This window comes from Planctomycetota bacterium (assembly GCA_035384565.1).
In the GTDB taxonomy this organism is placed as follows: Bacteria; Planctomycetota; PUPC01; order DSUN01; family DSUN01; genus DAOOIT01.
In genome coordinates, this window is the sequence record DAOOIT010000003.1 from 107,146 (window position 1) to 164,816 (window position 57,671).

Sequence of the window (57,671 nt, forward strand, 5' to 3'; positions counted from 1 at the left end):
CGCCTCATCGTCATTGATGTCGGCCGCACCGACTACCGCAACATCGCCGTCACCGACCTCGCCGTCCACGGCGGCGCACGCGTGCGCGGCCGGCCCATCACCGTCCAGGCCAAGATCCACAACTACACGGCCGCCAAGGCCACCGTCAACGCCACCTTCTACGTGGACCAGGCCAAGCAGGCCAACCAGCAGCTCGAGATCCCCCCCGACCTCACCGTCACCGCCTCCTTCACCCACACCTTCACCGAGCCAGGCGTCCACAGCGGCTGGGTGCAGATTGACGACGACTCGCTCGCCCTCGACAACCGCCGCGACTTCTGCATCGAGATTCAGGACCACATCCCCGCCCTCGTCGTACGCGACGCCGTGCCGGCCATGCTCCAGCTCGACCCGACCTTCTACGTGGCCAAGGCCCTCGACCCGTTCGGCGACGACCCGGGGAAGCCCCGCTCCCTCGTGCAGGCCACGATCACCGAGCTGGACAAGCTCACCCACGAGCTCCTCCAGAAGACCCGCATCGTCGTCCTCGTGGACCCCGGCGCGCTCCAGCGCAGCCACATCGCCGTCCTGCGCCAGTTCGTCCGACGCGGCGGGCGCCTCATGATCTTCTGCGGCCCCAACCTGCGCCCCAAGAGCCTCAGCGACCTCCTCAACGACCCCGAGCCCGCCAACGCCCTCATGCCCCTCGAGATCGGCGAGCCCAAGCAAGGCATCCTCGACCGCAAGAAGTTCGAAACCCTCGTGAACCTCGACGACCGCCACCCCGCCCTCCTCGTCTTCCGAGGCTACCGCCTCGCCCAGACCGTCAAGGTCTACAACGCCGCCCCCATCACCGTCCCCCAGAACGCCCCCACCCGCATCCTCATCGGGCTCAGCGACGGCAACGCCTTCCTCCTCGAGAACCGCTTCCACGAGGGCCGCGTCGTCCTCTTCTCCACCTGCACCGACCCCGACTGGTCCAACCTCGCCGCCAGCCGCTTCTTCTTGCCGCTCCTGCACCGCCTCGTCTACCACCTCACCGAGCGCGAGGACGTCGAGGGCACCCACACCGTCGGCGCCCCCGTCACCATCACCCTGCGCGACATCCTGCGCCCCGTCGGCATCCAGGTGCGCGACCCCGCCGGCGAGATCACCGACCTCCAGGCCAAGCCCGAGCCCGCCAGCGGCCTCACCCGCGCCACCTACGCCCAGACCGACAGGCGCGGCGCCTACGTCTACCTCGTCCTCGACCCCACCCGCGCCGCCGACAAGGAGCCCACCGACGCCCGAGTCGAGGCCGAGCGAGCCTTCATCGTCAACCCCGACCCCCAGGAATCCGACCTCGCCCGCATCGCGGAGGCCGACCTTCGCGGCCTCTTCGAGGGCCACGCCCTCCACTACGTCGGCCCGCCCGACAAGACCTCCGCCGACCTCATCAAGGCCACCGTAGACACCATCCGCCAAGGCATTCCCTTGCGGAACATCGTCCTCTACATCGTCCTCTTCATCGCCATCTTCGAGACCTTCTTCGCCAACAAAGTCGTCCCGGCCTTCCAGCGCGCCGAGGACCGCCGCACCGAGCCCCTCCCCGGCGCCCCAGCCCCGGCCGAGAGCTGAACCGAGGAGAATGCTGGGGAGAAGCTTCCTGCAAGAAAGTTCCTCCCCAGATCCCTCTTCAAGAACTCGCATACAAGACGGTGGCTAGCGCCAGGGCAGGGCGGTGCGGACCATGCGTTCGTAGTTGGCGAGCATGCGCGGCGTGGCCACCGGGGCATACGGCGAGGCGGTGGGGGCGACGATGAGGCCGGTCGGGCCGGCGTCGCGGATGAGGGCCTCGACCTGCCGCTCGATCTCGCGCGGCGGCAGGGTGAACAGGTCGCCCACCTGGATGTTCCCCTCGATGCACACCTTGCCGGCCAACGCCGCCTTGGCCTCGGCGGCCGTGACGTTGCCCATCGGCCGCGCCTCCACGGGGAGGAGTTCGATGGCCACCGTACCTGCCTCGAAGAGCCTGGGGGGCGGGCTGGGCGCCTATGCCCCGCTTCGCTTACTCACCCGCTTGCGGGATTGGGGCTTGGGGCTCAGCCCGAAGAAGGGGGCGAACCGGCTGGCGCCCACACGGCGGCGGAAGTAGGCGAGCAATTCGGCCTGGTCCATGTCTTGCGTTTCTGCGTAGATCCCTTCCTGAATCCGTCGCTTCATCTCAACGCAGTCGAAGCCCTTCACAACAGGAGCCAGCTTGCTCATTGCCCGGCCTCCAGAATCTTCACGACGTCGGCAGGCGTGAGGATCACCACCATGCCGTAGCCGCGCGCGAGGTTGACGCCATTGAACGCCCTGACGCGTGCTGGGTTCACCAGGTGCCGGAAATTCCACGAGACAATGACGTCGGCGCGTGCTACCGTTGCTTGGGCCACGTGCATGGCATCGTCGGCGTACTTGGGCGTGACTACGCCCGCCGCCAGGTACGCTGCCCGCAGGGCGAGGGCCTCGGGCGACAGCGGAAGCCGTTCGGCACCGGCGTGCGTGATCTCCTCGAGGAGCGCCTGGACCTCTTCCCGGGCGTCCGCAATCTCCGCTGCAAGCGTCTCCGACACCAGGGGGATCACGGCACCCCGGAGAATGGCAGCGACAAGCTTCCTCGACGGGCCGGCAAACTCCGCGTCGAAGGGGCCGCCGACAGCAGAGGCGTCCAGGTACGCTCTCATCGGCGCCGTCGCCGTGTGTGGACCGGTCCCCATGCGTAGACTTGCTCCAGCCTCCATTGCCTGTACCCGGGGCCACTGCGTCGGCCCCGAGACCACCCACGACTACATGGTACCCTCGTTTGCCTCTCCGCGCAAGGCTTCTGAACGGGAATCGTGCTTCCCCGTCCGTGGGTTCGCGTCGAGGTACAGACCACCGCCCGACCACTCTTCCAGTCTTCTCCTGTGCCGGCGCATTCGCTCGGGCCAAGACCTCGGGGCATGTGCCCCTTGCGGTGTGATGCGGCTATCGGCAGGCCAGGGCGGTGCGGACCATGCGTTCGTAGTTGGCGAGCATGCGCGGCGTGGCCACCGGGGCATACGGCGAGGCGGTGGGGGCGACGATGAGGCCGGTCGGGCCGGCGTCGCGGATGAGGGCCTCGACCTGCCGCTCGATCTCGCGCGGCGGCAGGGTGAACAGGTCGCCCACCTGGATGTTCCCCTCGATGCACACCTTGCCGTCCAACGCCGCCTTGGCCTCGGCGGCCGTGACGTTGCCCATCGGCGGCGCCTCCACGGGGTGCAGCACATTCGCCTCCGCCTCGACGAAGCCCTGGAGAAGCCCCTTCAACGAGCCGTGGCAGTGCACGTGCACCAAGCCGTCCGCGTCGCGGATGCGCCCGAAGAGCCGTTTGTCGTAGCGGACATTGAAGTCCCAGAAATCCCGCGGCCCGTGGAGCGGGGGAGCGACGTACTCCTGGCCCGAGACGGCGAAGTAGGGCCCCACATCGTGCGCGAGGCACCAGTCAATCACGCGCAGGGCGCGCTGGGTCGTGTGCTCCAACAGCTCGTGCACCAGGCCGCGGTCCTCCACCGTGAGCAGGGCGAATGCCTCGGAGCCGAACAGCTCGGCCACGTGGCCGCCGGGGTTCATGTCGTGCAGGTGCACTTCCACGAGGCCGCGCTCGCCGGCCCGCTCGCGGAGGGCGAAGAAGCCGGCGGCATCGCCCGTGGGCTCGGGCGGAGGCAGCGAGAGGTACTTGAGCGCGTCCTCGCGGCTGGCGAGCCAGTGCTTGCGGGTCATGCCCGGCTGGCCCTTGCGGCCGGCGAGATGCTGGTGCACGAGCTCGCCGCGGGGCGTGGGCATCACGGTGGTCACCAGATCGAAGTCGGCGTCGTACGGCTCCACGCGCTGGGTGGTGGGAGGGGAGGGGAAGATGGCGGAGGTGCTCCACGCCCACTTGAGGTCGCACGTCGCGCACACGAGCTGGCGCAGCGGCGCGTAGGAGTCGTGCGGCGGCCGCGTCTCCGACACGCCGCGGACGAAGACCGGCACGCGGTCGGTCGGCAGGCACCGATAGGCCGCGTCGAGGCGCTCGCGCGAGGTCATGTGGGGCCGCGTGGCCATGTGTTCTCCTTGCGGGGCACTCTATCATGAGCAGCGCAAGCGGTCAATGGAGGGTGCGTGACGTGATACGTGATGCGTGAGAGGCCAGAGAGCGCGGGGCCATGCACTTCCTGCTCTTCTCACGCCTCACGTTTCACGCATCACGACTGGCCGCCTCGAAGTGGTTTGCAAATCGCTGGGGAAAACGTATAATGACGGGTAATCTTGTTCCGGGGCGTAGCTCAGCTTGGTTTAGAGCGCAGCGTTCGGGACGCTGAGGTCGGTGGTTCAAATCCACTCGCCCCGATTCTCGAAGAAGTCCTTCCGGCGCACGCCGGAAGGCTTTTTCATGTCGGAGGGAGGGGATCGGGCCGGAACTCCCCAAGGTCTGCCAACACTTCATCTGCCTCGGCTAGGTCCTGCGGCGGCGAGCCGGGGCGCTGGAGGGCCACGACGCGCATGCCGGCCGCCTTGGCCGAGAGCACGCCGGCACGCGAATCCTCGAAGGCCACGCAGTCCTCAGGGCGCACGCCCAGCCGCTCGGCGGCCAGAAGGAACGGCGCGGGGTCGGGCTTGCCGCGCGGCACATCCTCCGTGCCCAGGTAGAACCGCACCAGGCCGGCCACGCCGAGGAACTCCAGCATCTCGCCCACCAGCCGCCGGGACGAGCCCGACACCACAGCCACGGGGTGCTCGGCGGCGAGGCGTTTGAGCAGGGCGATGGAGCCGTGAATGCGGATGTCGGTTTCGCCCCTCGCGCGGTCGAAGGCCAGGCCCATCTGCCGCTCGAGTTCGGCGGCGGTGGGGAAGGCGTCGGGGTAGTCGCGCAGCAGCTCGGCGCGGATTTCGCCCCACGCCCGGCCGTAGATGAGCGCGACGGCCTGTTCGTGGGTGACGGGGTGGCCCGCGTCGCGCAGCACCGCCTCGGCCGCGGCCACCCACAGCCGCTCCGTGTCCACCAGCGTGCCGTCGAGGTCGAAGAGAAATGCGCGGATGATGCTTAGCCCCTATGGCAATGCAGAAGTTCTTGAGGAGGGGTCTGGGGAGGGACCTCTTTCAAGAAGTCCCTCCCCAGCTTTTCTCAGGCGTCCAGCCGCGACAAGGGGTTCTGGCGGTGGCATTCCTCGATGACGGCGATCTGCTGACGCACCTGCTCGGGCGTGATGACGAGCGGGGCGCCGGCCGTGAGCGTCTTGTAGAGGTGGCTGTAGAACTGCTTCGACATGTAGGCGAACGTGTTGGCGAGCTTCGGCGGAACGGTCCAGGTCTTCTCGACCCAGGGGAGCTGTTCGCTGCAATACTGGCGGCCGGGCAGCGGCTCACGGATGAGTTCGCGTTTGGGCGCTTTGCGGGGGTCGAAGTACTTCCACTTCATCTCGCTCGTGCCGCCGGTGAGGCCGCCGCGGGTGCCGAACACCTGGTACGTGTAGAGAGGGTACGGGCAGCAGGAGGAGATCTCGAGGTCAATCGTGGGGTGGCCCTCGCCCGACATGAGCAGCTTCACGTGGTCCTCGGCGTCGCCGAAGGTGTTCGCGCGGTCCATCAGACACGTGACCTTCGGCATCCCGGGGCCGAAGAGCTGGAGGGCCTGGTCGAGGGGGTGGGGGCCGGTGTTGAGCAGGTTGCCGCCGTTGTACTCCTGGAGGGTCTGCCAGTCCCACCGCCGGCCGAAGCCGTTGAAGGCGACCTTGATCATCACGATGCGGCCGAGCACGCCCGAGGCGATCACCTTGCGCACCTGCTGGAAGTAGGGGGCGAAGCGGCTCTGCTGAAAGATGGCCAGCAGCTTGCCCGCCTTCGCCGCCGCGGCGATCAGCTTATCCACCTCGGCCGCGCGACGGGCGAGCGGCTTCTCGCACAGCACGTTGTGCCCGGCCCGCAGCGCCTCGAGGGTGTAAGGCACATGCAGGTGCGAGGGCGCGGCGTTGACCACGAGGTCGAGGTCGGTGCGCTTCAGCAGGGCGCGGCGGTCGTCGTAGGCCGCGGCGCCGAACTCCTGCTCCGCCTGCGCGCGGCGGTCGGCCAACGGGTCCACGACCGCCACGATCCTGTAACGCCTGTCGGTGCGCAGGTGGCGAGCGTGGATGTCATAGCCGCTGCGCCCCTGGCCGATGATGCCCACGCGAATCGTCTTGCCTGGCATGGTGAGAACTCCTGGACGGGTTGCGATTGCGCCACACGGTGAGCACGTTACCGCGCGGGGCCGCTCAAGTCAAGAGCCGCGTGCGTTGACTTCTCATAAGCTGAGCGGTACACTCGGCCACGTTCCGTCTGTCTTCTCCTGCTTCCGAGGCCAGGGGGGCCATGGGCGAGCAGCACAGCAAGCGAGTGGTCCCGTGCCCCGTCTGCGCCGCGATGGAGGCGGAGAGGTCGGACGCTGCCGCGGGCCTGGTGCGCTGTCGGCGGTGCGGCCTGGGGTGGCTCGACCCCCAGCCGAGCGACGCGACGCTCGCCGCCGTCTACACCGACGACTACTTCACGAAGCCCATTGACCCCGGCGGCCTGTCCTATCTGGAGAACCGCGCCGGGCTGGAGCGTTTCTTCGACGGGCGGCTGCGGCGCATCGAGCGCCTGATTCGCCCGGGGCGCGTGCTCGACGTGGGCGCGGGCCTGGGCTACTTCCTCCACGCCGCGGCCCGCCGCGGCTGGCGCGGGGTGGGGCTGGAGACCTCCGCCTTCGCCGCCGAGTATGCGCGGCGGGAGTTCGGCCTCGACGTGCGGCGCCGGACCCTCGACGAGGCTGCGCTGGATGAGGGGGCATTCGACCTGGTGGTGATGCGCGACGTGCTGGAACACACGCGCGACCCGCGCGCCACGCTACGCCTCGCCCACCGCCTGTTGCGGCCCGGCGGGCTGCTGGCCCTCTCGATGCCGAACTTCGCCTCCCTCAACGCGCGGCTCGGCGGGGCGTGCTGGCGCCACCTGCGGCTGCCACAGCACCTCTTCCACTTCACGCCCGAGGCGCTCGGCCGCCTCCTGCGCGAGTGCGGCCTCGCGATCGCCGAGTGCACGTCGCGCTACGACTCGCCCGCCACGCGCGAGGTGTACGCCGCCCTGGCCGACCCCGCCGCGCGGCGCCGCCTGGCCTTCCACGCCGCCCTGCGGGGCGACATCGTGTTCCTGCCCCTTGGCTCGGCCCTCCGGCGCGGGCTGCGCGCAATCGCGCTGGTTTGCTCTTGTATTGCCTGCCCATTCCGTGATAAACTAAGAGACGACATCCTGGAGGTCCTTGCCCTCAAGCCGGAGGCCAGCCGATGATCCCGCTTCGCCGGTTCGGTTTCCTGTGGATTGCCCCCATCATCCTCGCCCTCATGGCCACCAGCACCCAGGCGCGATCCTCGTCCTACCGGAACAACCGGAACGGCCGGAACACGGGCCCCTACCGCCTCATCGAAGGCGATACGGACTCGCAGAAAGAGCGCGAGGAGAAGCGCAAGAAAGAAGAGGAGCAGCGCAAGCAGGAGGAAGCGGCTCGCAAGAAACAGGAGGAGGCGCGCAAAGAGGCCGCGGCCAAGAAGGCGGAGGCCGCGAAGGAGGCCGCCAAACCCAAGCCCACCGCCAAGCCCACGGTGGCCGCGAAGCCCAAGCCCGCCACGGCCGGGACGAAGGCCGGCACCGGCGCGAAGACCGACGAGGCCCGCGAGGCTGAAGCCTCCAAACTGCGCGAACAGGCCGACAAGAGCTTCGAGAAGGGCGACGAAGAGGGGCTTCTGGCCGGGGCCAAGATCCTGCGCCAGCTCGTGGCCGACTACGACGGCACGGCCGCGGCCGAGAGCGCCCAGCAGCAACTCGACCTGCTGCTGGCCGACGCACAGCTCGGCCCGATGATCCTGCTCGCCGAGGCCCAGGAGGAGTTCGATGCCATGCGCTACCGCCGGGCGCGCAACAGGTTCCAGGCCCTGGCCCAGCGCTTCCCCAACAGCGAGCAGGCCGCGACCGCCCGGGCCCGCCTCGCCGAGATCGAGCAGAATGACCTGCTGAAGAAGTCCGTCTACACCGACGAGGAGCTCGAGGACGCGCGCCTCTGGTATCTGGCCGGCAACATCCACCTCGAGAACGGCCGCAAGGGCGAGGCTGCCAGCGCCTACCGGCGCGTGGTCGAGGAGTACCCCGGCTGCCGCTACGCCGTCCTCGCAGAGGAAAAGCTGCCCAGCACCCTGGGCACCTGAGCCATTCCCCGGGTTGCGTGACTTGTGATGCGTGACACGCAGAGCCCCCGCGCGCCCGCTGTCTCAGCCCCTCCGCCCCGTTCCCTGTCGTCGCCTCCTCTCCTGGACCCGGATTTCCTGCGCAAGCTCGACCTGCTGGAGGTGCTCTTCAAGCGCAACGTCGTCGGGCGCCGCGAGGGCGACCGCCCCGGCCACCAGCGCGGCGGCCGCACCGAATTCGCCGACCACCGCGAATACACCCCCGGCGACGACCTGCGCTACCTCGACTGGAACCTCTACGGCCGCACCGACCGCCTGTTCGTCAAGGAGTTCACCAAACAGGAAGCCGTGCTCGCCTGCGTGCTGCTCGACGCCAGCGCCTCGATGGGCCTCGGGCAGCCGCGCAAGCTCGACCACGCGAAGCGGCTGGCCGCGGCCCTCGCCTACCTGGCCGGCGTGGGCGGCAATGAGGCCCTCCTCGGCGCGTTCCAGGGCTCGAGCGTCGCCTGGTCGCCCCGCTTCGCCGGGCGGCCCGACCTCCAGGGCCTGGCCGCCTTCCTCGAACCCATCCAGCCCGCGGGCCCCACCGACCTCCTCACCGCCCTCCGCGCCCTCCGCGAGCGGGTGCACGAGCGTTCGCTCGTCGTCCTCATCTCCGACCTCCTGGAGGAGGGCGGCGGCCGCCGCGGCCTGCGGCTGCTCGGGAGCCAGCGATTCGACCTCAGCGTGCTCCACGTCCTCTCGCCCCAGGAACTGCACCCGCCCGCCATCGGCCCCGTGCGACTGAGGGACAGCGAGGCGGGCACCGCCGAGGACCTGGCTGTGGACGCCGACGCGCTGCGCCTCTATGCGGACCGCCTCAACGCCTTTTGCGAGGGCTGGCGCGCCTTCTGCCAGCGCCACGATATCCGCTTCATCGAGACCTCGTCGGCCACGCCCTTCGAGGAGTGCGTCCTCGGTTATCTTCGCCGCGGAGGGCTCGTGCGATGACCCTCCTCCAACCTCTCGGCCTCCTCGCCCTCGCCGCCGTGCCCGTGCTGGTGGCCCTGAGCCTCTGGCGCTGGCGGCGACGCGAGGTCACCGTGTCCAGCCTGCTCCTGTGGCGCGACGTAGCGACCGCCTGGCGCCACGCCCCGCACGCCCGGCGCCGGCGCCAGCTCGACCCGCTGCTGGTCCTGCGCGTTGCCGTGGCGCTCGCGCTGGCGGGCGCCCTGTGCGCGCCCGTGCTTGTGCGCACGGCACAGGCGACGCGCCGCCTCATCGTCGTGCTCGACCGCTCGGCCAGCATGGCCACGCGCCGGCCCGACGGCCTCACCCGCTGGCGCGCCGCGCGCGACGAACTGCTCAAGCTGCTCGTGCAGCTCGACGCCGCCGACCGCGTTGAGTTCGCCGCCGTGCCGCCCCTCGCGGAGCAAGCGATCGGAGCCGAGCGCGACCCACGCGACGCGGCCTCGCGGCTCCTCACGCTCGAGCCGTCAGATGCCGCTGCCGAGCCGGCCGACCTGCGCCGCGCGGCCCTCGATGCCCAGGCCCGCCAGCCCGACGCCCGCGTGCTCGTGGTCACCGACACGCCGCTGCCCGACCTGCCCGCCGGCGTGGGGCTGCTGGCCACGGGCGCGCCCGCGCGCAACCTCGGCATCACCACCTTCGCCGCCCGCCCCTACCCCGATGGCCGCGCCGAGGTGCTTATCGCGGTGGCCAACGCGAACCCCGCGCCGACCGCTGCCCAGGTGGTGCTCCGCGCCGACGGGCGCGAACTGGGCCGGCGCCGGGTGGACGTGGCGGGCGCGGCGACCGCGCGTGCGATCTTCGAAGTCCGCCCCTCGGCCGCCGCCGTTCTCGAGGCCCGCCTCGAGGGCGCTGACGACCTGCCCGCGGACGACCGCGCGTGGCTCGCCCGCCGTTCGGAACGCCTCCGTGTCGCCTGGGTCGGCGATGAGTGCTACTACCTGCGCCGCGCCCTCGCTGTGCAGGACGGTGCAGAGGTGGTGGAACTGCCCGAGCCGCCCGAGGTCGCGGTGCCCGGCGGCTTCGACCTCGCGCTCTACTACCGCGCCGTGCCGCGCAGGCTCGCCGCGGGGAGCGTCGTGGTCGTGGCCCCCGGAGCGCCCGTGGGGGCGCTGCGCCCCGGACCCCTCGCCGATGCCGCGCCCGCCAGCGTCGTGGCCCGCCGCGACCCGCTCATGGCCGCCGTGCGCCTGGACGGGCTGGCCCTTGGCCGCGTGCCTCGGCCGGCGCTGCCCGGGGGGTTCGAGGCCCTCGCCGCGGCGGGCGACGTGCCGGTCATCGGGCGCTGGCGCGACGGCGCGGCCACGGTGGTCTACGTGGGGGTGGACCCGGCGGCGAGCGCCTGGCCCCTCGACCCGTCTTTCCCCATCTTCTGGGCGAACGTGGTCGCCTCCGCCGCGCGGCAGGGCCAGGAGGCGGGGGGCTTCGGCTGCTCGCGGCCCGGGCAGGCCATCGCCGTGAGGGCCGGGGCCGAGACCGTGCTCACTGACCCCGCCGGCAACCGCCACGCGCTCACGGCCGACGCCTTCAGCCCCGAGCGAGTGGGACTCTACCGTGTGCGGAGCGGCCCGCGCGAGACGCCGATAGCGGTGAGCCTGCTCAGCGAGGGCGAGACTCTGGGCCCCGCCGCGGAAGCCAGGCCGCCCGCGGCCTTCCTCGCTGCCGCAAGCGGCACGGCCGCGGCGGCCACCTGGCGCCTGGGCGGGTGGCTGGCGCTGCTGGGCCTCGGCCTGGTGCTTGTTCACGGCCGCCTCGCCGCGCGGGCGCGGCCAGCATGACTTGCATCGCGGCGGCATATCCGTAAAATGAAAAGAGGCATGCGTAATGCCCGGGAACGACGGCAAAGTCACTTCAAAAGGAGAGCGCTGTGGTCGTTGTAGACAGGGACGAGTGCACGGGCTGCGAGACCTGTGTCGAGGTCTGCCCCGTCGAGGCCATCTCGATGAAGGACGATAAGGCCGACATTGACCAGGACAAGTGCACCCAGTGCGAGACCTGCGTCCCCGAGTGCCCGGTCGAGGCCATCAAGGTCAAGTGACCCGCACCCAAGGCTCCGAGCGCCGGTCCCGGCTCTCGGAGCCTTTCCATGCCCGCACCCGGAGCAACCCGCCGTCCCGCGCGGGGCACCCCCCGCGCAGCTTGTTCATGAGCAGAGCTTCGGCTATCATGACAGGCGACGCCGCGACGGGTGGCCACGGGCGCGCGGCAACGAGGGACTCGAGCCTTGCCGGCAAGAACCAGGCGCGACGTGCACGCCCTCAAGGCCGAGCTGCGCCGCAGCGTGCGCGGCGAAGTGGCCTTCGACCCCGCCACGCGCGCCATCTACTCCACCGCCGCCTGCATCTACCGCGTGCCCCCGCTTGGCGTGGTCGCGCCGCGCGATGCGGCCGACGTGCTGGCCACGGTGGGCGTTTGCCGCACGTACGGCGTGCCCATCACCCCGCGAGGGTCCGGCTCCGGGCTCGCCGGGCAGGCGCTCGGCGAGGGCATCGTGCTCGACTTCACGGTGCACATGAACCGCCTCCTCGAGGCCACCGACACCCAGGTCCTCGTACAGCCGGGCCTGATCGCCGATGAGCTCAACGCCGCCCTCGCCCCGCGCGGCCTGTGGTTCCCGCCCGACCCGTCCAGCTCCGGCTACTGCTCGATCGGCGGCATGATCGCCAACAACTCCGCCGGCTCGCACTCCGTCAAGTATGGCACGGTGATAGACTATGTTGAGGAGCTGGACGTCGCGCTCGCCGACGGCACGACGGCGCGGCTCCGCCCGTATCCTCTCGACGGCCCGGCCTGGCAGCGCCTGGCGGCGGAAGAGACCCGCGAGGCCCAGGTGCACCGCGACCTGCGCTTCGTCGTCGAGCGCCATGCGGACCTCATCCGCGCCCACCAGCCGCGCACCACCAAGAACGCGGCCGGCTACCGCCTCGAGCGCGTGATCGAGAACGGCGTGCTCAACCTCAGCAAGCTCGTCTGCGGCTCCGAGGGCACGCTGGCCATCGTGCTCGCCGCGCGGCTGCGCATCGGGCCAAAGCCCGGCGCCCGCCGCGAATGCCTGCTGCACTTCCCCGACCTCGCCGCTGCCGGCCGCGCCACGCTCGAAATCCTGCCCCTTGGTCCCAGCGCCATCGAGGTGCACGAACGCCATGCGGTGGACGTCATTCGCGCCGGCCGGCCCGAGCTGGCCGATGTGCTGCCCAGGCCCGGCGAGAGCCAGCTCCACGTGGAGTTCGACGGCGCCACCGACGCCGAGGCGGCCGACGGCCTCGCCCGCATGCGGCGCAGAATCTGCGACGAACTGCGCCTCGCCACCCGCTGCATCGAGCCGGCCAGCGCCGACGAGGCTCGCCGCCTCTGGGCCATCCGCAAGGCCACCCTGCCCATCCTCTACAACCAGCCCGGCCCCAAACGCATCGTCTCCTTCATCGAAGACGTCACCGTGCCGCCCGACCAGATTCCCTCCTTCATCGAGCGGCTCCAGGCCATCTTCGGCCGCTACGGCCTCGAGGCCGCCATCTACGGCCACGCGGCCCAGGGCAACTTCCACATCCGCCCGCTCCTCGACCTGCACGAGCCCGCGGAGATCGCGAAAATGCGGGCCGTCGCCGACGAGGTCTTCGACCTCACCATCGCCCTTGGCGGCACCCCCAGCGGCGAGCACGGCGACGGCATCGCGCGCACCGAGTATCTCGCCAAGCTCTACGGCCCGCTGCACCACCTCTTCGGCGCCGTCAAGCGCATCTTCGACCCCCGGAACCTGCTGAACCCCGGCAAGAAGGTCCCCGACCCGCGCAGCGGCTTCTCCCTCACCGGCCCCCTGCGTTTCGAGCCCGACTATCGCTCGCGGCGCCTCGACGAGCGCCTCGTGTGGCCCGCCGCCGGCGCCGCCGCTGAGGCCGAGCGCTGCCACGGCTGCGCCACCTGCCGCACCCTGCCCGCCGCCGTCACGCGCATGTGCCCCGTCTTCAAAGCCACGGGCGCCGAGGAGGCATCGCCCCGCGCCAAGGCCAACCTGCTGCGCGAGATCGCCGCCGGTCGCCTCAAAGGCCGCGCCGCGCGCAAGGCTCTCGCACGCGTGACCGAGCAGTGTCTCCTGTGCGAGTCGTGCAAGGCCGACTGCCCGTCGAAGGTCAACGTGCCGAAGCTCATGCTGGAGGCCAAGGCCCGCCTGGCGGCCGAAGGCGCCCGCAGACCGCGGCAGCGCCTGCTCGCCCGGCTCGACGCGCTCAGCCGCCTCGCGGTGCCCTTCGCCCCGCTGGTCAACGCCGCCAACCGCGCCAGACCCGCGCGCTGGCTCCTCGAGAAGCTGGCCGGCCTCGACCGCCGCGCCCCCTTGCCCCTCGTGACCAGCCGCCCGCTCAGGAGGCGCCTCCGTTCCCTGGCTTCGCACTCCGCACTCCGCGATCCGCAATCCGCAATCGTTTACTTCCCAGACGTTTTCGCCGAACTCAGCGACCCCTCCATCGGTGAGGCCCTCGTGCGTCTGCTCGAGGCGGCGGGCATTGGGGTGATCATCCCACCCGTCCAGGGCTGCGGCATCCTGGCCATGTGCTATGGCGACGCCCCACGCGCCGCAGAGACCATTCGTCGCAACCTCGCCGCCCTTCAGGGTTACACCCGCCAGGGCTACGACATCCTGGTCACCGAGCCCACGGCTCTGCTGTGCCTGCGCGAGGGCTACGCCGATTTCGTGCCCGACGTCGCCGCCAGAGAAGTCGCCGCGCGCACCCACGACGCCCTTGATTACCTGCTCGGCCTTCGCCAGAGGGGGCAGCTCAAGCTCGACCTGCGTGAGGTGCCGCTGGCCCTCGGCCGCCATGTGCCGTGCCACGCGCGCGCCGCCGGCATCGGCGCCGCCGCGCCCGCGCTGTTAGCCGATGTGCCCGGGCTCCGGGTCACCACCCTCAACGAGGGCTGCTGTGGCCTCGCCGGCAGCGCCGGCCTGCGTCGCGAGAAGTACGACCTGGGCATGAGAATCGGCGCAGGGCTTTTCGACAAGGTGCGCGCAGGCAGCTTCCACGGCACCGTCACCGAATGCTCCGCCTGTCGCATGCAACTCGAGCACGGCACCGGCAAGCCCTGCTATCACCCCCTCCACCTCCTCGCCCACGCCGCCTTCGGCACGCCGCTGCCGGGCGTCAGGCCTTGACCCTCGCCCCGTCACGCGGTATCATCCTGGCTCCACGCAAGGAGAACGCCCGTGAGCTACGCGCGCGGCATGGCCGCCATTCGCCTCCAGGCTCCCGCCGAAATCCCTCACACGCAGTACATCAGCCACCTGGGCTTCATGTCGAAGATCACCGGGCTGGCCGCCGACCACCCCGACCTGGGGCGCAGAGCGGCCGAAGTGCTCGACTTCGACTTCATCTGGTCCACCGACGGGCCGAACCCCCCGGGCCGCTGGACCGACATGGGCCGCGCCTACTGGCACGAACGCCAGCAGGAGGCCGACTCGCGCCACCTCGGCTTCGCCGACGTCGAGGAAGCCCTCAACCTCGACCCTCGCCAGGAGTACGGCCTGCCCGATCTCGACGAGCAAGTGAGGAAGTACCAGGACTGGTATCACCGCGCCCAGCACGAGCAGTTCCCCTTCGCCGTCTGGCCCGGCGGCACCTATCGCACCCAGATGAGCTTCCTCATCGCCGCCTTCGGCTGGGAGATGCTGCTGACGATGGCCGGCCTCGACCGCGACCGTTTCACCCGCGTGCTCGACCGCTGGACCGAGGTCATCGAGGTCTACTACCAGGCCTGGGCGCGCACCGACGCCGAGGTCATCCTCACCCACGACGACATGGTGTGGACCCAGGGCGCCTTCATCCACCCCGCGTGGTACCGAAGCGTGCTGTTCCCGAACCTCAAGCGCCTGTGGAGCATCGTGAAGAAGGCGGGCAAGAAGGTGCTGTTCTGCTCGGACGGCGATTTCACGGAGTTTGTGGACGACCTGGCCGAGGCGGGGGCCGACGGCTTCATCTTCGAGCCACTCACCGACCTCGACTACATCGTGAAGAACTATGGCCAGACCCACGTCATCATCGGCAACGCCGACTGCCGCGTCCTCACCTTCGGCACGCCACGCGAGGTCCGGCGCGAGGTGCGCCGCGTGATGGACAAGGGGCGCGCCTGCCCCGGCTACTTCTTCGCCGTGGGCAACCACATTCCCGACAACTGCCCGCTCGAGAACGTCGTCGCCTGCCTGGACGCTTATCGCCAGTATCGGGGGCGTTAAACGACGCAGGACACAGCCGAACGACCGTGCCCTGCGGGATTCCTGCCTGTTGCCTGCTCAGGCGCGCCGACGCTTGCGTGCCAGAGCGAGGGCGCCCAAGCCGAGCAGCGCGAGGGTGGTGGGCTCGGGGATCGCGCCCGTCGCCCGAATCATGTCGATGCTCAACTGGAGGTCCGCCACATAGGTGGGCTGCCGCTCATCCTCCGGCAGCACCGCATTGCCATACCCGAACTCGAAGCCGATCTGGTCCACATCGGTGAGATCAATGCCCGGGAAATCCGACAACGGGATGACGAAGGGGCCCGTGTATCCCGACGGGAGGCTATAGATCATAAACTGGTGCATCTCGCCAAGAGTGCCGACACCGCTCGCGAGGTGCGCGATGAACTGGGAGTCGTGGTCGGTTGAACGAATGACAAGCTCGATGGTGTCGGAGAAGGTCGCGGGAGCCGTGGTATCCCAGTCGAGTGGGGTGATGATTCCATAGCCGATTCGGAAGGTGGCCATGACCCCGGCGTCGTTGCTGAACTGGAGATCCTGATCCGGGAACCCGATGATGCTGAGCTCCGAGGTCGCGCCGATGGACCCGCCGCCGATGTACTGGAGGGCGAAGTCGCGGCGGCCGCCGATCGTGCTGGCAAGGGGCAGGCCGGCATTGAAGCCCGGATTCGCATACGTATCGCCGACACCGACGACGTACTCCTCCAGCCATATCTTGACGGGGCTCGGCGGCGAGATGACGGGGTTCTGGAAGTCGTCAATCATCACCAGCGCGGTTGCGGGGCCCGCAACCAGCGCCAGCATCAGCAGAGCCCCGCACACACGAGTCTTCCTCACGTCCCCGCTCCTTGTCTTGGTTCGCCCCAGGGCAGTTGTTCAGAAGATAGGATAGTTGGGGGCCTGAACCCCAACACCAAAACCCAATAACACTTCTTTAGCTAGCAACTAGTGTGCCGGGGATCAGTCCTATAGATGCTAGTGTAGTCCTGGTTGCAAGTTAATGTACCTCAATGACTTGCGAATCATCAGAGCTGCGCGACGTCGCTCGGTTTCTCCGCTGAGATCATGCGGATGTTGACGACCGGCAACGCCACATGCCACAGATCGCCGCATGATATGCCCAGTACTATACTTACGGGCGTTGCAGCCTGGCAACGCAATGTTGCCCAACATCAACGCGCGCTGGGTCCGCCTGTTGGCCATCGCGGGGAACGGATTGCCATTGACACCGCGCGCCGGACATGATAGCGTCATGTCAACTAGGGGAGGAATCTTCGAGGAGTGTGCCCATGGTCATGTGGCGCAGGGCGTGTGTGGCGACGTTAGCTCTGGGGCTGGCGACTGCTGCCCTGGCGGCGGAAGCATTCGAGGGCAAGCTGAGCTTCGAGGTGGTCTCGACGCAAGCCGGCGCCCAAGCAGTGGCGATGGACTACACGGTCAAGAAGGGCCTGGTGCGCATGGACACCAAGGTCGCGGGGATGTCGAACTACACGATCATTGACCCGGCGCACAAGAAGATGAGCATGGTCATGCCGGCGCAGAAGATGGTGATGGAGATGCCTATTGGCAGCGTCGAGCCGCCTGCGCCCGTGCCGGTGCCGCAGATTGTCAAGACCGACAAGACGGAGAAGGTGACCTTCAACGTGAACGGCACGACGCTGACGCTCGTGAAAGAGGGCGAGGCCGCCGGCGCGGGCGCCAAGTCCTATGAGGGCCAGCAGTACACGGTGACGGTGGAGGACAAGAGCTCGGAGCACTGGATCGCGAAGGACCTAACCATGCTCGCCGGATTCGCCGAGACGTTCAAGGCCATGGCCCAGGGTCCGAATGCCGCCTGGATGAAGAGGGTGGAGTGGCCTGGCTTCCCCTACCGCATGGTGACGAAAGACGCCAAGGGCAACGTCGTGTCGGAGATGACGCTCGTGGCCATTGACACCAAGTCGCCCGATGATGCGCTGTTCACTGTGCCCGACGACTACAAGACGATGAAGATGCCTCAAGCGCCTGCGATGCCGAAGGAATAGCCAGCGCAAGCCGGGTCGGATGACCCATCTCAGGCCCACCCGCGGCCGCCGAGCCGCGGGTGGGTCTGTCTTTCCCGGCTCATCAAGGTTTGGCGATCCTGACGTGGGAGCCGCTGGGGAGCGTGGGGCTGGGGCTGCGGAGCCGGCGAGGACTCCCCGTAACCCTCTATGCCACCACGCCTTACGCCCTCCGGCCACTCCCGCTCACATACTCGCTCATCCCCCGGATGAGCGAGCATGGCCGGAGCCGCGAGAATCGCCCATTCTCGCCCATCTACCCATGCTGTATCACTTTCCCCCTCACAGGGTTGATACAGCATGTGCAGGCTGCGCCGGCCAGCCACTCGGCACAGCCCTCCTCAGGAACCGCCAGGTCCGCAAGGAGAGGGAGTGCCCACACCCTCCACCGACCAGTCGAGGCACGATCGCCAAACCCCGAAAGGGCCTCTTTTTCGTGCGCGGGCAGTTGACACTGCCATCGGGTTTTTGTAGGATACCGCTGCGTTGTGCTCCACTAGTCACTTCGGAGGCTATGAGCTATGTTCCCTCGGCGCGACCTGGCGGGGCTCGCTGTCGGGCTGGTGCTGTGCGCGGGTCTGGTGGCGGAGGCCGTGCCCATCATCGGGCCCAACGGCAGCGGCAGCTACAATGCCTACGAGATCATCACGGGCTCGTACACGTGGGATCAAGCCCGGGTGGACGCGATGACGCGCTCGTTCCCCGGCGTGGGCCCCATCGGGGCCAATCCCACGCTGTTCGGGCATCTGGCCACGCTGACGAGCGCGCTCGAGAACGACTACCTGGCCCTCTACACCCCGAGCGGCGAATTCTGGATCGGGCTCACCGACAGCAGCGCCACGAGCACCCTGGACGGAGCGACCATGCCCGGCAGCGAGGCCGGCAGCAACAAGGGCATCGGCTCGGGCTGGGCGTGGGTGACAGGCGAGCCCTATGCCTTCGAGCGCTTCGGCGCCGGCGAGCCGAACGATTCGGGCGGCGAGGACGCCGTGCACCGCCGCCCCGATGGGTTGTGGAACGACCACCAGGCCGGCAGCTCGCTAGGGCAGGGCAATCACACGCTCTCATACATCATCGAGTGGGAGCTGAACCTGCCCACCGCGCCGCCGGGCGGCAACCCGCTGCTGGGCGTGGGACCCAAGGGCGGCTTCGGCTTCTTCGGCATCCGCGAGGTGCGCAACAACGGCACCCTCAACAGCGTGAACGACGCCATCAACTCCCTGATGTCGGGCCTGGGCACGATCATTGACGGCAAGGGCGCCACCGTGAATCACAACGACCCGAACAACCCGGGCGGCGGGGGTTACTTCGGCAATGGCAGCAAGGCGCCCTTCCTGTCGAACACGGCCGGCGACGACGACGACATCGCCTTCCTCGCGCACGGCTACGTGCTGATCCCGACCTCGGGCATGTACACCTTCGGCTTTCGTGGCGACGACGGCTCGCGCCTGCGGCTGCTGGGCGCCGAGTTCGCCCACCGTTGGGGCGGCGGCATCGCGCTCGGCGACACGGTCGCCTTCCTTAGCCCGACGGGCGACAGCAACACCGGCGCCGCCACTTATCTCGACGCGGGCGTTCACGAGCTCGAGTTCATCTTCTTCGAGCGCGGCGGCGGTGCCTTTGTGGAGCTGTGGGCCGCGCCGGGCGACTATTCGAGCTTCGACGGCAATGCTTTCCGCCTCGTGGGCGACGTGGCGAACGGCGGGCTAGGCCTCGTGCCCGAGCCGACGACCCTCGCGCTCGCTGGCCTGGGCCTGGCTGCCCTGGCTCGGCGGCGCCGTCGCGCCGGCTGAGCAGCGGCCGGCGCCCGACCGGCGTTGGAGCGCCCTTGCCGCGGGGCATGCCGCTCTGGTTCCCCAACCATAAGTGCTTGTGCAGGCAGGGGATGGGGCATTAACGCAGTTTAATGCCGGATTAAGGGCTTGTTAACTCGACACCTGTCGGGTCATCGTGCATAATGAAGCCAGAGATGAACGGCTCGGCCCACGAGACCGAGCAGGTCGGAGACGACCGTGGGTGCTAGTGCCGCACCCCTTCTCGCGAGACCTTTGGCCGTGTGTGCAGCGGCCCTGCGAATAGGATTCGCGGTAGCGAACAAGGGCAGCCGGTTGGCTGCCCTTGTTGCATGATCCCCTCTTCCGGCCTCCTGCGCGCCTCAGTCCTCGATGGCCTCCTCGGTGATGATCACGTTGTCCCAGTAGTACTTGCCCAGGGGCCAGTAGCTGTAGAGCATCACGCCCATCCACTTGACGGCGGGGGTCTTGAGGGTGGGGTTGAAGGTGCGGGTGAAGGTCTCCCACTCCTTGCCTCTGGTCTCGGTGCGGAGGGCGAGATAGGCGTTGTAGAGTTCGCGCTTCTGGGTGGTGAAGTCGTCGGTGCGCTCGCCGTAGCCCTTGACCCAGGCCTTGGGGAAGAAGATGCCGCCCCAGTTCGCCTTGATGTCCACGCTGATGCGGTAACGCATCTTGGGCTTCACGGGGATGAGGTCGCTGTAATACTGCACGCCCTCCCAGCCGCCGACGGTGGCGTAGATCTCGCCCGGGCCGACGGGGAGCTTCTTCGGGGCGTCCTTGGCCGTGACCTTGCCCTGCTTGAACGTCTCCCACCACGGATAGGCCTGCGAGGTGAGGACCTCGGTGTCGTGCATCACGCACTTGCCCTTGCCATCCTCGCGGTCCACCCAGAAGCTGGTCAAGCCGTCCACCTTGGACCAGCCGGCGGGGAACCAGGTGCCCTCTTCGAATGACCAGTTCTTGACCAGGTTCCTGGCCCTGGCCTCGGGCGAAACGGGGGTGAGAACGCGCAGGGCGGTGCGCTCCTCAAGGAGCACGGGCTCGAAGTCGGTGTAGAAATTGGCGAGGGCCGCAAAGTTGGCGCACTCGCGCTCGACGGCCATGTAGGGCACAGGCTCGCCCTCGGACTTCATGGCGCGGACGGAGACGAGGAAGGCGCGGTCGGGGCGCGGCTCGACGGTTCCCCAGAGGAGGATGTGCGCGCCGAGGTCGTCATGGGCGAACTTCTGGAGTTGCTTCTCGGCGCCGTTGAGGGCGATCTTGAGCCGAGCCTGCCGGACGGCCAGGCGGAGGTCGTCGCGGTCGGGCAGGATGTGCTTGTTGGCCTGGAGGGCGCGCTTCTCGAGGCGTTCGGCCACCTTCGCGCCCAGGTCCGGGTCGGCAGCGCACTCGAAGTCGAGGATGGCGAGGACGGGTTTCTCGGCCGGCTTCTCAGCGGCCTGGGCGCCCAGGGCCACGGCGAGGAGAAGAGCGGCTCGGCGCATGTTCGGGCCTTTCGTGAAGGCAGGCGGGTGACGGTTGCGCGCGAGACGCCCATTCTCTCGCGCGCGTCACGGCTGGGCGGCCCCGATCGGCTTGATCTCGACGAGGTTGCGCAGGGGGAAGGCGGTGGTGGTCAGCTTGTTGTCGGGGCCGCGGTGTACGACGTGCAGGTCGAGGGTCTGGGCGCCCGCGATCGTGCCTTTGCAGGGCTTCTCGAGCGATCGAGCGGCCACTTCCCACAGCCCGTTGGCCTGCGGACGAAGGCTGATGATCTCGCAGGGGGCGAGGGGCACGGAGGCCGCCTCGCCGCTCGGGGTGAACCGCAGGACGACGTCGGTGACGAGCAGCCCCGTGAGCGGCTGCTTGAAGCCGGTGGCCTGCACGGTGACGGCGATTCGGCGGAAGGCCTCGTCGAGCACCTTGGCCTTGAACGTCGGGGCGTCGAGGGTGGCCCTCGGTGGCGCGGCAACCCGCGGCGCGGGAAGCTCGAGCCCGAACTTGCGGGTGACCGCGGTGGGTGGGACCTCGAGCTCGACCGTGGGCGCCGCGATGAACGGCACGACATCGTTGGCCGGCAAGTCCTTGTAGGCGTTGCGGAAGAGGATGCCGATGACGAACAGGGCGAAGGCTACGCCGACCAGCCAGCGGATCGCGTGGGTCGTCCGCTTGGCCTTGTCGCGCTGGATCTCGATGTCCACGGCGGCCTGCACCTGGGCGAGATCGTGCTGGAGCTCGGCGCCGCACTCGTCGCAGTAGAGGCGCTGGATGGGGTTGTCGTGACCGCACTTCGGGCAGAGCATGGCGCGGGCCTTCCCTAGGGATTCAGGACAAAGGCCCACTCGATGTCGCGGGCCTTGCCTCGGCTGTCCCGGACGTGGACGGTGACTCGGTACTCTCCCTTGAGGAGTTTGTCGGCGGGGAGCGGGGCTCGGACGTTCGTGGTGGCGGCCGAGTTGCGGGCGACCGAGCCGTCGGCGCTGGCGAACTGGTACTTGCCGCCGGAGACGAGCACGCGCGAGGCGAGCGGGCTGCCCGGGGGGTAACGCAGCATGACCCGGAGGGACTCCAGGTCCACGGCGCTCATCGAGTCCTCGAGTCGAAAGGCGATGCTGGACAGCGAGGTGACGGTCGCGCCCTCGGCCGGCGAGCAGTCCACCGCGCGGGGCGGGTCGCGGTCGATCTCGAAGAGTTCGCTGGTGGCCTTGTCGCGCGCGCCGAAGGCATCGGTGAGGGCCAGTTCCACGCGGTACTTGCCCTCGGGCGGGTTGAGCGCCACGGCATAGAGGGACGAGCCGTTGAGGAGGAAGGGGAGCGGCTTGGCGGTGTTCGACACGGTCTCGATGAGGCGGAGAGCCACGTTCTCGGCGCTCAGGGGCTTGGGCGAGGCGGGGACGGCGAGGGTGGCGCTCACGGCCAGGTCGTGCTCGGTGAAGAGCGGCTCGAGCTTGGCCTCGAACTGGCTGATCCTGGGGGCGTTCTCGAGGAGCTTGGCGAAGGCGGCGAGCTTCTTCTTGGCGAGCTCGTCGGGCGCGTCCTTGGCCCGCTCGAGTTGTTCGGCCACTTTGGCCAGTTCTCCGCTTTCGTAGTAGAGGGTGGCCAGGCTCATGTGCACGGTGGGGAGGACGGCCTTCACAAAGGGGTCGGAGGCCAGCGGGGCCGCGGCGTCGGCGGCGCGCTGGAAGTGGGTGATGGCCTGGGTGCGCCGGCCGCATTCCCCCTCCATCGTGCCGAGGAGACAGGCGGCGAGGAACTTGTCGCGGGGCCCGGCCTCGGGGTTGTTGAGCGCCAGGGCCATTTCGGCGGCGGGCGCGGCGAATGCCTCCGGGGTGCGGCGCCGCGCGGCCATGGCGTTCAGGTAGTGGGCGATGGCCTGGTTGAAGCGGCATTGCCAGGGCAACTCGCCCGCCTCCTCGGCCGCGGCGAAGCGGAGCAGGGCGTCGGCCGGCAGGTCCTGGCGCACGTAGTAGGTCCCCAGGGCCTGGCAGATGCGGGCGTAGAGAGGGGCCTTCGCCTTCTTCACTCGGGCGAGGATGTTGCGCAGGGCAGCCACGGCCTGCTCGGCGGCGCGGGGGGCGAGGTCGGGCGCCAGGAGCATCCGCGCGTAGGCGGCGCCGAGATTGAGCTGCGGCACCTCCCAGTCGGGCCGGAACTCCTGCACCTTGCCGAACTCGGTCACGGCGGCGCCCAACTGGCCCTCGCCCAGGGCGGCCAGGCCCTGAAGGTTGCAGTAGTGCTGGAGCGCGTCGGGGCTGATGTTGCCGACCTCCACGACCTTGTCGAGCTCGGCCCGGCATCGGGGAAGATCGTTCTCCAGAAGGGCCACGGTGGCTAGGTTGACGTGGACGTCGCCCGAGTTGGGGTAGGCGGCGAGGGCGGCCTCGAGCCGCCCGCGGGCCTCCTGCACCGCGGCCCGGAGGGCCTGGGGCGTGGGGTTGGAGGCCCGCACCGTCTCCAGGTCCGTCACGGCGAGCCCGATGAGCACGGGCAGCGAGCAGGTGCCCTGGGCGGCCCGCTGGCGCCGCTCGATGGCCTGGAACACGCCCCTGGCCTCGGCGAACTTGGCCGGGTGGGCATAGGCCTCATCCACCAGCAGCTTGGCGTAGACTTCGCGCGGGGCGCTGTAGTCGGGCTTCGCGCGCATGGCGTCCTCGAGGGCGTCGTAGACGTCCTCGAAGATGCCGGCGGAGTAGCTGTCCATCGCCAGGTTGAAGGCCTTGCCGGCCTTGTATTCGTCGGTGGTGCCGAGGATGAGCACGAGGCCGACAAAGGCCAGCAGGAGGGCCACGGCGAGTTCGATGGCGGAGCGGGGCGTGAGCCGGAAGGGGAGGCGTATCACCCGAGAGGGCCTCCTAGCGAATCACGCGCCCGCGGATGGCGCGGACGGGGATGAGCAGGTCGCGCAACGGCTCGCGGTGGTTGCGGCTGTCGAACATCACGAGCACGGTGTTGCGGGGTACGAGCACGGCGCTGAAGTCGGCCGGGCGGTCGCGCGGGTTCAGGAACGGCTCGGTCACAGGCTGCCGGGGCTCGAGCTTGCCCTCGCGGCGCTCGGCCCGCCAGAGCTTCGAGCCGATCAGCTCCACGACGTCGCCCGGCTTGCCCACCACGCGGGCGAACTCGTACTGGTACGAGGCGCGCTTCCACAGCGGGCGCCGGTACATGATAATGTCCTCGTACTCCAGGTCCTGCGGCAGTCTCGCCCACTTGTTCACGAAGAGGTGGCCGCCACGCTCCAGGCGCGGCTCCATGCGGGTGAAGTCCTGGGCCACCTTCTCGAGGCCGTACTGCGTGCCGAACCGCAGGAGCAGCACGGTGACGACGGTGACGCCGAGATAGAAGACGACCGAGCTGAGGATGTCGCGGGGTGACATCGGCACGGCAGGCTCTCCGTCGTGGGGCATCCCCCCGCCCCGTGAGCATACTACACGCGATCGGGCCGCAAGTCAAGCGCGGAAGAGGCGGGAATGCTCCCCCTATTGCTCGCGCAGGGCGCGCACGGCGAAGTCGCGGAACTCGGCGCGGCTCTTGGGGTTGACGACGAAGCCGTAGGTCTGGAGGCCGGAGGGGTCGGCCGGGAGCTTGTTGGGCATGCGGACGGCGTAGGCGTCGCCGATGGTGACCTGAACGTTCATCGGGCTCACGGTGGCGCGAATCTCGTACCACTCGCCCGGCTTGAACGCGAAGGGCTGGGTGCGGCGCTCGTCGGCCTGCTGGTCTTCGGGTTGGGCCATGGTGAGGCCCACGAGGTCGGGCTTGCCCGCGTGGACCCAGAAGGCGAGGTTGGGCCGGGCCTTGCCGGCCAGGCGCAGGAGCGCGCCCGTGCCCTCGACCACGCGCACGCTGGCGCGCAGCTCGTAGGCGGGGGGGTGGCGCAAGCTGAAGAGGCACTCGGCGTCGTGCTCCTCGGGGTTGTCGCAGGTGAGCACGCCCTTCTCGAGCGCCCACTTGCCGAAACGCTGCTGCCAGTCGTCGAAGAGGCTCTCGCGCAGGGGGGTGACCTCTCTGCCTAGGGCCAGGTTGGCCTCGATCTCGAGCTTCTCGACCTGCTTCTTGCACTGGGCGATGCGCTGGTTGATGTCGTCGAGGTTGGCCGAGATGTCGTAGACCTTGCTGGCGTGCTTCTCGCGCAGGGTGGCGAGGCGGTAGAGGGCGCGGTCCCAGGCCTGCTCGTTCATGTAGCGCTTGGCCTCGAGGAGCAGGCGGCTGGCCTCCTCCTGCGGGCCGGCGGCGGGTGCGGCCTTCTCCATCCCCAGCAACACGTCCACCCGCTGGAGGTAGGAGGCGGCGGCGTCGGGCGCGCCCGGCTTGGCCAGGTGCAGCTCGCGGGCGGCCACCGTGGGCAGGTTGGCGTAGAGGCAGTGCACGCCGAGGGCGAGGTGGGCCTGCGGGTCGTTGCGGTCGGTGGCCAGGATGCCCAGCTTGTAGAGCTCGTCGGGCGCGAATTGGCTCCAGGTGCGGCGGACGTCGAGTTCGCCGTAGCGGAACACCACGGTGGCGTCGTCGGCCTGCACCACGCGGGCCTCGAGCCACTGGGGGTCGAACTTGCCGCCGAGCTTGCCGAGGGAGAAGTCGCGCACGGCCACGGGGCTGGCGGCGTCGCCCAGGCGGCGCACCACGCGGGCTTTGAGGCTCGAGAGGAGGGCCAGGTCGCCCAGGTAGGCGTCGAGGTAGTTCTCGATGCCGGCCGTGCGGAGCTCGGCGCGCAGTTTCTCGGCCTCGGCGGTTGCCGCGGCCAGCTCCCAGGTGCGCGCCTGGGCCAGCGAGGGCTCGAGGCGAGTGAGGAAGAATTGGTATTTCGCGGCGTCAATGGCTTCGAGGCGTCGGGCCGCGGCGCTCTTGAGCAGGGGGGTGATGATGGCGATCTCGCTCTTGGCCCGGCCCACGAAGGGCTCGACGCCGAATGTGGCCACCACCTGGTCGTAGAGGGTCTTCGCCTCCTCGTAGTAGTTGCCCGCGATCTTCTCTTGGGCGCGGCGTTGCACGTCCAGGTACGCGCGCTCCGCCTCCGAGGTGATGGCGTTCTTCTCGAGCAGCACATTCTGCTTGATCGCCTCGGGCGGGTTGGCGGCCAGGAGCTCGTCGAATTGGGCGAGGGCCTCGCCGAAGCGCCGCTTGCCGGCCAGGTCGCGCGCCCGCTGGCGGGCCTGGTCGAAGAGGGCCTGGGCCTTTTTCCGCGCGATGTCTTCGAACTCGTCGAGGCGGCGTTCCGCGCTGTAGCCGGCCGCCGTGTCGCGGTACTTCTCGACGATCTCGCGCAGGCGCGCCGCGATGCCCTCGCGGTCGGCCGGGTGCTCGCGCGCGTAGAGCAGGGCGCTCTGGAAGGCGGCTTCGGCCTGGAGCGGGCGGAGACGCTTCTGGGCCTCGGCCGCCGCCTCGGTGCCGGCGTACGTCTTCTCGATCTCCTGGAGCTGGTTCATCTCGGCCTGCACGGCCGCGAGCTTGTCGGCCGGTTCGAGCGCCTTGCCCTGTTCGGAGGCCTTGCTGACCCGCTCCAGCTCCTCGCGCGCCTTGCGGGCCCGGGCGGCAGGGTCCTCGACGGGCACGGGGGCCTCGATGCTCTCGCCCACGCCCTTCCTGGCGGGGGGCTTGCCGCGCGGGCCGAAGACGATGAAGGCCGCGGTGGCGGCCAGCACGAGCACGATGGCCGCGGTGGCGGCCCATGTGCGATGCGGGCGCGGGGGCGCGGGGGCCGGGGCCGCGGCTGCCGCGACGGCCGGCGCCGGCGCGGCGGCGGCCTGCCGCTCGGCCTCCTGCTTCTCGCGGATCGCTTCGGCCACGGCCTTGCGTTGCGCCTCCGGCACGCGGCCGGCGCGCACGGCCTCGAGGTCGGCCAGCAAGGCCATGGGATTCTCGTAGCGATCGGCGGGCCGGGATTGGAGGAGCTTCTCGATGATGTTGGCGAAGGAGCGCGACACCTCGGGCGCCGCCTCGCGGAGCGGGCGGAAGATGCCGTTGCGGACGGCAAACGTCACCTCGGCCGTCGTGTCGCCCTTGAAGGGGGTCTGGCCGCTCAGGCACTGGTACAGCACGGTGCCGAGCGAGAAGAGGTCCGAGCGGGTGTCCAGCGAGCCGCGCAGCTCGAAGTACTCGGGCGGCAGGTAGGCGGGCGAGCGGACGGCGACGCCGGTCTTGCTGATGGACGGCTCGACGGGGCGCAGCTTGGCGACGCCCAGGTCGGCCAGCTTCACGCTGCCGTCGCGCGCCACGAGCAGGTTGGTGGGCGACACCGCCTCGTGCGTGAGGCCCACCTGGCGGCCCCGTTCGAGGGCCAGGGTGGCGGCGAGCGCCACCGAGAGGGTCTCGGTGGCGCCCAGCTTGCCTTTGGTCGCGAGCACCTCGGCGAGCGAGGCGCCCTCGACGTAGTCGCGCACGACCACCAGGTCGCCCAGCCACTCGGCGGCGCCGAACACACGCACCACGTTGGGGTGGACCAGCCCGCTGGCCAGTTGGGCGTCGCGCCGCACGCGCGCGGCGAACTCGCCGTCGCGGAGCAAGCTCTTGTCGTAGATCTTGAGCACGAAGCGGCGGCCGGTGGCGGCGTCGCGCACCACGAGGGTGGGGCCTTCGGTCGTCGTGCCGAGCTCCTGCACGAGCTCGCACTTCGACAGGTCGGGCAGGCCCTGCTCAGGGCCAGGCGGCTTCGCGTTCGCGTCGCTCATCGCAGGTCCCTCGGGCATCGTTCCGCATCGTAGCAGACCGGGCCAGGGAAGTCAACCACCTGAAAGCGGCAGGCGGGAGGCCACCCAGCCCTGCCCCCTGTTGCCCCGCCACGGGTCCAGTTGCACTTTCCGACCGTCCGGCGTATAGTGGGGGGGACAGGGTGGCAAGGCACCCGGGCCAGGCGACGGATGGGTGAGCGGTCTGGCCGCGACGAGTGACGCGACGCAAGGCCTTGTGCCAAAGCAAGTTGCATCGTCGCGGGCCTCGTCGCGCGCTCCAGGGCGCACCCACGGCCGGCCCGCGATGCTTGCCGCATGCGTTCTGGGTTCGCTCATACAGGCCTTCGGTCGTGCGAGAGCAGGGCTCCGAGTGCCGCGGCTCCCATCACGACCGTTCAAGCTTTCGGAAACGCCATGGAAGCCCATCTTCGTACCTCGCCGCGCCGCGGCCGCGCAGAGGCGGCGGCCTCGGCGCCCGTGTTCAATGACTGGGAGACCGTGCGGTGCGAGTTGCTCAACACCCGCATCTGCGACCTGGGGCTGGCGATTGAGGGCTCGCCGCTGGAGCCGTTCACCGCGCGGCTGCTCAAGGAGTTGGGCGCCAAAGGCATCGGGTTCCGCCCCTCCTTCTACCTTACCGACAGTTGGGGCTGCCCCGACCGCGTGCCGGTCATCGGCATCCCCTTCTACCTGGCGGACGAGCGGCTCGCCCAGATCGAGGAGGAGCAGACGGGCGAGATCGAAGACGACGCGATGGTGATGATGCTGCTGCGCCACGAGGCGGGCCACGCGGTGAACTACGCCTACCGCCTCTGGGAGGAGGCCGAGTGGGTGGAGACGTTCGGGCGCTTCTCGACCCCGTACCACGAGTCGTTCCAGCCCAACCCCGCCAGCCGGCGCTTCGTGCGCCACGTCTACGCCAGCCACTACGGCCGCACGTACGCGCAGAAGCACCCCGACGAGGACTTCGCCGAGACGTTCGCCGTGTGGCTCACGCCGCGCTCGGCCTGGCGGCGGCGCTACCGGTATTGGCCGGCGCTCGAGAAGCTGCTGTATGTGGACCGCGTGGTGCGCCGCGTCCGCAAGCGCGAGCCGCGGCAGATGGGCGGGCGGCTGGTGAGCCCCGTGGAGCAGCTCACCATGCTGCTGGCCGAGTACTACGGGCAGCAGGCCGAGCGCTATCAGGCGGCGGCCCAGGGCTACGTGGACGGCCACCTGCGCGCCGTGTTCCCGCCCGTGCGCGGCGGCGCCACGCAGGCGGCGCGCACGCTGCTGCGCCGCAACCGGCGCGGGCTGCTCGAGCGCATGGTCCACTGGTCCGGCCTCGACGCCGACGAGGCCCTCACGATCCTGCACAAGCTCGAGGACCGCGCGGGCGCGCTGGGGCTGCGCTTCCGGGCCGAACAGGCGCCGCAGAAGCTGGCCGACGTGGCGGCCATGGCCGCCGCGCTCGGCGTGGAGTTCGCCTACACGGGCCGGCTCACGGGCGGCTGAGCCGAGCCGCCGGCGCGCTCAATCCATGGGAATGTCGAGCTCCTGCGACGACGCCTCGAACGAGGCGCGCACCACCATCTGGAGCAGCCGCGGGTAGCGGATGCCGGCCCGCTCGGCCTGGCGCGGCAGGCTGTGGCCCTCCTCCAGGCAGGCGTTGCAGTTGACCTCGAGCACGCACGGGCGCCCCTCGGCGTCGAGGCGGATGTCCACCCGCCCATACCCCCAGGCCCCCACGGCGCGGAAGGCGCGCAGCGCGGTGGAGATGATCTCGCGCGAGAGCTCGGGCTCGACCACGGCGGGGCAGATCACCGAGGTCTTGCCGTACTCCTCCGCCGTCTCGATCCACTTGGCGGCGTACGACATCACGGGCGGGATGCCGGGCGGGAGCTTCGAGTAGTCTACCTCGGCCAGCGGCATCACGCGGGGCCGCCGGCCGCCCACCATGCCCACGTTGAACTCGCGCCCCGGCAGAAACGCCTGCACGAGCACCGGCTGGTGATAGGTCTGAAGCAGCTCGCGCACCTTCGCGCGCAGCGCCTTCTTCGAGTGGACCACCGAGTTGCGGTCCACGCCGATGCTGGCGTGCTCGCGGGCGGGCTGCGCGAAGAGCGGGAACTCCCACTTGTGCAGGTCCACGTCGCTCACCCGTTCGAGGAGCTGGGTGCAGGGCGGGATGCGCACGCCGGCCCCCTGGAGCAGGCTGGCGGCCATGTGCTTGTAGCGCGTGAGGCCCAGGGCGAGCGGCGGCGAGCCGGTGACGCGGAAGCCCATCATCCGAATCAGGGCCGGCACCCGCATCTCGTACAGGGCGCCGTGCACCACGTCGTCGTACTGGTTGAACACCACGTCGGGCCGCACGCGCCGCAGCCGGCGCTGGAAGGCCGACAGGTCGCGCGCCAGCGGCAGCACGGTGACCTTGTAGCCCACCGAGCGCAGGGCGCGCGCCATGCGGCGAATCATCTGCCGCAGATCGGCCGTGCTCCCGCGGTCCTCGGGGCGGTCGGGGCCGCAATCGCGGTCCGCATTGTACACCAGCCCCACGTGCAGACGCCCTCGCGTGCGCCGGGGCTGCTGCTCGATGCCCATGACCACCTCTCTTCCCGCCGTCGCCGCGGCCGCAGGAGCCTGGCCGCCCGCGCTCCTGCGCGCAGAAGGTCCACACGTCGCATTATCGCCATGCGGGATCACGAGTCAAGAGAAATCGCCGCGCCCCGCGCCCTGCCGCCTCCTCGCGGGGGCAGAGCCCCCGCCCACAGACCTGCCCCTCTCGCCCCTACGCCCTGCGTGGGGGCGATGATGCGGACGCTCCCGCGTCCAACCCCAACCTCCCGCGGGTTCGCAACCCGCGGGAGGTTACTGACTCGAAGACGAAGAGGCCGCGGAGCGGCCAAGAGGCCCGTCCCCACGCAGAGCGTAGGGACGAGAAAACGAGCAGAGCGTAGGGACGAGAAGAAGGAGCAGAGCGCAGGGACGAGAAGGCCACCGCCTGCCGCGCCGCACAGCGGTCCCGCCGGGCCTTCCGCCGCCGCGGCCGGGGGTGTGGGCCGGAATTGTAGGCAGGATGATTGTCTCTGGAGCCTGAAGGGCTTGCATGGGATAGCCCAGGGCAACGCCCTGGGTTCGGCGGGATCCACGGGTCCAGCCCTGAAGGGGCGAGATAGAAACTCTCGATTCCGCCCTGTCAGGGCTGCCGCGGGGCGGTCTTGTTCCCAGGGCGTTGCCCTGGGCTATCCTATTTCGCTCCTTCGGAGCTCCCGCAGCCACCTACAATTCCGGCCCACACCCCGCGGCCGGCGCCGGTTTGACTCGGCGCGGGCATTCTGGTACGATACGCGGCGGAGGAGGGAACCCACGTGCGGCATCGCGGCGGCGAAGAGCATGCGCAGGACCATGCGATGGGCGGGAGCAGCACTGATGCTTGCGGGCGCCCTGCGCGCCGGCGAAGCGCCCGAGGCCCCGCCCCCGGCCGCCCGCGGCGAGGATAGCCATCGCGTGGTCGAGGCCATCGCCCGCCTCAAGATGCCCGACCGCCGGGACCGGCTCCAGGCCCTCGAGACCATCAAGCGCTTCCCCGACAAGGCCGTGCCCGTGCTCATCCGCGCCGCGCGGAGCGACGACGCCACCTTCCGCGCCCGCGTGGCCCACGCCCTGGGGCTCGTGGGCAAAGGCGACCGCGATGCCGTCTGGGCGCTCACGGTGCTGCTGCGCGACCCCGAGGCGTTCGTGCGCCGCGAGGCGATCGCGGCCCTCGTGCAGGCGGGAGACGCCTCCGCCGTGCCGCCGCTCGAGCCCCTGCTCGAGGACCGCGTGGAGGCCGTGAGGGCCGACGCCGCGCTCGCCATTGTGGCGCTCCAGCCCGAGAAGGGGCTCGAGCGCCTGCGGGCCTGGCTTGCGCACCCCGATGCCCGCCTCCGCCGCACCGCCGTCGCCGAGCTGCTCGCCCGCAAGGACCCCGAGCTGCCCAAGGCCCTGCCCGAGCTGCTGAAGGACAAGGACGCCTCGGCCCGCGCGGAGGCAGCGGCGGCCCTGGCGCGCCTCGGCGGCAGCAGCGCCGTGCCGGCCCTGGTCGAGCTGCTCGCCGACCCCGAGCCGGCGGTTCGCTCGGCGGCGATCATCGCCCTCAAGGACCTGCAAGCCGCCCAGGTGGCCCCGAGGCTGGTGGACCTCCTGAGCGACAAGAGCGAGGAGGTGCAGCTCGAGGCCGTGTCGGCCCTTGGCGCGCTTCAGGCCCGAAACGCCATCCCCGCCTTGACTGCTCTGCTCAGCGCGCCCTCGCGGCGGCTCCGCGAGCGGGCCGCGGTGGCCCTGGGCCTCTTCCGCGAGCACGCGCGCGCCGCGGCGCCCGGCCTCATCCTGCTGCTCGGCGACGAAGACGAAGGGGTGCGCCAGAAGGCCGACCTCGCCCTCCGCCTCATCCTGCGCGCCAATGTGGGGTTCCAGGCCGGCGGCTCGGTCGAGCACCGCCAGCAGGCCGCGGCCAAGTGGCAGGAGGTCTGGCGCAAGAGCCAGACCGCCTCGCCCAAGAGCAAGTGAGGCCCTCCTCCGTATGCTCAACCTCCCGCGGGTCGCGTTCGCAACCCGCGGGAGGTTGTTGACTCCTGGGTCGAATCTTCCCCGAAGACGAGGAGGCCGCGGAGCGGCCAAGAAGCCGTCCCCACGCAGAGCGTAGGGACCAGGGAAAGGAGCAGAGCGTAGGGACGAGAAAGAGTGGCCGCAAGCGGGACGCTCGCGGCTACCTTTGCACCGGGCCTTCCCCTGTTCCGGGGATTCTCGCATCAGAAACCGCCTACGGTTCCGGCCCGCACCCGCGGCTGGCGGGGGCCGCCTGCCCATGCTGTATCAACCCCGTGAGGAGGAGAGTGATACAGCATGGGTAGATGGGCGAGAATGGGCGATTCTCGCGGCTCCGGCCATACTTGCTCATCTGCCGGATGAGCAAGTATGGATGGGGATGGCCGGAGAGCCTAAGGCATTGGGGCATATAGGGTTATGGGATAACCCCCGCTGGCGTCGCAGCGCCCGCCCCACGCTGCCCAACAGGCGCTGCGTCGGGACCGCTGGACTTTGATGAACCTCATTCGGCTGGAGGGTCACGGCAGAGCGTGTCGGCATGCCATTCCCAAGCAGGAAGCCCCGCGGTGAAGGGGGCTTCTGCTTGAGACGGTCGAGCGTTCTCGCGTCAGCGGCAGCGGCCGCCGCCGTAGTGGCCCGACCAGCCGCCCTTGTGCGATGACCAGCCGAGCCACAGGCCCGACGACGGCCAGCACGACGACCTGTAGCCGTAGTACCGTGGATAGCACCACGACGACGAGTAGTAGATCGAGGGCCACGTGCCCACATAGCCATAGACGGAGTAAGGCGCCACGTAGGTGGTGTAGGGCACGGTGGTGTAGTACGGGTAGCTCGAGACGTACGAGCGGCTCGAGTAGTAGCCGTCGTAGGTGTACACGGGCTGCACCTGCTGGGCCTTCTGGAGTTGCGCTTCGGCCTGGAGGCGCTTCTCGCGGGCGAGGGCCAGTTCGGCCTTGAGGTTGTCGAGCTTCGTGGCCACCTCGGGCGTGACCCACTGGCCGTCGCGCTCGACGAGGCCCTTGGCCCGCATCTCATCCTCGGGCGTCAGCCACTGGCCATTGACCTTGCGGTGGCCGAGGGCCTGGTGAGCGCCCTCGTGGTCGGGGTTGAGGGCCAGGGTCTTGCCGAACTCGTCCGCGGCCTGATGCTTCAGGCCGGCTCCCCGCGCCCAGAGGCCGAGTTGATAGTGGGCCTCGGGGTCGTCCTCTTTGATCGCCGCGGCCCGCTTGAGGTACTGGTCGAAAGGCGTCTCCTTCTTCTCGATGCGCTCGATGGCGTCGCTCGACACGCGCACCTCGCCCACCGGCAGGCGGACGATCGCGCTGTCCTCGGTCAGAGTCACCTGCCCCTCGAGCGTGCCGCCGTTCTTCAGGTGCACCACGTCGCCAACGACAGGAGCCGCCACGAGAGCCAGCGCCATTGCGGCAATTGCATACTTCATGAGACTAGCTCCTGCATGTAGGGTCCCCGGTAACGTTCCTGCTACTGGAATTATAGCGCCCGCGCGCGCCAGAGTCAACGAGTTGGCAGAGGGAGGCCGAAGGGCAGGGGGGCGGAACGCCTTGACAGGGCCGGCGGAAGGGGGGTAGGATGCGGCAGAGGGGCCGGGGAGCGCGGGTCGCGCCGCTGCCGGCGGCGCCGCGGGGCCGCAGATGAGAAGCGCGGGCAAGCCCACACGAGTTCCGGCGGGCGGAGGCGGACCGCTTGCCGAGGAAGGCGCCTATAGCCCCTCGGCCGTGCGCGAGGCGTTCACCGTTCGGGCGCTGGCGGTCGGCGCGCTGATGAGCCTGTTCATCGGCGTGGCCTGCCCGTACAATCTGCACGTCCTCCACGCCTCGTACATGGACATTGATTTCAGCACGCCGGCGGCGATCTTCCTGTTCCTGGTGCTGGTGTTCGTGGTCAACGGGGCCTTGCGGTGGCTCGGCCTGGCGCTCAACGCGGGCGAACTGCTGGTGGTCTACGTGATGATGATCGTGGCCACCACGATCCCCACGATGGGGATGACGGCGTCGTTCATCCCCGACATTGCGGCCGAGTACTACGCCTCGCCGGAGAACGGTTGGGACACGCTGATCGTGCCGCACCTGCCGCGGTGGGTGCGGCCGACGGACCCGCTGGCGATCCAGTGGCTGTTCGAGGGCAAGCCGGCGAGCGAGGCGATCCCCTGGGGCGCGTGGGCGATGCCGCTGGCGTGGTGGCTGTCGTTCCTCTTCGCCCTCTACTTCGCAATGATCGCGATCATGGCCATCGTGCGGCGCCAGTGGGTCGAGCGCGAGCGGCTGGTCTACCCGATGGTGCACCTGCCGCTCGAGATGGTGCGGCACGAGGCGACGCCCGGCTTCACCAACCCCGTGCTGCGCAGCGGGTGGCTGTGGGCGGGCATCCTGATTCCCATGCTCGTCGTCTCGATCAACGGCCTGAACTTCTACTTCCCCGAGGTGCCCAAGATCGAGCAGGGCACGCGGCTCGATATCTTCCGCGGCGCCGCGCAATTGCGGTTCCACATCAGCTTTCCGATGACCGGCTTCGCCTACATGCTGCGGCTCGACATGGCCCTCAGCCTGTGGGTGTTCAGCCTGCTCACGCAGATCGAGCGGGCGGCGTTCAAGATGGTGGGCTTCGGCGGGTTCGTGACGGCGAAGGACTTCGTGCGGCACCTGGATGGCTACAGCCAGAACGGGGGCGGGCCGCTGGTGTGCCACCAGAGCCTGGGCGCGCTGCTGGCCCTCGTGGCGATCGGGCTGTGGCTCAGCCGCGGCCACCTGCGCGACGTGGTAGCGAAGGCTTGCGGGCGGGGGCGCGGCGTGGACGACTCGGGCGAGATCATGTCCTACCCCTTCGCCTTCTGGGGCACGGGGGTGTGCGTGGCGTACATGGTCGCGTGGCTGTGGAGGAGCGGGATGTCGCTGGGCATCGCCGTGGCGATGGTCGTGCTGTCGCTGGCGATCTTCTACGGCATCACGCGGGTGGTGGCCGGCGGCGGGCTGGCGGCGGCGCGCGCGCCCGTCATCAGCTCCACGGCCCTCCTCTCGGCCCTGGGCTCGGAGGGCATGCCGCCCTCGACGATGGTGGCCTTCGGCCTGAGCTACGTGTGGATGGCCGACGTGCGGATCTTCGTCATGGCCTCGGCGGCCAACGGCATGAAGCTCGGCTCGGACCTGCCGGGCCGCCGGCGCCGGCTCTTCTGGGCCATGGCCATCGCCGTGGTGGTGGCCCTGCTCAGCTCGGTGTGGATGACCCTGCGCATCGCCTACACCGAGGGCGGGGCGAACGCGAACGACTGGTTCTTCGTCGGCGGGCCGCAGTACCCCTATGACTTCATGGGCCGGGCCATGCGCAACCCGGCCGGGCCGGACGTGGACGCGCTGGTCTTCACCGGGCTGGGCGCCGCGGCCATGTCGGGCCTCACCCTGCTGCACCACCGCTTCGCCTGGTGGCCCCTGCATCCGATGGGCTTCCCGCTCTCGACCATCATGATGACCGATTTCATGTGGTTCAGCATCTTTCTGGCCTGGGCCGTGAAGCGCCTGGTGCTGGCCTACGGCGGGCCGCGGGCCTATCGCCGCACGCGGCGGTTCTTCCTGGGCCTCATCCTCGGCCAGTTCACGGCCTGCGGCCTCTGGATCGTGGTGGACCTCCTCACCGGGCGCGTGGGCAACAACCTCTACTGGGTGTAGGCCCCCGCGTGCGGCTTGACAGTGGCGGGCGGCGGGCCTAGAATGCTGTAGACGCCCAAGGCCCCCCCGCGCCGACGCGCGGCAGAGGAGTCTGCATGCCCGAACCCCATGGCCCGCCCCAGGCCCCCAGCCCGAAGCCGCCCGGCGCCGACGGCCCGCCCGTGCTCGGCGACTTCGAGATCCTGGACCGCATCGGCCAGGGCGGGATGGGCACGGTGTTCAAGGCCCGGCAGCGCTCGATGGACCGCCTGGTGGCGGTCAAGGTGCTGCGGCCCGCCCTCGCGAGCGACGCGGCCTACGTCGAGCGCTTCTGGCGCGAGGCCCGCGCCGCGGCCCGCCTCAGCCACCCCAACATCGTGCTCGCCATCACCGCGGGCGAGGACCACGGCTACTATTACTTCGTCATGGAGTACGTCGAGGGCCACACCGTGGGCCTTCTGCTCAAGGCCGGGCCGCTGGCCGAGCAGAATGCCCTCCGCATCACCCTCCAGATCGCCCGTGCCCTCGACTACGCGTGGTCCAAGGAACGTATCGTCCACCGCGACATCAAGCCCGGCAACATCCTCATCACGCCCGACGGCACGGCGAAGCTCGCAGATCTGGGCCTCGCCCACGAGGTGACGCTCGAGGATGAGGACGCCTTTGGCGCCGACCGCAAGATCCTGGGCACGCCGCACTACATCGCGCCCGAGCAGATTCAGCGCCGGCCCGACCTCGACGTGCGCTGCGACCTCTATGCCCTGGGCGCCACCCTGTTTCACATGGTCACGGGCCGCGCGCCTTTCGAGGGCCGCAACACCAAGGCCCTCCTGAACAAGCACCTGCGCGAGCCGGCGCCCGACCCGCGCGAGCTGCGGCCCGAGCTCAGCGACGGCCTCGCCCGCATCCTCCAGAAGCTCCTGGCCAAGGACCGCGACGACCGCTACCCCGACGCCAAGAGCCTCGCGGCCGACATCGAGGCGGTCCTGCGCGGCGAGAGCCTGGGCGTCAAGCCGCTGCCGCCCCCGCGCCTGCGCTACAGCGCCGCCCGGTCCTCGAACCTCGCGCCCTCAATCGTCGGCACCCTGCTGCTCGTGTTCGGCCTCATCGTTCTCGTGGTCATCGCCTTCCGCGCCCTCACCGGGCCGCCCGAGCCGCCCAAGGGCCGCCGGGACCCCACGCCCCGCGAACGCCCGCCCGAGGACCCGCGGCTCCAGGCCGCCGAGCGGGCCTGGCGGGCCGCCGAGAGCTACGCGCAGGCCCATCCCGCCGATGCCCCGGGCGCCATCGCCCGCCTGCGCGACGTGGAGTCAGCCTACCCGGGCACCCCGGCCGCCGAGAGCGCCCTCACGCTGCGCCACCAGCTCGAGGCGGACCTCGAGCGCAGCAACAAGGAGGCGCTGGCGGCCCTCGTCGCCCGAGCCGAGGCCCTCGTCGCCGAGACGCGCTATGCCGACGCCCTGGCCCTCTTCGACAAACTGCCGCCCGGGCTCGCGGCCAAGGGCTGGCGCGAGCGGGCCGCCGCCGCCCGGGCCGCCGCCGAGAAGCAGGCCCGCGAGGCCTTCCTCGCCGCCCTCGCGCGCGGCGACACGCTGGCGCGCAGCGGCCAGACCGACGAGGCCGTGCGCGCCTACGAAGCGGCTGGCGCCGCGCTGCCCGACTCCTGGCGCGCCGAAGTGGCGCAGCGCATCGCAGATGCGCGCCGCGCCCAGAAGGAACTGGCCGAGCGCGCCAGGGCCGAGCGAGAGGTCGCACGCCTCCGCCTCCTCGGCGAACTCATGGACCTCTACCGCGCGCGCAAGTACGACGAGGCCGCCGAACGCCTCAAGGGCCTCATCGAGACGGCGCCTGCCGAGACCCGCGAGGAACTCAAAGCCGAGTTGGCCGAGGTGGCCAAACTCCAGGACCTCTGGGCCCGCACCGACCGGGGCGCCAGCCGCATGGTCGGCCAGCGCTTCGTCATCCGCGGCATCCAGGGCGAGCTGGTAGCCGTCAAGGGCACCCGCCTCACCATCCGCACCCCCGGCGGCTCCTTCAGCGAGGAGATTCGCAACCTCAACGCCGACCAGATCCTCGCCCTCGTGCTGCCCGAGCTGACCTCGCTCGAGGGCCCCGTGGCCGCCGCGCGCTTCCTCATCGCCGAGGGGAACCTCGAGGCCGCCGCCAAGCGCCTCCAGCCGCTCGGCGACGTGCGGAGCGACGTCGTCGCCCTCCGGGCGCGGCTCCAGCGCTTCGAGTCCGTCGCGGCCCTCCTCGCGGCGCTCAAGGAGCTGGAGGAGGCCCGCGCCCTCGTGGCCGGCGGCGACCCGGACCGCGGCGCCGCCGCCCTCCGCGCCTTCCTGGCCCGCTTCGGCAAGCGGCCCGACGCCGCCGCCCTCTGCCTGGAGGCCGAGCGCCTGCTCCAGGAGGCCGCCGCCCCACGCCCGCCCCGCTGGGGCCACGTGGGCGGCCGCGCCGTCGCCCGCCCCGACGCCCGCGTGCGAGGCACGCCCGACGACCCGCTCTACCTCACCGAGCGCCACGGCCTGAGCGCCTACCGAATCGCCGTGCCCAACGGCACCTATCTCGTGCGCCTGCACTTCGCCGAAACGTCTCCCGGCGTCACAGGCATCGGGCAGCGCGTCTTCTCCGTCACCTGCGAGGGCCGGGCGGTGTTGCGCGACCTCGACATCCTGCGGGAGACGAACGACCGGCGCTTCACGGCGCTGGTCAAGGAGTTCAGCGTCGAGGTCGCCGACGGCGAGCTGACGATCGAGTTCATCCCCAAGCTCCAGGACCCGGTGGTCAACGCCATCGAGGTCGCGCCTCAGGCCGGCGGCGCGCCCATCCTCATCAACTGCGGCGCCCCCCGCGACTACCAGGACCGCAGCGGCCGCACGTGGCAGCGAGACCAGGAGTACGCGCCCTCGCCGCCCCCGCCCGCGGTGCCCCCTCCCCGAAAGCAGGAACCATGACGCCCCGGGACGAACTGAAACTCTCGATGTGGACGAGCTTCTTCATTGACCTCTCGCCCGAGGACGCCCTGCGCGAGCTGGCCCGCGCGGGCTGGCGCTACGCCGAGCTCTCGGACGAGCACGGCAAGGCCCTCCTCGAGCGCGGCGACCCTGCCGCCGTGGGCGGCGCCTTCCGCCGCTTCGCCCAGGACAGCGGTGTGGCGGTCGAGCAGGGCCATCTGTGGCTCACGGTGGACATCGCGCCGGCCGACGAGGCGACCCGCCGCCAGACTGTCGCGGCCCTCCGACGCTGGCTCGACCTGTATCTCGCCCTCCAGATTCCCGCCGCCGTCATCCACCCCGGCGGCGCCGGCCTCGTGGATCCCGCGGCCAGGCTGGAGGCCCAAGTGCGCACTCTCGATGAGCTGGCCGCGCACGTGCGTGGCAGCGGCCTCGTGCTCTGTGTCGAAAACTGCTCGTCAGGCGACGCCTTGAGGCCCCTTCTCGCCGCCACGCCGCCCGACGCTGTGGGCGTGTGCCTCGACACCGGCCACCTCAACCTCACCGCCGAGAGCCAGGCCGCCTTCATTCGGGCCTGCGGGCCGCGCCTGCGCGCACTGCACCTCGCCGAGAACGACAAGAGCGGCGACCAGCACAACCTGCCCTACGCCCGCGGCGGCTCCGTGCCGTGGGGCGAGGTGGCCGAGGCCCTCGCCCAGGCGTCGTACCAGGGGCTGCTCAACTTCGAGGTGCCCGGCGAAAACCGCTGCCCGCTGCCCGTGCGACGCCTCAAACTCGCCTACCTCCAGCACTTCGCCGGCTGGATCTTCGCCCGCAACGCCCCCAGCCCGTGTTGATTCGAGCAGGCCGCATGTGGCAATCCATCATCATGCGGTAACTAGCGTGTGAGCATGCACTTCGGGCGTCGCTGCCCGTGCCGCGGCCTGCCGCATGTTGCCGGGCTTCAACATCGGCCTGTGCGCGCCCGAGGCTGGAGAGGCGGCGAATGGAAGGCGCAACGCTGCAAGATGAAGTGACACAACTGGTTATGTTGGCGCGGCTTTTCGCCTCAGCCCGCTGAGGCTCGGCATGCCGGTTGCTCTCACCCCCTGCAAACCGAGCGGGCGGCCCCGAGAAGCCCGTTGGCGCGCCCCGCCTTGTGCCTCGATCCCTTCCCAAGGCGGCGGCGCTCTGTGGGAGCGGGGTTCGCCCTGTGCCAGGCGACACCTGACGCCGGGCACGAATCAGGCCGGACGCGACACCATGTGCCTGGCGGGGGTGTCTCATCCGGCCCTTTTTTGGCCCGCCTCGGGCCGCGCGCTCACCTGCCGCGCGCGCAGTGCCGGCACAGGAACTCCATCTTCCCCGGCTCGGGGCCCTCCCGTGCCCGCACGCCCTCCTGGCCGCGGCTCAGAAGCCGCTGGCAGACGGCGCACAGGCGCGGTTGCGCGGCGCACCGCGCGCACAGGGCCACGCGGCCCGCGATGATGGCGCCGCGGCGCATGTCGCCGCTGCCCAGTGCGGCGTCGCACTCCGAGCACTTGGGGCCGAAGACGATGGGGAGCGGCACGGGGCGGCTCGGCCTCCCGATGCACCGCCGCCACACGAGGTAGTCGGGCGAGAGCGTGTGGCCGCGGCGAACGGCGTACTCTTCGGCGGCAGCCACCAACGCCTGCGCCACATTCACATCCACCTGCGCGAAGCTCTGCCCCATCTTCTGCGTGTAGTCGGCCAGCAGCCGACGGAAGTCCGCGGCCGACATGCCCGTCTGTCCCCAGGTCGTCACGATCCCGAGTTCCACCGGGTCCACGATGACCGCGGCGAAGCGGAGGCTGGCGGGCGCCTGGTGCCGAGCCACCAGCACCATCAGGCGGCCGTCGCTCCAGGGGGGGCCGACGAGTGCGGCCAGCACCGGCTCGGTCGGCGTGGGCTCGGCCACGAAGACGCCGCGCACGTCCACCCCCTGGCGCTCGAGTGCGCCCAGGGTGGCGCGCGCGTGGGCGCGGACGGCCGGGTCGGGCCGCCGCAGCAGCTCGCGCAAGAGCGGCAGCGCCGCGGGCGTGGCGAACCGCGCGAGGCCCGCGGCCACAGCGGCATCCACCTGGGGCACTTGCAGGCTGGTCACCGCCTCGAGCAGCCGGAGGAGCGCGGGGTTGCCATCCTGGAGCAGCGGGGCGAGGACAGCCTCCTGCTCCTCCGGCAACAGGCAGGCGAACTCGTCGCGCCACAGGATCAGCTCGCCCTCATCATCCAGGAGGTCGCCCGGCAGTGGCGTGCCCGGCCGCGGGCGGCCCGAGCAGGCCTCCTCCATGCCGCGGCACACGGCGCTCAGCCACATCCGCTCGGTGGGGTTGAGCACGGGGGAGTTGAGAGCCGCGGCCAGCGCATCGCGCGCCCAGCGGGCCGCCTCGCCCGCGAACGAGCCCAGGATCGCCGCCACCCGGTCGCGCCGCGCCGCATCGCGCCGCAGCGCGCTGTGCACCAGGCAGGCCACGGCGTCGGCGCCCAGGGCCGCGATGCCCGACGCGGCCTCGGCCGCGCCGTCGGAGGCCGCCGACGTGAGGTCCAACCCGTCCACCAGGCTCTCCACCTGCCGCGCCAGCTCTTCCCTGGAGCACTTTCCCATCGTGGCACCATCCCTCCTGTTCCGCTCATTGTAGCTCCGAGCGGAACGGCTGCAACCGCCATTGCTTGACAGCGCCCCGCCGCCAGGGTAGGATGCCACCGAACCGCCGCCCAGGAACCACGAGGACCCGCCCCGTGCCCCGACGCAAGGCCCGCGATGCCAGCAAGAGGAAGGTGGAGCTCAAGCCCCCCTCGGTTCACCCGAAGAACAAGCTCAACGCCCTCACGGGCAACGAGTGGCTCTTCTTCACCAAGTCGGTGCTCCGCACCAGCTACCCGCACGGCCTGGGCCACCGGCTGCGGCGCGAGCAGGGCGGCAACAAGCCGCCGCAGCTCATGCAACACCTCATCGAGTTCTTCACCAAGCCGGGCCAGAGCGTGCTCGACCCCTTCGCCGGCGTGGGCGGCACGCTGCTCGGCGCCTCGCTGGCCGGCCGCACGGCCGCCGGCATCGAGCTGAACCCGCGCTGGGTCGAAATCTACCGCCAGGTGTGCGAGACCGAGGGCATCGAGCCGCAGGAGACGCTCGTGGGCGACTGCCTCGAGGTGCTGCCGGGCCTGGCCGCCTCGGGCCGCACCTTCGACTTCATCGCCACCGACCCGCCCTACTCGATCGCCCTCGAAAAGACCATGTGCGACGGCACCTACGACATCCAGCACCGCAAGACCGACTTCGACAAGTATTCGGACGATGCGGCCGACTTCCGCAACCTGGCCACCTTCGCCGAGTTCTACGACGCCATCGAGCGCGCCTTCGCGCTCACGTTCCCGCTCTTGCGCGAGGGCGGCTACCTGGCCGTGATCATCCGCGACTCCTACCAGGGCGGCCGCTACATCCCGGCCACCTACGAGATCGCCCAGCGGATCGAGCGCGGCGGCTACGTGATGAAAGGCATCAAGGTGTGGTACGCCACGGGCGCGCGCGTGCGGCCCTACGGCTATCCCAACGCCTACATCCCCAACATCGTCCACCAGAACATCGCCATCTTCCGCAAAGAGAAACCCGCGAAAGCGAAGAGAAAGATTGCCCGCGAAACACACGGGAAGAAGACAGGAAGCCCAGCAGGGTCCTGAACCTCTTCTCTCGCGTCCTCTCGTGTGTGTCGCGGGCTACTCTTGGGTCTTCCCGGGATACGGGCAGAGGGCGGCGATGGGGCAGCGCGGGCAGGCGGGCCGCCGCGCCGTGCAGCAGTAGCGCCCGTGGAACGTCAGGAGGTGCGAAAACAGAGTCCAGTCCTTCTGCGGAACCGCCTCGGCCAGTTCCCTCTCGATCTTGTCGGCGTACTTCTTCTCCACGTTGTGCGGGTCGGCGAGGCCCAAGCGGCCGCTCAGGCGCAGCGCGTGGGTGTCCACGATGATCGCCGGCACGCCGAAGCAGGTGCCGAGGATCACGTTCGCCGTCTTGCGCCCCACGCCGGGCAGGTTCGAGAGCACGTCCATCTGGGCGGGGACCTGGCCGCCGTGCTTCTCGACCAGCTCCTTGCAGCAGGCGATGATGGCGCGGGCCTTGTTGCGGAACGTGCCGCACGAGCGGATCATCCCCTCCAGCTCCTCGAGGGGCGCGGCGGCGAAGTCGGCCGCGGTCCTGAATCGCCGGAACAGCGCGGGCGTGGTCTTGTTCACCCGCTCGTCCGCGCACTGCGCCGCCAGAATCGTCGCCACGAGCAGTTCGAGGGGGGTTGAGTGGTCGAGCAGGCATCGGGCGTTGGGGTACTCCTTGCTCAGCTTCGCAATGATCCTCTTGACCCGAACCTTCTTCTCGGCGAGCGATTCCATTCGCGTTCTCCTCGTGAGTGGCGTCTAGGAGCCTGTCCACGAATCCCCGTGGGCTGCGTTGCCGGCGCCAGCGGGGCGGATGCAAGGCGCGGCTCCGCAGGCGATGCTCTCCGTTGCATCGCCTCCTCCGTGCTCCTAGCCTGCGGCAAGAATCGCGGGCGTCGCAGTCCCACCCGGATTCTTGGACAGGCTCCCTAGTCGGGTCACCTTGACACGCACGCTGCAAAGTCCTATTTTACCGTCAGCGAGGGCCACTTTCCACAGACCCAGGCGCCGTCCGGCGCTTTGTTCCCCCTGCCCTGGGAATCGCTGATGCGGCATAACGTGCGGTTGCTGTTCCTCGTGTGCATCGGCTACGGGCTGACGAAGGGGCTGACGGACTTCGCGGTGCCGCTGTATCTGAAGTGGCGGGGCCATTCGTTCCGCGATATCGGCACGATCTTCACGGTGTCGGCCATCGCGATCTTCTTCCTGCGAATCTATCTGGCGCGCCTGTCGGACCTCATTGGGCGCAAGCTGTTCTACGTGGGCGCGCTGGTGCTCACGAGCCTGTCGTACCTCGGCTTCCCGTTCCTGCACCGCCTCGCGGCGATGGCCGGGCTGAAGACCGCCTCGGACCTGAGCTTCGGGGTCCGCGAGACGATGCACGCGACGGCGCTCTACGAGTCGCGCGCCCACGGCTACGTGCACCTCCAGGGCATGACGCGCGGCACCGAGATGCTGTTCATGGGGGCCGGCACGCTGGCCGCGGGCTTCCTCATCGTGGGGTGCGGGTACGCGGTGCCGTTCGTGGCGTCGGCGCTCGTGCTGCTGGCGACGACGGCCGTGTTCGCGCGGTGGTTTGTGGAGCCGGCGGACCTCGAGCGCCGGGGGCCGCCGCTCGGCCTGGTCGCGCTCCTCACCACGTCGTTCCCCAGGCCGATTCTCGCGATCACGGCCATGGGCTTCCTGTTCGGCATCTCGATCTCCGCCAGCCACTACTATGTGCCGCCGCTGTTCTTCCAGGCGAAGTTCGGCCTGGACGAGCGGGCGATCGCCTGGATCCAGCTCGTGCACATGCTATCGCACGTGCCCGCCCTCTTCCTGGTGGGCTGGCTGGTGAAGCGGCGCTGGAAGGCCGTGTTCTTCTGGACGCTCCTTGTCGAGGGCATCCTTCTGGGGCTCGTCGGGTGCTTCCGAACGCTGGCGCCGACGCTGGCGTTCTGGTGGACTCACGACCTCATTGGCGCGGGGCTGTGGGCGCCCCTCCAGTGGGGGCTGATCCAGCACTACGCGCGGAAGGAGTCGCGCGGCCTCGACGCGAGCGTGGTGCCCGCCGTGACGGCGCTGGGCTGCATCTTCGGCCCCCTGCTGGCGGGCCATCTGGCCGAGTGGACGAGTCTGCCCGCCCTCGGCATCGCGGCCTCGGCCGACGGGCAGGCGGTGAGCTTGCCCATGATCGCCAGCGGCGCTATGATGTCCCTATCGGCTCTGCCGTTGCTGTTGCTGCCGCCCGACGGGACCCGAGAGGCTTCGCTGTGATCTGCGATCGCTGCGGCGAGGACCGCGTGCGCGAGGATGCGTGGCTGCTGGCGTTTCCCCAGGCCGGCTGGCCGCCGGTGACGTTCGCCCGCCTGTGCCGCGGCTGCCGCCGGCGCACGCGGTGGCTGGCGTTCCACCGGGCGCTCTTCTTCCTGTGCTGCCTCGCCCTGGTGGCGGCCGTCGCCGGCGCGGGGGTGGGCATGGTCTACCTCGTCCAATGGCTGAGCAAGCTAAGCTCCACGTAGTCACCTTCGGCTGCCAGATGAACAAGCTCGACAGCGAGGTCGTGGCCGGCCACCTCGTCGAAGCCGGCTACGCGCTCACCGAGTCCAGCCGCGAGGCCGACGTGGTGCTCCTCAACACGTGCAGCGTACGCCAGCACGCCGAGGACAAGGTCTGGTCGCTCCTCGGCACGCTGCGGGCGCGCAAGCAGCGGCGGCCCGACTTGGTGCTGGGCGTCATCGGCTGCATGGCCCAGAAGGAGCGCGAGGCGATCCTCCAGCGCATGCCGCACGTGGACCTCGTGTGCGGCCCGATGGAGCTGGACCGCCTGCCCGAGCTGGTGGCCGAGGTGCGCCAGCGGCGCGAGCGCGTGGTCGCCGTGGGCGAGGGCCACGTGGGGCGCGTGCCGCGCGGCGTCACCCGGCGCCCGAACCGCTTCCAGGCGTTTGTCGCCGTCATGCGCGGCTGCGACAACTTCTGCGCCTACTGCGTGGTGCCGTACGTGCGCGGCCGCGAGGAGAGCCGGCCCGTTGCGGAGGTCGTCGCCGAGGTCGAGGCCCTCGTCGCCGACGGCGTCAAGGAGGTCACCCTCCTCGGCCAGAACGTCAATTCCTACGGCGCCACGCTCGGCGACGGCACCACGCTCGCCCGGCTGCTGGAGCGGCTCGACCGTGTCCCGGGCCTCGAGCGCCTGCGCTTCGTTACGTCGCACCCCAAGGACGCCAGCGACGCGCTGTTCCGCGCGATGGCCGACCTGCCCAGCGTGTGCCCCTACCTGCACCTGCCGGCCCAGAGCGGCTCGAACCGCGTGCTGCGCGACATGAACCGCGGCTACACGCGCGAGCACTACCTCGAGCGCATCGCCCGCGTGCGCGCGCTCGTGCCCGGCATCGAGGTGGCCAGCGACTTCATCGTCGGCTTCCCCGGCGAGACCGAGGCCGAGTTCGAGGAGACCGTGGACCTCGTGCAGCGGGCCGACTTCCAGAATTGCTTCGTCTTCAAGTACTCGCCGCGGGCAGGCACGCGGGCGGCCGAGATGGCCGACGACGTGCCGTGGGACGTGAAGCAGGACCGCAACCGCCGCCTGCTGGCCGTGCAGAAAGCCGTCATGCGCCGGCGCCACGCGGCCCTGGTCGGCCGCGCGCTCGAGGTGCTGGTCGAGGGCACGAGCAAGCGCGATGCAAGCAAGCTCACCGGCCGCACGCGGGCCAACCACATCGTGGCCTTCGCGGGCGACCCGCGGCTCGAGGGCCATACGGTGAGCGTGGAGATCACCGGCTTCACCCCCCTCACGCTCTTCGGGAGAATGCGGTGACCGCCATCGCGGCGTTCCGGGGCCGGCTCGCCGCCTCCTTGCGGTCGGACGAGCGGCGGCACGTGGGCCGCTGGGCCGTGGCCCTCGCCGCGCTCGCCCTCCTCGTCTACGTGGGCAACCGGCGCACGATCGGCTCGGGCGACACGGTTCCCGCCCGCTTCCTGCCCCACACGATCCTGCACGAGGGCGACCTCGATTTCAACGAGTTCCCCGAGTTGTATGGCGCGGGCCGGCCGTACTTTCTGCGCAGGATCGGCGACTCCTACCTCTCGTCCTATCCCCCCGTGGCGGGCTTTCTGGCGCTGCCGGTGCACGCCGCGGCGCACCTGTTCCCCGGCGCCGACACGCCGCTGGGCCTGGAGAGGCAGGAGAAGATCGCGGCGGCCCTGATCGCCGCCGCGTCGGTGGCCGTGGTGTTCCTGGCCGCGCGCGCGGCGGCCAGCGGCCCGGCGGCGCTGCTGGTGGCCCTGGTCTACGCCTTGTGCACGAGCACGCTGAGCACGAGCAGCCAGGCCCTTTGGCAGCACGGCCCCAGCGAGCTGTTCCTTGCCCTCGCCGCCTTCGTGCTCCTCCGCAGGCAGCAAGGCGGGCCGCTGTGGGCCGCCGGCGCGAGTCTCGGCCTCGCCACGCTCGCGCGGCCCACGAATGCCATCGCCGTCGTCGTGCTGGGCCTCTACGTGCTCCTGCGTCGCCGACGCCAACTCGTGCCCTTCGTGCTCGGGGGGCTTCCCTGCCTGGCGCTCGGGCTGTGGTACGTCGCAGCGTACGGCAGCCCCTTTGGCGCGTACGACTACCTCGCGCGCCAATGGGCATGGTCCGGGTCGCTCGGTTGGGGGCTGGCGGGGCACCTGGCGAGCCCCAGCCGCGGGCTGCTTGTCTTCTCGCCCGTGCTGGTGTTCGCGGCGCACGGCTTCTGGCGCAAGGTGGTGCGCGAACGCGACCCGCTGTTTGCGGGCATGGCCGCCTTCTGCGCGGCGCACCTGCTCGTCCTGTCGAGGTTCACCCACTGGTGGGGCGGGCATTCGCTGGGGCCGAGGCTGCTCACCGACATCCTGCCGTTCCTCGTCCTCTTCCTCGCGCCCACGGCCGAGCGGGTAGTCGCGGAACGGCGCCGCTGGCTCCGGTTGGCCTTCGGGGCGCTGGCCGCCGTGTCGTTCGTCCTCCATGGCGCCGCCGTCTACGACAAGGCCGCGAGCGCGTGGAACACTTCGCCCGACGTGGACCGCTATCCCGCGCGGCTGTGGCACTGGTGGGATAGCCAGGCCCTCGCCGCGTTCCGCAGGCGCCCGCTGGCCATTCCCTTCGAGTCGCTCGGTGCGAATGTGGGCGTGCCCGAGGGCGACCCCGGCTCGACCTATGGCTGGTGTCTGCGGCTTGACGCGGCGCCCGCGGCCCTGTCGTTCCAGGCCGATGTGCGCTCGCTGGCCTACGAGCTGTCATTCCGCGCCCGGGCGGCGCCGGGGGCGGACGGCGAGCTGGTCGTCACGCTGCCCGACGGCGAGGTGCTCGCGCGAATGCCCCTGCCACGCGGCGCGGCCGGATTCGTCACGCAGCGGGCCGTCTTCCGCGTGCCCGGCGACGCGCGCCGCACGGCGGTGCGCGGCACCGTCACCTCGCGTGGCGGGGCGCCGGTGTGGCTGGACCACGTGGCGTTCCGCGAGCGCGGGCCGTAGGGCCGCGCCTCAGGGCCTGAGCGCCTGGCGTATCTCGCCGAGCGTCGCCTGCGCCATCATCTTCAGGAACGCCCCGTCCGCGCCCGCGATGATCACGCGCGCACCTTCGGCCAGCCAACGCCTGGCGTAGGGCGCGCCCGAGGTGATGACGCCGAATGCCTTGCCCGCCACATCCGCCGCCTGTCGCACGCGGCGAACGCCTGCCATGAACTTCTCACACTCCCAGTCGAGCGGCACGCCCAGGTTGATGCTGAAGTCGGCCGGGCCGATCATCAAGGCGTCCACGCCGTCCACGCGGGCAATCGCTTCCGCGTTGTCGAGGGCCTCCTGCGTCTCGATCTGGCACAGGACCAGGATATTTTCCTCTGCGTGGCGGAAGTAGTCGTTCTGGTCGGTGGCGAAGCGGATGGCGCGGCGCGGCCCCCAGCCGCGATTGCCCCGCGGCGGGTAGCGGGTGGAAGCGACGGCGGCCCGGGCCTGCTCGACGTTGTTGACCCAGGGGAAGACGATCCCCTCGGCACCAACGTCGAGCACCTGCTTCACGCGGACGAAGTCGTTCCAGAGCACGCGGACGACGCCCGTGGCCGCGGTGTCCTTGAGCGCCATCATGTGCGCCTGGATGCCCGTGGCTGTCTGGGGCGCGTGCTCGGTGTCTACCACCACGAAGTCGAACCCCACGTCGGCCATGATCTCCGTCGTCGTGGGGTCCTCCGACACCACCCAGCCGCCAATGGCCACCTTGCCCTCTCGCAACAGGCGCTTCGTGCGATTCTCACGCATTTTCTCTCCTCCGTGAATCCGTAATGCGTAATCCGTAATCCGTAACCAGAAAGAACAGAACCAACCTTCCCTTCCTCTCTGGTTACGGACTACGAATTACGGATCACGGACTGACTCTTCCCCTCAACTCCACTGCTGTCAACGAGCACGGCGCGAGTCGGAGCGACACCTTGCCGCCTTCCGCCGTGGCCGCCTGCTCTCGAACGGTGACGCTGAGCGGCTCTCTCTCGTTCGTCGCGTCGCAGCCTGGGCCTGCGAGCGCCCAGGCCCGCGCCTCGGCAATGGGGAAGCCCACGGCCTCGATGGCGCACGGCACAGGCTCCCGAAGGCTCTTGTTGACGATCATCAGGAAGAGCGTCTTGCCGTCGCGGCTCTTGCTCGCGTTGACGGTGAGAAGCGGCGCGGCGCCGAAGCTCTTGGGGCGGAACTTCTGGACCTGCACCCCGCGATACCACGCCTTGCCCTTCACTGCGCCAGGGCCGCTGATACGGCGGCAGATGACCTGAAGGTCCTTCGCGTCGGCCAGTGTCACGTAGTCCAACTCGATCTTAGTCCAGTCGCTCGTGCCGACGACCGAGGGGGAGCAGGCGGCGGAGTGGGTGGCGAGCCAGCCGCGCCCGTCGCCGAGCTGGAAGCCGGCGCCGCTGCCGGTCGTCAGCCCCTCGGTCTTCACCCAGCCTGTGAGCCGGTAGCCCGCGAGCGGCTCGGCTGGCATCGTCTTCTGCGCGTGGTAGTAATTCACGTCCTGGCTGCCGTCGAACTCCACGGCTACGACCCCATCCTCAATCTTGTGCGCGGCGCCCTTGACGGGCGAGAGCGCCCAGTCCTGCTTCGGCAACAGGTCGTCGGGGAAGAGCTGAAAGGGGCCCGGCTGCCCGTGGCCGTGGCGGGGCAGGACTCCGAAGCCACCATCGGACTCGAAGCGGCCACAGGCCACGTCGGCCTCGATGAGCACGTCGCCGAAATGCTCGTGGTAAAGCTGGAAGACGTAGTAGTTGGGGCGCTTTACGTAGGGCGGCTTGTAACCCTTCACGGAGCCCCAGTATTCGTTGGCGAACTGCCAGTGGTTGGCTAGGGCGATGCGGTGCTCGGGCTGCATCAGGACCCGGAGCACCTCGGCGTTGACGAGCGCGTTGCCCAGGCAGTGGCGGTAGGGCGTGGGCCTCTCCTGGACGAAGCTGCCGTTGAACTCGGTGATGGCCAGCGGCACGTCGTCGCGGCCGGTCAGCTCGCGGATGAGGGCGTTGAGCTGGCGGTAGAGGTCGGCGATCTGCGCGTCGGCGGCAAGGGCGATGGTGAACAATTCCTCGGCCGGCGGCTTGCCGTCGTTGGCGTCGTAGCCGGGCACGTAGCAGTGGTGGATGGCGAAATCCAGCTCCTTCGCGGTGACTTTGAGCACCTCGCGGGTCCAGGGGCCGACCTGCCCGTCGCTGGTGTTCTCCAGGACTGCGCCGAGCTTGATGCGGGGGTCCACGCCGCGCATCGCGCGGCGGGTAGCAAGGAAGCGGCCGGCGTATTCCTTTGGCGTGAACTTGCCACCCTTGTGGTCGCCGTGGTCGGATTCGTTTCCGAACTCGAACCAGACCACGCCCCAGGGGGCCGGGTGGCCGTCGGCGGCGCGCACCGCCGCCCAGTCGCGTCCGCCGTTGGGGTTCTTGCCGTCGTTGGGCGAATTGAGGTATTCCACGATGTCGGCAGCGTCCTCGGGTGTGATGACGAAGTCGCCGAGGGTGATGACGGCGACGGCCCCGATGTCGGCGCAGTTCCGCATGAACTCGGGGAGGCCGAACTTCTGGTTGGGGCGTTCGGCGAGGGGGCCAACTGTCTTTTTCCATTCGAAGCGGTGGGCCTCGCAGCCGCCGGGCCAGCGCGAGCAGCTCAAGCCGCAGGCCTTCGCCAGCGCCACCATCTCGGGCACCGAGGCCCGCGCATCGGGATTCCAGATTCCAGATCCCAGATTACAGTACTCGTTACGGCCATTGGCGTAGCCGAGCATGTTGTTGCCGAGGACCAAGCGATTGACAGGCCCAACGGCCTTCTGTGGGTGGATGAGGATGGTAGCGGGTTCGGAGGCAAGGGCGCAAGAATGCGTAATCCGTAATCCGTAATCCGTAACCAGACAAAGACAAAGCAACAGGAGCACACGCGAATTCGCAGGCAGCAGCCTTCTCATTGGAGTCCGCCTCTTTTGGTCTTCTCTGGTTACGGATTACGAATTACGGATTACCCTACGATCCTTCGCTTCATCTCTTTCGCATAGTGCAGGTAGTTGTGCCACGACACGTCGTCTGGAATGCCGTGGTCGAGTTCGGGGATGTAGCGGCCCTTGAGCACGGCGGGCCACACGCGGTCAAGCTCGGCGTCAATCGCCTTGGGGTCTTTGGCCAGGGCGCGCTTGTCTATGCCGCCCATCATGCCGAGGGTGGGGAAGCGGTCGCGGAAGAAATTCACGTCGCAGCCCGCCGCGACCTCGAACGGCCACAGGTAGTTCACCCCCGCCTCCATCATCGGCTCGACGATGAGCAGCGGCTGGCCATCGGTGTCCACCGAGATGATGGGGATGCCGTGTGCGTCGGCGAATGCCTTGATGCGGCGGTAGCACGGCCCCATGAACTCGCGCCAGTGGGCGGGCGAGATGAGCGGCCCCTGGCGCCCGCACATGTCCTCCCAGATGTGAATCACGTCCACCCGCACCCCCGCGTCGCAGACCGCGCCGAAGACGGCGAGGTAGACGTCGGTCATGTGGTTCATGATGTCGCGCACGAGGTCGGGCTCGGTGTGGAAGGCGATCAGCCCCTCCTCGTCGCCGAGGAGCCAGCGGACCGAGCCGAAGATACCCACGTCGGGGAAGCTGCCGAGCTGGATCGGATAGCCCTTCTCCATCCACTCCCCGCACCGCTGTCGCCAGTCGCCCGCCAGGCGGTCTGGGTGGCGTGGGTCGAGGTGTTCGGCCTTGTAGCGCTCCCACTCGTCGCGGCCCGCGACGGGGAACTTGAGGAACTGGCACATTGATTCGCCGCGCTTATAGTCGCGGCGCACGATGCCCCAGTGGTCCACGTGGACCTTGTAGCTATCGTCCTCGGAGAGCACCTTTCGCTCGAACTGCGGGCACGGCCCGTAGTTCACGGGCACGACGCAGGGCGGGACGTCGGGCTTCATGAAGCTGCGGTGGTCCTTGACCTCGGCTGGCTTCCCCTCCCGCTCCCATCGTTGCCACGTCCTGCCCCACCCACCCCAGAACAGCCAGAACGGCACGCGGTCAATCGGCTTGCCCAAAATGCAATTCACAAACCGCTCTCGGTCGGTCATGCTTTTCTCCTTGATGCGGCGCCCTGGCTATTGTACGCGTCCTCTCAGGGTGCGGCAAGCACTTCTAGCGTCCCGGCTTGCCGTGTGGCCCCAACTTGGGTAACATCATGGCAATATTCGCGCCAAGAGCGATAGGAGGCAAGACGATGGCAGACGCGCTCATCACTGAGAACTTCATGCTCGAGAGCCAGGCCGCGGTTCGGTTGTTCCACGAGCACGCCCGGGACCTGCCGATCATTGATTACCACTGCCACCTCCCCCCCGCCCAGGTGGCCGAAGACCACCGCTTCCGCAGCATGACGGAGATATGGCTGGGCGGCGACCACTACAAGTGGCGGCTCCTCCGCACGGCCGGCGTGCCCGAACGCCTCATCACGGGCGATGCCTCCGACTGGGAGAAGTTCGCCGCCTGGGCTGCCACGATGCCCAAGCTCCTCCGCAACCCCATCTACCACTGGTCGCACATGGAACTCAAGCGCCCCTTCGGCATCAGCGACCGGTTGCTCAACGCCGACACCGCGCAGGGCATCTGGGACGAGTGCAACGCGCTCCTCGCCCAGCCCACCTTCTCGGCCCGCGGCATCATGCGGCAGATGAACGTCGCGCTCGTCTGCACCACCGACGACCCGGCCGACTCTCTGGAGCATCACCAGAAAGTGGCCGCCGACGCGAGCTTCCCCATCCAGATGCTCCCCGCCTGGCGGCCCGACAGGGCGATGGCGGTGGACAATCCCGCCGTCTTCCGCCCCTGGGTCGAGAAGCTGGCCGCCGCCGCGAACGTGCATATCAAAGACATCGCGACCTTCCGCGAGGCGCTCCGCAAGCGCCACGAGTTCTTCCACGCCAACGGCTGCCGCCTCTCGGACCACGGGATCGAGACCTTCTACGCCGAACCGTACGCGGAGTTCGACCTGCGCGGCATTTTCCTCCGTGCCCGCGCCGGAGCCGCCCTCGAACCCGCCGAGGTCGCCCAGTTCAAGTCCGCCATGCTCTACGAGTTCGCCGTGATGGACTTCGAGCGCGGCTGGACCCAGCAGTTCCACCTCTGCGCGCTGCGGAACAACAACCGCCGGCTCTTCCAGGCCCTCGGCCCCGACGTAGGCGGCGACTCCATCGGCGAATGGCCCGTCGCCCAACCAATGTCGCGCTTCCTCGGGCGCCTGGACGAGGAGGGCAAGCTCGCCCGCACTATCGTTTACAGCCTCAACCCGACGCACAATGCGGTCCTCGCCACGATGATCGGCAATTTCCAGGACGGCTCCGTGCCTGGCAAGCTCCAGGTGGGCAGCGCCTGGTGGTTCAACGACCAGGCCGACGGGATGCTCGAACACCTCGAGGCCATCTCGAACATGAGCCTCCTCAGCCCGTTCGTGGGCATGCTCACCGACAGCCGGTCGTTCCTCTCCTACACGCGGCACGAGTACTTCCGGCGCCTCCTGTGCAACCTGCTGGGCGGCGAGATCGAGCGGGGCCTGTTGCCGCGCGACTTCGGCCTCGTGGGCGGCCTGGTGCGCGACGTGTGCTTCGGCAACGCCTCCCGCTACTTCGGCTTCGCGGGCCTGCCGAAGGTCTGAGAGAACCGCGCGGAGCCCCCGCGCTGGCGCCGCGGCCCGATTGGAGGTCCACATGGCAGGTCGGGTCACATGCGTGTTGGTACTGCTGACCACACTGGCGGCGGGAGAAGACTGGCCGCAGTTCCGCGGCCCCTCGGGCGACGGCATCAGCCGCTCGGCCAACCCGCCCCTCGAATGGAGCGAGACGAAGAACATCGCCTGGAAGACGGCCATCCCCGGCCGCGGCCGCTCGTCGCCCGTCGTCCTCGGCGACCGCGTCTGGCTCACGACGGCCATCGAGTCCAACGTGGTGCGCAAACGCATCGGCCCCGACGACATGCAGGCCGCCGATCACGTGGCCCTCGGCGCCGCGTGCCTCGACCGCACCACGGGCAGGCTCCTCTGGCACGTGACGACCTTCGACGTGGACAAGCCGCCGCCCGTTCACTGGCTCAACAGTTGGGCCACCCCCACGCCCGTGGCCGAGCCGGAACGGCTCTACTGCGATTTCGGCTCGATGGGCACCGCCTGCCTCGATGCCGAGACCGGCAAGACCCTCTGGACGCAGCGCCTGCCCATAGACCACATGGTCGGCCCGGGCAGCTCGCCCATTCTCTGCCAGAACCTGCTGATCCTCGTGCGCGACGGGTGCGACCAGCAGTACGTCGCCGCGCTCGACAAGAAGACGGGCGAGACCGTGTGGAAGACGCCCCGCCCGCCCATCGAGGCGCGGCCCGACCTGCGAAAGGCGTTCTCCACGCCGCTGCTCATCGAGCGCGACGGCACGGCCCAGATGATCGCCGTCGGGGCGCGCTGGGCCGTCTGCTACGAGCCGGCGACGGGCAAGGAACTCTGGCGCGTGCGGCACGGCAACGGCTGGTCGCTGGCGCCGCGCCCCGTGGCCGATGCCGAACGCGTCTACATCTGCACCGGCGCCGTTGTCGCCCAACTCGCGGCTATTCGCCTCGGCGGCGAGGGCGACGTCACGCCGTCGCACATCGCCTGGCGGTCCTCGGAGATCCACTACCCGATCATGCCCTCGCCCATCCTGGTGGGCAAGGAACTCTACTGCGTGAACGACGAGGGGATCGTGCTGTGCCTGGATGCCGCCACGGGCCAAGTGGTGTGGCGCACGCGCCTGGGCGGCCCGGCCATGGCCTCGCCCGTCTTCGCCGCCGGCCGCCTGTACTTCTGGACCAGCACGGGCAAGAGCGTGGTGCTCAAGGCCGGCCGCCAGCTCGAGCGGCTCGCCGAGAACGCGCTCGAAGGCACCCTCGTCGCCTCGCCCGCCATCGTCGGCGACGCCATCTTCCTCCGCACCGATACCCACCTCTACCGCATCGAGAATCGTTGAGGGCTGGGGGAATGGGGGGAGGGAACCTTTCTGGCAGAAAGGTTCCCTCCCCCAGCCCTATCCTCCAAAGACTCCTGAACTGGGCCGCGGACAGCCGATTCGCCCGCAAGGCAGGCGGCCGTCGCCCAGTTTCGGGCGAGCGCCAGGTTGTTAGCCTGCCTGCCCAATATCGCCAGCGAATCGGCTGTCCGCGGCCCAACTCAGGAGTTCTTGCGGAGGGGTCTGGGGAGGAGCTTCTTGCAGGAAGCTCCTCCCCAGTCTTCTACGGCCGGTCGGCGTCCTTGAGGGTGCGCTCGAGTTCCCGAATGTCGTCGTGCCCGACGGTGATGCGCTTGCGCAGGACCGTGAGGCCGGGCCGTTCGGCCAGGCGCTCGATCTGCGCCTCGGGCACTCGGGGGCAGCCCCGCAGGAACAGGCGGCGGAGTCGGGGCAGCTTCTCGAGGGGCCGCACGTCGGCCACGGCCGCGCAGTCGTCGAGATCGACCACCTCGAGGTCCTCGAGGGCGGCGAGGGGGCCCAAGTCGCTCACCTCCTTGCAGCCGGTGAGGTGAAGTACCTGGAGTCGTGCGAGTTTGGCCAGGGGAGCGAGGTCGGCAAGGGCCACGCAGCCCTGGAGGTTCAGAAACGTCAGCTCCGCGAGGCCGGCCAGGGGGCGGAGGTCGCGCACCGCGGGGCACTCGTCGAGCCAGAGGCTTTCGAGCCGCGCGAGGCCGGCGAGGGGGCGCAGGTCGGCGACCTTGGGGCAGCGCGAGAGGTCGAGCAGGCGCAGCTCGGCCAGGCCGGCCAGGGGCGCGAGATCCGCGATGCGCCCGCTGCCGCGGAGCGTGAGCGATTCGAGGCGGGTCAGGCCCGCCAGGGGCGTCAGGTCCTCCAGCTTGTCGGCGCCGCGCAAGTCCAGCTCCACGAGGCCGGTCAGAGGGGCCAGCGGCTGGAGATCGGTGATCTCCTTGAAGGCGTCGAGATGGAGCGCCGTGATGCGCTCGAGGGCCTGGAGGCCGTGGAGGCTCTTCGCCTGGGCGCAGCCCGTGAGGTCCACCCAGTAGAGGCGCCGGAGCGCGGCGAGGGGCGAGAGATCGGTGACGGCGAGGCCCCGCTCGGGATCGGCGAACCGCACTTGAGATGCCCGCGGGGCGTCTTCATCGGGGCCGGCCATCGGCTCCACGGTCTCGCCGCAGGCGAGATCGAGCGAGACCAGGCCCGTGAGGGCCGCCAGCGGCTTGAGGTCGGCCACTTCGCCGCACTCGGCGAGGTCGAGGTACTGGAGGCCCTTCAGGCCGGCCAGCGGGGCCAGATCGGCCACGGCCGCGCAGCCGCGCAGTTGCAGCGCGACCAGCGCGCCGAGGCCGGCCAGCGGCGCGAGGTCGGCGGCCCCGCATGCGGTAAGATCGAGATGGGTCAGACCCGCGAGGCCCGCCAGAGGCCCGAGGTTCTCGACGGCGCCGCAGCCGGCCAGGTCGAGCGAGCGGAGGCTCTTGAGGGCCGCCAGAGGGCGGAGGTCGCTCAGGGAGTCGCACGACGCCAGGCTCAGCGCCGTGAGAGCCGTGAGCTGGGCGAGGGGGGCGGGGTCGGGCAGCGTCTCCCAGCCGCCGAGCGCGAGCGAGCGGAGCCCCTGGAGCGCCGCCAGGGGCTCGAGGCTGGTGACCTTCTCGCAGTAGCCGAGCTCGAGCTCGGCCAGGCGTGGCAGGCGGCCGAGGGGTGCCAGATCGGGCACATTCGGGCACCCTTCGCCAATGACGAGCGACGCGAGGGCCTGGAGCTTCGCGAGCGGCTCGAGGGACTTGACGCGGTAGCCGCTGAACGCGAGCGACCTGAGGCTGCCGATGCCCGCGATGAGCTGGAGGTCGTCGTCGTTGACGGCGGGCAAGACGAGCGCCTCGATGGTGCGCAACGCTGCGACGGGACGGAGGTCGGCCACCCGCACCTCCTCCTCCGCATCGTCGTCAGGCACGCACAGTTCGAGGCGGGCCAGTTGGGGCAGGCCGGCGAGACACCGGAGGTCCATCGCGCTCCAGGCCGCCAGGCGCAGGGTGAGCAGGCGGGAGAGTTTGGCCAGGGGCGTGAGGTCGCGGACCTTCGGGCAGCCGCGGAGGTCGAGCACCCGCAGGCCCGTGAGGTCCGCGAGGGGGCGGATGTCGGCCAGGCCCGAATAGCCGCCGCTCACGCTGTCGAGGGTGAGCGCTTTCAGGCCCGTGAGGCGGGCGAGAGGCGCCAGATCGGCGATATGGGGGCAGTCGGAGAGCTCGAGCGCGGCGAGGCTCGTGAGGGCGGCCAGGGGCGCGAGGCCCTCGATGCCCTCACACGCACGCAGGCGCAGGCTGGCGAGCCCACGCAGCGAGGAGAGCGGGCGGAGGTCGGCGACGTCGGTCCAGGCGAGACTCAGCGTGGCGAGGCCCTTCATGCGCCCGACGGGTTCGAGGTCGCACAGGCTCAAGCAGTCGCGCACGTCGAGCGAACGCAGGCCTGGCAGGATGGCAAGCGGGGCGAGGTCGCGCACGTGGGCGTTGGCGAGGCACAGGGCCGTCACGCCACGGAGCGCGGCGATGCGCGGCAGGTCGGCTTGGGCGGCGTTGAAGACGACGAGGGCGATTTCGCGCCCCTCGGGCAGCGGTGGCAGCGCGGCCAGGCTCCTCGCGGCGCAGATGATTGCGACCGAGCCTTGGCCCTCAGCGAGGGCCTGTTTGAGGGCCTCGTCGCCGCCGAGGCCGTCCGCGCGGATGGCAGCGACGCGGGGCGGGGCGCCGTCCTCGCTCACGACGAGGCGTGGGCCCTGAACCTCGAAGCGCAACGCGCGCCCCTGCACGTAGGGGCAGAGCATCGCGGGCCACGACGAGCCCTCCACCCAGTCGCCGGGCACGAGGGTTTCGATGGTCTTGTGCCCCTCGGCGCCGTAGACGGTCACCTCGACGGGCTCGGGAGCCGCGGCGAGGGCGGAGGCGCCGAGCAGCAGACACGTGATACGGGATGCGTGATGCGTGAGAAG

Annotated in this window: 42 protein-coding genes and 1 tRNA gene (1 of these 43 running past the window's edge); 23 read left to right on the top strand and 20 right to left on the bottom strand. The window is 69.9% G+C overall.

The genetic code is table 11. The annotated features are described in order from the left end of the window. Window positions 1-1,596, top strand: a 1,596-nt coding sequence (locus PLE19_02035) for a hypothetical protein (protein HPD13700.1), incomplete at its 5' end; no start/stop codon positions are given. An 84-nt stretch (window positions 1,597-1,680) separates the two neighbouring features. Here the strand turns inward: PLE19_02035 and PLE19_02040 are convergent. From PLE19_02040 to PLE19_02055, 4 genes are all read right to left on the bottom strand, one after another. Beyond that, the gene (locus PLE19_02040; GenBank protein HPD13701.1) at window positions 1,681-1,971 is read right to left on the bottom strand and encodes a hypothetical protein; all 291 of its coding nucleotides are present in this window, start codon (window positions 1,969-1,971) and stop codon (window positions 1,681-1,683) included. 39 nt (window positions 1,972-2,010) lie between these two features. Next, a complete protein-coding gene (locus PLE19_02045) occupies window positions 2,011-2,226 on the bottom strand; it encodes a hypothetical protein (protein ID HPD13702.1) in 216 nt (71 codons plus the stop codon). Further along, window positions 2,223-2,687, bottom strand: coding sequence for a hypothetical protein (locus PLE19_02050; protein HPD13703.1), 465 nt, complete (start codon window positions 2,685-2,687; stop codon window positions 2,223-2,225). The genes PLE19_02045 and PLE19_02050 overlap by 4 nt, the downstream gene beginning before the upstream one ends. Window positions 2,688-2,970: 283 nt before the next feature. Further along, a complete protein-coding gene (locus PLE19_02055) occupies window positions 2,971-4,071 on the bottom strand; it encodes a uroporphyrinogen decarboxylase family protein (GenBank protein HPD13704.1) in 1,101 nt (366 codons plus the stop codon). Window positions 4,072-4,281: 210 nt separating this feature from the next. Here PLE19_02055 and PLE19_02060 point away from each other — a divergent pair. Continuing rightward, window positions 4,282-4,357, top strand: a tRNA-Pro gene (locus PLE19_02060). Between the two features lie 40 nt (window positions 4,358-4,397). On the opposite strand, the gene PLE19_02065 is transcribed toward PLE19_02060, so the two are convergent. Both PLE19_02065 and PLE19_02070 read right to left on the bottom strand, forming a co-directional pair. Continuing rightward, complete coding sequence (locus PLE19_02065) at window positions 4,398-5,045, bottom strand: HAD family phosphatase (GenBank protein ID HPD13705.1); 648 nt, start codon at window positions 5,043-5,045, stop codon at window positions 4,398-4,400. 86 nt (window positions 5,046-5,131) lie between these two features. Beyond that, window positions 5,132-6,193: a Gfo/Idh/MocA family oxidoreductase gene (locus tag PLE19_02070; GenBank protein ID HPD13706.1), complete on the bottom strand. Its 1,062-nt coding sequence runs from the start codon at window positions 6,191-6,193 to the stop codon at window positions 5,132-5,134. Between the two features lie 161 nt (window positions 6,194-6,354). On the opposite strand from PLE19_02070, the gene PLE19_02075 reads away from it, so the two are divergent. From PLE19_02075 to PLE19_02105, 7 genes are all read left to right on the top strand, one after another. Next, the gene (locus PLE19_02075; protein HPD13707.1) at window positions 6,355-7,308 is read left to right on the top strand and encodes a class I SAM-dependent methyltransferase; all 954 of its coding nucleotides are present in this window, start codon (window positions 6,355-6,357) and stop codon (window positions 7,306-7,308) included. Continuing rightward, the gene (locus PLE19_02080; GenBank protein ID HPD13708.1) at window positions 7,305-8,219 is read left to right on the top strand and encodes a hypothetical protein; all 915 of its coding nucleotides are present in this window, start codon (window positions 7,305-7,307) and stop codon (window positions 8,217-8,219) included. Before PLE19_02075 ends, PLE19_02080 begins: the two co-directional genes overlap by 4 nt. A 27-nt stretch (window positions 8,220-8,246) precedes the next feature. Further along, the gene (locus tag PLE19_02085) at window positions 8,247-9,188 is read left to right on the top strand and encodes a DUF58 domain-containing protein (GenBank protein HPD13709.1); all 942 of its coding nucleotides are present in this window, start codon (window positions 8,247-8,249) and stop codon (window positions 9,186-9,188) included. After that, window positions 9,185-10,984, top strand: a complete 1,800-nt coding sequence (locus tag PLE19_02090; protein HPD13710.1) for a BatA domain-containing protein — start codon at window positions 9,185-9,187, stop codon at window positions 10,982-10,984. The genes PLE19_02085 and PLE19_02090 overlap by 4 nt, the downstream gene beginning before the upstream one ends. An 89-nt stretch (window positions 10,985-11,073) precedes the next feature. Further along, window positions 11,074-11,244 (top strand): 4Fe-4S binding protein, encoded by a 171-nt coding sequence (locus PLE19_02095; protein HPD13711.1) that lies wholly within the window; start codon window positions 11,074-11,076, stop codon window positions 11,242-11,244. Window positions 11,245-11,430: 186 nt separating this feature from the next. After that, a complete protein-coding gene (locus PLE19_02100; GenBank protein ID HPD13712.1) occupies window positions 11,431-14,352 on the top strand; it encodes an FAD-linked oxidase C-terminal domain-containing protein in 2,922 nt (973 codons plus the stop codon). Between the two features lie 51 nt (window positions 14,353-14,403). Continuing rightward, window positions 14,404-15,429 (top strand): uroporphyrinogen decarboxylase family protein, encoded by a 1,026-nt coding sequence (locus PLE19_02105; GenBank protein HPD13713.1) that lies wholly within the window; start codon window positions 14,404-14,406, stop codon window positions 15,427-15,429. A gap of 57 nt (window positions 15,430-15,486) precedes the next feature. Here PLE19_02105 and PLE19_02110 read toward each other — a convergent pair whose 3' ends face one another. After that, entirely contained in the window at window positions 15,487-16,233 is a 747-nt protein-coding gene (locus PLE19_02110) for a PEP-CTERM sorting domain-containing protein (protein HPD13714.1), read from the bottom strand. Between the two features lie 485 nt (window positions 16,234-16,718). On the opposite strand from PLE19_02110, the gene PLE19_02115 reads away from it, so the two are divergent. Continuing rightward, complete coding sequence (locus tag PLE19_02115; GenBank protein HPD13715.1) at window positions 16,719-17,453, top strand: DUF4412 domain-containing protein; 735 nt, start codon at window positions 16,719-16,721, stop codon at window positions 17,451-17,453. Between the two features lie 539 nt (window positions 17,454-17,992). Further along, window positions 17,993-19,264, top strand: a complete 1,272-nt coding sequence (locus tag PLE19_02120; protein ID HPD13716.1) for a PA14 domain-containing protein — start codon at window positions 17,993-17,995, stop codon at window positions 19,262-19,264. Window positions 19,265-19,626: 362 nt separating this feature from the next. Here PLE19_02120 and PLE19_02125 read toward each other — a convergent pair whose 3' ends face one another. The 5 genes from PLE19_02125 to PLE19_02145 all read right to left on the bottom strand — a co-directional run bounded on the left by PLE19_02125 (window position 19,627) and on the right by PLE19_02145 (window position 27,405). Next, on the bottom strand, window positions 19,627-20,748 hold the full coding sequence (locus PLE19_02125; protein HPD13717.1) for a hypothetical protein: 1,122 nt from the start codon (window positions 20,746-20,748) through the stop codon (window positions 19,627-19,629). Between the two features lie 66 nt (window positions 20,749-20,814). Next, complete coding sequence (locus tag PLE19_02130; GenBank protein ID HPD13718.1) at window positions 20,815-21,546, bottom strand: zinc ribbon domain-containing protein; 732 nt, start codon at window positions 21,544-21,546, stop codon at window positions 20,815-20,817. A 14-nt stretch (window positions 21,547-21,560) separates the two neighbouring features. Beyond that, window positions 21,561-23,582: a hypothetical protein gene (locus PLE19_02135; protein ID HPD13719.1), complete on the bottom strand. Its 2,022-nt coding sequence runs from the start codon at window positions 23,580-23,582 to the stop codon at window positions 21,561-21,563. A 13-nt stretch (window positions 23,583-23,595) separates the two neighbouring features. Next, the gene (gene lepB, locus PLE19_02140) at window positions 23,596-24,117 is read right to left on the bottom strand and encodes a signal peptidase I (protein ID HPD13720.1); all 522 of its coding nucleotides are present in this window, start codon (window positions 24,115-24,117) and stop codon (window positions 23,596-23,598) included. A 102-nt stretch (window positions 24,118-24,219) separates the two neighbouring features. Next, window positions 24,220-27,405, bottom strand: coding sequence for a serine/threonine-protein kinase (locus PLE19_02145; protein ID HPD13721.1), 3,186 nt, complete (start codon window positions 27,403-27,405; stop codon window positions 24,220-24,222). Window positions 27,406-27,819: 414 nt separating this feature from the next. On the opposite strand from PLE19_02145, the gene PLE19_02150 reads away from it, so the two are divergent. Continuing rightward, the gene (locus PLE19_02150) at window positions 27,820-28,899 is read left to right on the top strand and encodes a hypothetical protein (GenBank protein HPD13722.1); all 1,080 of its coding nucleotides are present in this window, start codon (window positions 27,820-27,822) and stop codon (window positions 28,897-28,899) included. Window positions 28,900-28,917: 18 nt separating this feature from the next. Here the strand turns inward: PLE19_02150 and PLE19_02155 are convergent, their stop codons facing one another. After that, complete coding sequence (locus PLE19_02155) at window positions 28,918-29,985, bottom strand: hypothetical protein (protein HPD13723.1); 1,068 nt, start codon at window positions 29,983-29,985, stop codon at window positions 28,918-28,920. A gap of 792 nt (window positions 29,986-30,777) precedes the next feature. Between PLE19_02155 and PLE19_02160 the strand changes: the two genes are divergently transcribed. Continuing rightward, the gene (locus PLE19_02160) at window positions 30,778-31,932 is read left to right on the top strand and encodes a HEAT repeat domain-containing protein (protein ID HPD13724.1); all 1,155 of its coding nucleotides are present in this window, start codon (window positions 30,778-30,780) and stop codon (window positions 31,930-31,932) included. A 646-nt stretch (window positions 31,933-32,578) separates the two neighbouring features. On the opposite strand, the gene PLE19_02165 is transcribed toward PLE19_02160, so the two are convergent. Next, window positions 32,579-33,412, bottom strand: a complete 834-nt coding sequence (locus PLE19_02165) for a hypothetical protein (GenBank protein ID HPD13725.1) — start codon at window positions 33,410-33,412, stop codon at window positions 32,579-32,581. Window positions 33,413-33,623: 211 nt separating this feature from the next. Here PLE19_02165 and PLE19_02170 point away from each other — a divergent pair, with 211 nt between their 5' ends. The 3 genes from PLE19_02170 (at window position 33,624) to PLE19_02180 (ending at window position 39,420) form a co-directional block, all read left to right on the top strand. Further along, window positions 33,624-35,651 carry a hypothetical protein gene (locus PLE19_02170; GenBank protein HPD13726.1) on the top strand — a complete coding sequence of 676 codons (2,028 nt, stop codon included), beginning with the start codon at window positions 33,624-33,626 and terminating at the stop codon, window positions 35,649-35,651. A 95-nt stretch (window positions 35,652-35,746) separates the two neighbouring features. Continuing rightward, entirely contained in the window at window positions 35,747-38,584 is a 2,838-nt protein-coding gene (locus tag PLE19_02175) for a protein kinase (protein HPD13727.1), read from the top strand. Then, window positions 38,581-39,420: a sugar phosphate isomerase/epimerase gene (locus tag PLE19_02180; GenBank protein ID HPD13728.1), complete on the top strand. Its 840-nt coding sequence runs from the start codon at window positions 38,581-38,583 to the stop codon at window positions 39,418-39,420. Before PLE19_02175 ends, PLE19_02180 begins: the two co-directional genes overlap by 4 nt. Before the next feature lie 464 nt (window positions 39,421-39,884). On the opposite strand, the gene PLE19_02185 is transcribed toward PLE19_02180, so the two are convergent. Continuing rightward, the gene (locus tag PLE19_02185; protein HPD13729.1) at window positions 39,885-41,189 is read right to left on the bottom strand and encodes a HEAT repeat domain-containing protein; all 1,305 of its coding nucleotides are present in this window, start codon (window positions 41,187-41,189) and stop codon (window positions 39,885-39,887) included. A gap of 134 nt (window positions 41,190-41,323) precedes the next feature. Between PLE19_02185 and PLE19_02190 the strand changes: the two genes are divergently transcribed. Continuing rightward, window positions 41,324-42,262: a DNA methyltransferase gene (locus PLE19_02190; GenBank protein ID HPD13730.1), complete on the top strand. Its 939-nt coding sequence runs from the start codon at window positions 41,324-41,326 to the stop codon at window positions 42,260-42,262. Window positions 42,263-42,298: 36 nt separating this feature from the next. On the opposite strand, the gene nth is transcribed toward PLE19_02190, so the two are convergent. Continuing rightward, complete coding sequence (gene nth / locus PLE19_02195; GenBank protein ID HPD13731.1) at window positions 42,299-42,964, bottom strand: endonuclease III; 666 nt, start codon at window positions 42,962-42,964, stop codon at window positions 42,299-42,301. A 312-nt stretch (window positions 42,965-43,276) separates the two neighbouring features. On the opposite strand from nth, the gene PLE19_02200 reads away from it, so the two are divergent. From PLE19_02200 to PLE19_02215, 4 genes are read left to right on the top strand one after another with little or no spacing between them, the layout of a single operon-like run. Then, window positions 43,277-44,485, top strand: a complete 1,209-nt coding sequence (locus PLE19_02200) for an MFS transporter (protein HPD13732.1) — start codon at window positions 43,277-43,279, stop codon at window positions 44,483-44,485. Beyond that, window positions 44,482-44,730 carry a hypothetical protein gene (locus PLE19_02205; GenBank protein HPD13733.1) on the top strand — a complete coding sequence of 83 codons (249 nt, stop codon included), beginning with the start codon at window positions 44,482-44,484 and terminating at the stop codon, window positions 44,728-44,730. The genes PLE19_02200 and PLE19_02205 overlap by 4 nt, the downstream gene beginning before the upstream one ends. After that, entirely contained in the window at window positions 44,703-46,022 is a 1,320-nt protein-coding gene (miaB, locus tag PLE19_02210) for a tRNA (N6-isopentenyl adenosine(37)-C2)-methylthiotransferase MiaB (protein HPD13734.1), read from the top strand. The genes PLE19_02205 and miaB overlap by 28 nt, the downstream gene beginning before the upstream one ends. Then, complete coding sequence (locus PLE19_02215) at window positions 46,019-47,695, top strand: hypothetical protein (GenBank protein HPD13735.1); 1,677 nt, start codon at window positions 46,019-46,021, stop codon at window positions 47,693-47,695. The genes miaB and PLE19_02215 overlap by 4 nt, the downstream gene beginning before the upstream one ends. 9 nt (window positions 47,696-47,704) lie before the next feature. On the opposite strand, the gene PLE19_02220 is transcribed toward PLE19_02215, so the two are convergent. The 3 genes from PLE19_02220 to PLE19_02230 form a co-directional block, all read right to left on the bottom strand. Further along, window positions 47,705-48,475 carry an aldolase/citrate lyase family protein gene (locus PLE19_02220; protein ID HPD13736.1) on the bottom strand — a complete coding sequence of 257 codons (771 nt, stop codon included), beginning with the start codon at window positions 48,473-48,475 and terminating at the stop codon, window positions 47,705-47,707. 103 nt (window positions 48,476-48,578) lie between these two features. Further along, window positions 48,579-50,384, bottom strand: coding sequence for an alpha-L-arabinofuranosidase C-terminal domain-containing protein (locus PLE19_02225; GenBank protein HPD13737.1), 1,806 nt, complete (start codon window positions 50,382-50,384; stop codon window positions 48,579-48,581). 314 nt (window positions 50,385-50,698) lie between these two features. After that, complete coding sequence (locus PLE19_02230; protein HPD13738.1) at window positions 50,699-51,784, bottom strand: uroporphyrinogen decarboxylase family protein; 1,086 nt, start codon at window positions 51,782-51,784, stop codon at window positions 50,699-50,701. A 146-nt stretch (window positions 51,785-51,930) separates the two neighbouring features. On the opposite strand from PLE19_02230, the gene uxaC reads away from it, so the two are divergent. Together uxaC and PLE19_02240 are read left to right on the top strand one after the other, a co-directional pair. Then, window positions 51,931-53,358, top strand: coding sequence for a glucuronate isomerase (gene uxaC / locus PLE19_02235; protein ID HPD13739.1), 1,428 nt, complete (start codon window positions 51,931-51,933; stop codon window positions 53,356-53,358). A gap of 52 nt (window positions 53,359-53,410) precedes the next feature. Then, on the top strand, window positions 53,411-54,691 hold the full coding sequence (locus PLE19_02240; protein ID HPD13740.1) for a PQQ-binding-like beta-propeller repeat protein: 1,281 nt from the start codon (window positions 53,411-53,413) through the stop codon (window positions 54,689-54,691). A gap of 262 nt (window positions 54,692-54,953) precedes the next feature. Here PLE19_02240 and PLE19_02245 read toward each other — a convergent pair whose 3' ends face one another. Next, a protein-coding gene (locus PLE19_02245; protein HPD13741.1) for a hypothetical protein crosses the window boundary here: on the bottom strand, window positions 54,954-57,671 show its 3' portion. It continues 15 nt past the right edge of the window; the window shows 2,718 of its 2,733 coding nt (coding positions 16-2,733); its start codon lies beyond the right edge, outside the window; it ends in the stop codon at window positions 54,954-54,956.

Bases quoted from the DNA above. Each gene is read 5' to 3' on its own strand.
- PLE19_02045 (HPD13702.1), bottom strand. From the start codon at position 2,226: ATGAGCAAGCTGGCTCCTGTTGTGAAGGGCTTCGACTGCGTTGAGATG.
- PLE19_02050 (HPD13703.1), bottom strand. From the start codon at position 2,687: ATGAGAGCGTACCTGGACGCCTCTGCTGTCGGCGGCCCCTTCGACGCG.
- PLE19_02055 (HPD13704.1), bottom strand. From the start codon at position 4,071: ATGGCCACGCGGCCCCACATGACCTCGCGCGAGCGCCTCGACGCGGCC.
- PLE19_02070 (HPD13706.1), bottom strand. From the start codon at position 6,193: ATGCCAGGCAAGACGATTCGCGTGGGCATCATCGGCCAGGGGCGCAGC.
- PLE19_02075 (HPD13707.1), top strand. From the start codon at position 6,355: ATGGGCGAGCAGCACAGCAAGCGAGTGGTCCCGTGCCCCGTCTGCGCC.
- PLE19_02080 (HPD13708.1), top strand. From the start codon at position 7,305: ATGATCCCGCTTCGCCGGTTCGGTTTCCTGTGGATTGCCCCCATCATC.
- PLE19_02085 (HPD13709.1), top strand. From the start codon at position 8,247: ATGCGTGACACGCAGAGCCCCCGCGCGCCCGCTGTCTCAGCCCCTCCG.
- PLE19_02090 (HPD13710.1), top strand. From the start codon at position 9,185: ATGACCCTCCTCCAACCTCTCGGCCTCCTCGCCCTCGCCGCCGTGCCC.
- PLE19_02110 (HPD13714.1), bottom strand. From the start codon at position 16,233: ATGCTGGCGCTGGTTGCGGGCCCCGCAACCGCGCTGGTGATGATTGAC.
- PLE19_02115 (HPD13715.1), top strand. From the start codon at position 16,719: ATGGTCATGTGGCGCAGGGCGTGTGTGGCGACGTTAGCTCTGGGGCTG.
- PLE19_02120 (HPD13716.1), top strand. From the start codon at position 17,993: ATGTTCCCTCGGCGCGACCTGGCGGGGCTCGCTGTCGGGCTGGTGCTG.
- PLE19_02125 (HPD13717.1), bottom strand. From the start codon at position 20,748: ATGCGCCGAGCCGCTCTTCTCCTCGCCGTGGCCCTGGGCGCCCAGGCC.
- PLE19_02130 (HPD13718.1), bottom strand. From the start codon at position 21,546: ATGCTCTGCCCGAAGTGCGGTCACGACAACCCCATCCAGCGCCTCTAC.
- lepB (HPD13720.1), bottom strand. From the start codon at position 24,117: ATGTCACCCCGCGACATCCTCAGCTCGGTCGTCTTCTATCTCGGCGTC.
- PLE19_02145 (HPD13721.1), bottom strand. From the start codon at position 27,405: ATGAGCGACGCGAACGCGAAGCCGCCTGGCCCTGAGCAGGGCCTGCCC.
- PLE19_02150 (HPD13722.1), top strand. From the start codon at position 27,820: ATGGAAGCCCATCTTCGTACCTCGCCGCGCCGCGGCCGCGCAGAGGCG.
- PLE19_02155 (HPD13723.1), bottom strand. From the start codon at position 29,985: ATGGGCATCGAGCAGCAGCCCCGGCGCACGCGAGGGCGTCTGCACGTG.
- PLE19_02160 (HPD13724.1), top strand. From the start codon at position 30,778: ATGCGCAGGACCATGCGATGGGCGGGAGCAGCACTGATGCTTGCGGGC.
- PLE19_02165 (HPD13725.1), bottom strand. From the start codon at position 33,412: ATGAAGTATGCAATTGCCGCAATGGCGCTGGCTCTCGTGGCGGCTCCT.
- PLE19_02170 (HPD13726.1), top strand. From the start codon at position 33,624: ATGAGAAGCGCGGGCAAGCCCACACGAGTTCCGGCGGGCGGAGGCGGA.
- PLE19_02175 (HPD13727.1), top strand. From the start codon at position 35,747: ATGCCCGAACCCCATGGCCCGCCCCAGGCCCCCAGCCCGAAGCCGCCC.
- PLE19_02180 (HPD13728.1), top strand. From the start codon at position 38,581: ATGACGCCCCGGGACGAACTGAAACTCTCGATGTGGACGAGCTTCTTC.
- PLE19_02185 (HPD13729.1), bottom strand. From the start codon at position 41,189: ATGGGAAAGTGCTCCAGGGAAGAGCTGGCGCGGCAGGTGGAGAGCCTG.
- nth (HPD13731.1), bottom strand. From the start codon at position 42,964: ATGGAATCGCTCGCCGAGAAGAAGGTTCGGGTCAAGAGGATCATTGCG.
- PLE19_02200 (HPD13732.1), top strand. From the start codon at position 43,277: ATGCGGCATAACGTGCGGTTGCTGTTCCTCGTGTGCATCGGCTACGGG.
- miaB (HPD13734.1), top strand. From the start codon at position 44,703: ATGGCTGAGCAAGCTAAGCTCCACGTAGTCACCTTCGGCTGCCAGATG.
- PLE19_02220 (HPD13736.1), bottom strand. From the start codon at position 48,475: ATGCGTGAGAATCGCACGAAGCGCCTGTTGCGAGAGGGCAAGGTGGCC.
- PLE19_02225 (HPD13737.1), bottom strand. From the start codon at position 50,384: ATGGTGGCGCTGGCGAAGGCCTGCGGCTTGAGCTGCTCGCGCTGGCCC.
- PLE19_02230 (HPD13738.1), bottom strand. From the start codon at position 51,784: ATGACCGACCGAGAGCGGTTTGTGAATTGCATTTTGGGCAAGCCGATT.
- uxaC (HPD13739.1), top strand. From the start codon at position 51,931: ATGGCAGACGCGCTCATCACTGAGAACTTCATGCTCGAGAGCCAGGCC.
- PLE19_02240 (HPD13740.1), top strand. From the start codon at position 53,411: ATGGCAGGTCGGGTCACATGCGTGTTGGTACTGCTGACCACACTGGCG.